The sequence below is a fragment of the Janthinobacterium sp. 78 genome (assembly GCF_003096775.1).
Taxonomy (GTDB): domain Bacteria; phylum Pseudomonadota; class Gammaproteobacteria; order Burkholderiales; family Burkholderiaceae_D; genus Janthinobacterium; species Janthinobacterium tructae.
Genome location: NZ_QENT01000001.1, coordinates 862,279 through 917,154, shown reverse-complemented (window position 1 = coordinate 917,154; position 54,876 = coordinate 862,279). Strand labels below are relative to the sequence as shown.

General features: G+C 63.1%; 58 protein-coding genes (2 of these 58 cut by a window edge). 9 read left to right on the top strand and 49 right to left on the bottom strand.

What is annotated here, in order from left to right:
• Positions 1-1,078: the 5' portion of a DUF3108 domain-containing protein gene (locus C8C92_RS04050; RefSeq protein ID WP_116745836.1), read on the bottom strand. Its footprint begins 35 nt before the window's first position; 1,078 of the gene's 1,113 nt are visible here — the first part of the coding sequence; it begins with the start codon at positions 1,076-1,078; the stop codon falls past the left edge of the window.
• A gap of 152 nt (positions 1,079-1,230) precedes the next feature.
• Between C8C92_RS04050 and C8C92_RS27385 the strand changes: the two genes are divergently transcribed.
• Positions 1,231-1,959: a PhaM family polyhydroxyalkanoate granule multifunctional regulatory protein gene (locus C8C92_RS27385; RefSeq protein WP_165829267.1), complete on the top strand. Its 729-nt coding sequence runs from the start codon at positions 1,231-1,233 to the stop codon at positions 1,957-1,959.
• Between the two features lie 21 nt (positions 1,960-1,980).
• On the opposite strand, the gene C8C92_RS04035 is transcribed toward C8C92_RS27385, so the two are convergent.
• From C8C92_RS04035 to C8C92_RS03985, 11 genes are all read right to left on the bottom strand, one after another.
• Positions 1,981-2,196, bottom strand: a complete 216-nt coding sequence (locus C8C92_RS04035) for a hypothetical protein (protein ID WP_010394693.1) — start codon at positions 2,194-2,196, stop codon at positions 1,981-1,983.
• A 64-nt stretch (positions 2,197-2,260) separates the two neighbouring features.
• Positions 2,261-3,991, bottom strand: coding sequence for a tetratricopeptide repeat-containing response regulator (locus tag C8C92_RS04030; RefSeq protein ID WP_116743076.1), 1,731 nt, complete (start codon positions 3,989-3,991; stop codon positions 2,261-2,263).
• Positions 3,992-4,002: 11 nt separating this feature from the next.
• Positions 4,003-4,722 (bottom strand): HAMP domain-containing sensor histidine kinase, encoded by a 720-nt coding sequence (locus tag C8C92_RS04025; protein ID WP_099760842.1) that lies wholly within the window; start codon positions 4,720-4,722, stop codon positions 4,003-4,005.
• A gap of 157 nt (positions 4,723-4,879) precedes the next feature.
• A complete protein-coding gene (locus C8C92_RS04020; RefSeq protein ID WP_116743075.1) occupies positions 4,880-6,667 on the bottom strand; it encodes a family 2A encapsulin nanocompartment cargo protein cysteine desulfurase in 1,788 nt (595 codons plus the stop codon).
• Positions 6,642-7,571 carry a family 2A encapsulin nanocompartment shell protein gene (locus C8C92_RS04015; RefSeq protein ID WP_099760844.1) on the bottom strand — a complete coding sequence of 310 codons (930 nt, stop codon included), beginning with the start codon at positions 7,569-7,571 and terminating at the stop codon, positions 6,642-6,644. Before C8C92_RS04015 ends, C8C92_RS04020 begins: the two co-directional genes overlap by 26 nt.
• A gap of 113 nt (positions 7,572-7,684) precedes the next feature.
• Positions 7,685-7,909 (bottom strand): helix-turn-helix transcriptional regulator, encoded by a 225-nt coding sequence (locus C8C92_RS04010; protein WP_070305409.1) that lies wholly within the window; start codon positions 7,907-7,909, stop codon positions 7,685-7,687.
• A gap of 7 nt (positions 7,910-7,916) precedes the next feature.
• On the bottom strand, positions 7,917-8,903 hold the full coding sequence (gene epsC / locus C8C92_RS04005) for a serine O-acetyltransferase EpsC (protein ID WP_116743074.1): 987 nt from the start codon (positions 8,901-8,903) through the stop codon (positions 7,917-7,919).
• 19 nt (positions 8,904-8,922) lie between these two features.
• Entirely contained in the window at positions 8,923-9,420 is a 498-nt protein-coding gene (locus C8C92_RS04000; RefSeq protein ID WP_116743073.1) for a rhodanese-like domain-containing protein, read from the bottom strand.
• Between the two features lie 197 nt (positions 9,421-9,617).
• Positions 9,618-11,249, bottom strand: coding sequence for an FAD-dependent 5-carboxymethylaminomethyl-2-thiouridine(34) oxidoreductase MnmC (gene mnmC, locus C8C92_RS03995; protein ID WP_116743072.1), 1,632 nt, complete (start codon positions 11,247-11,249; stop codon positions 9,618-9,620).
• Positions 11,249-11,812: a DNA-3-methyladenine glycosylase I gene (locus C8C92_RS03990; RefSeq protein ID WP_099764316.1), complete on the bottom strand. Its 564-nt coding sequence runs from the start codon at positions 11,810-11,812 to the stop codon at positions 11,249-11,251. Before C8C92_RS03990 ends, mnmC begins: the two co-directional genes overlap by 1 nt.
• A gap of 38 nt (positions 11,813-11,850) precedes the next feature.
• On the bottom strand, positions 11,851-13,347 hold the full coding sequence (locus C8C92_RS03985; protein WP_116743071.1) for a PLP-dependent aminotransferase family protein: 1,497 nt from the start codon (positions 13,345-13,347) through the stop codon (positions 11,851-11,853).
• Between the two features lie 107 nt (positions 13,348-13,454).
• Here C8C92_RS03985 and C8C92_RS03980 point away from each other — a divergent pair, with 107 nt between their 5' ends.
• Positions 13,455-13,916 carry an OsmC family protein gene (locus tag C8C92_RS03980; protein ID WP_116743070.1) on the top strand — a complete coding sequence of 154 codons (462 nt, stop codon included), beginning with the start codon at positions 13,455-13,457 and terminating at the stop codon, positions 13,914-13,916.
• A complete protein-coding gene (locus C8C92_RS03975) occupies positions 13,917-14,570 on the top strand; it encodes an FMN-binding negative transcriptional regulator (RefSeq protein WP_116743069.1) in 654 nt (217 codons plus the stop codon).
• On the opposite strand, the gene C8C92_RS03970 is transcribed toward C8C92_RS03975, so the two are convergent.
• The 4 genes from C8C92_RS03970 to C8C92_RS27375 all read right to left on the bottom strand — a co-directional run bounded on the left by C8C92_RS03970 (position 14,554) and on the right by C8C92_RS27375 (position 16,788).
• Positions 14,554-15,507 (bottom strand): AEC family transporter, encoded by a 954-nt coding sequence (locus C8C92_RS03970; protein WP_116743068.1) that lies wholly within the window; start codon positions 15,505-15,507, stop codon positions 14,554-14,556. The genes C8C92_RS03975 and C8C92_RS03970 overlap by 17 nt on opposite strands.
• A 99-nt stretch (positions 15,508-15,606) precedes the next feature.
• Positions 15,607-16,164, bottom strand: coding sequence for a helix-turn-helix domain-containing protein (locus C8C92_RS03965; RefSeq protein ID WP_071080157.1), 558 nt, complete (start codon positions 16,162-16,164; stop codon positions 15,607-15,609).
• Between the two features lie 119 nt (positions 16,165-16,283).
• Positions 16,284-16,445: a hypothetical protein gene (locus tag C8C92_RS27380; RefSeq protein WP_165829265.1), complete on the bottom strand. Its 162-nt coding sequence runs from the start codon at positions 16,443-16,445 to the stop codon at positions 16,284-16,286.
• A gap of 199 nt (positions 16,446-16,644) precedes the next feature.
• Positions 16,645-16,788, bottom strand: a complete 144-nt coding sequence (locus C8C92_RS27375; RefSeq protein ID WP_165829263.1) for a hypothetical protein — start codon at positions 16,786-16,788, stop codon at positions 16,645-16,647.
• A gap of 3 nt (positions 16,789-16,791) precedes the next feature.
• Here C8C92_RS27375 and C8C92_RS03960 point away from each other — a divergent pair, with 3 nt between their 5' ends.
• On the top strand, positions 16,792-17,598 hold the full coding sequence (locus C8C92_RS03960; protein ID WP_116743067.1) for a response regulator: 807 nt from the start codon (positions 16,792-16,794) through the stop codon (positions 17,596-17,598).
• A gap of 9 nt (positions 17,599-17,607) precedes the next feature.
• On the opposite strand, the gene C8C92_RS03955 is transcribed toward C8C92_RS03960, so the two are convergent.
• Together C8C92_RS03955 and pnuC are read right to left on the bottom strand one after the other, a co-directional pair.
• On the bottom strand, positions 17,608-20,175 hold the full coding sequence (locus C8C92_RS03955) for a TonB-dependent receptor (RefSeq protein WP_116743066.1): 2,568 nt from the start codon (positions 20,173-20,175) through the stop codon (positions 17,608-17,610).
• 331 nt (positions 20,176-20,506) lie between these two features.
• Complete coding sequence (gene pnuC / locus C8C92_RS03950; protein WP_180287832.1) at positions 20,507-21,097, bottom strand: nicotinamide riboside transporter PnuC; 591 nt, start codon at positions 21,095-21,097, stop codon at positions 20,507-20,509.
• 135 nt (positions 21,098-21,232) lie between these two features.
• On the opposite strand from pnuC, the gene C8C92_RS03945 reads away from it, so the two are divergent.
• Positions 21,233-21,994, top strand: coding sequence for a transporter substrate-binding domain-containing protein (locus tag C8C92_RS03945; RefSeq protein ID WP_116743065.1), 762 nt, complete (start codon positions 21,233-21,235; stop codon positions 21,992-21,994).
• Between the two features lie 5 nt (positions 21,995-21,999).
• Here C8C92_RS03945 and C8C92_RS03940 read toward each other — a convergent pair whose 3' ends face one another.
• A complete protein-coding gene (locus tag C8C92_RS03940; protein WP_207780966.1) occupies positions 22,000-22,701 on the bottom strand; it encodes an isochorismatase family protein in 702 nt (233 codons plus the stop codon).
• Positions 22,702-22,757: 56 nt separating this feature from the next.
• Positions 22,758-23,624, bottom strand: a complete 867-nt coding sequence (locus tag C8C92_RS03935) for a pirin family protein (protein WP_116743064.1) — start codon at positions 23,622-23,624, stop codon at positions 22,758-22,760.
• A gap of 119 nt (positions 23,625-23,743) precedes the next feature.
• Here C8C92_RS03935 and C8C92_RS03930 point away from each other — a divergent pair, with 119 nt between their 5' ends.
• Entirely contained in the window at positions 23,744-24,649 is a 906-nt protein-coding gene (locus tag C8C92_RS03930; RefSeq protein ID WP_116743063.1) for a LysR family transcriptional regulator, read from the top strand.
• 46 nt (positions 24,650-24,695) lie between these two features.
• Positions 24,696-25,499 (top strand): metallophosphoesterase, encoded by an 804-nt coding sequence (locus C8C92_RS03925; RefSeq protein ID WP_116743062.1) that lies wholly within the window; start codon positions 24,696-24,698, stop codon positions 25,497-25,499.
• Positions 25,500-25,582: 83 nt separating this feature from the next.
• Here C8C92_RS03925 and bla read toward each other — a convergent pair whose 3' ends face one another.
• The gene (bla, locus tag C8C92_RS03920; RefSeq protein ID WP_116743061.1) at positions 25,583-26,527 is read right to left on the bottom strand and encodes a subclass B3 metallo-beta-lactamase; all 945 of its coding nucleotides are present in this window, start codon (positions 26,525-26,527) and stop codon (positions 25,583-25,585) included.
• 154 nt (positions 26,528-26,681) lie between these two features.
• Here bla and C8C92_RS03915 point away from each other — a divergent pair, with 154 nt between their 5' ends.
• The gene (locus C8C92_RS03915) at positions 26,682-27,485 is read left to right on the top strand and encodes a metallophosphoesterase family protein (protein WP_116743060.1); all 804 of its coding nucleotides are present in this window, start codon (positions 26,682-26,684) and stop codon (positions 27,483-27,485) included.
• Here the strand turns inward: C8C92_RS03915 and C8C92_RS03910 are convergent.
• Positions 27,482-28,009, bottom strand: a complete 528-nt coding sequence (locus tag C8C92_RS03910; protein WP_116743059.1) for a dihydrofolate reductase family protein — start codon at positions 28,007-28,009, stop codon at positions 27,482-27,484. The genes C8C92_RS03915 and C8C92_RS03910 overlap by 4 nt on opposite strands.
• 41 nt (positions 28,010-28,050) lie before the next feature.
• Here C8C92_RS03910 and C8C92_RS03905 point away from each other — a divergent pair, with 41 nt between their 5' ends.
• Positions 28,051-28,638, top strand: coding sequence for a TetR/AcrR family transcriptional regulator (locus tag C8C92_RS03905; protein ID WP_165829261.1), 588 nt, complete (start codon positions 28,051-28,053; stop codon positions 28,636-28,638).
• Between the two features lie 7 nt (positions 28,639-28,645).
• Here the strand turns inward: C8C92_RS03905 and C8C92_RS03900 are convergent, their stop codons facing one another.
• From C8C92_RS03900 to C8C92_RS03770, 27 genes are all read right to left on the bottom strand, one after another.
• Positions 28,646-29,323, bottom strand: a complete 678-nt coding sequence (locus C8C92_RS03900) for a type 1 glutamine amidotransferase domain-containing protein (protein ID WP_116743057.1) — start codon at positions 29,321-29,323, stop codon at positions 28,646-28,648.
• 22 nt (positions 29,324-29,345) lie between these two features.
• A complete protein-coding gene (locus tag C8C92_RS03895) occupies positions 29,346-30,503 on the bottom strand; it encodes an iron-containing alcohol dehydrogenase (RefSeq protein WP_116743056.1) in 1,158 nt (385 codons plus the stop codon).
• Positions 30,504-30,584: 81 nt separating this feature from the next.
• Positions 30,585-31,193 (bottom strand): TetR/AcrR family transcriptional regulator, encoded by a 609-nt coding sequence (locus C8C92_RS03890; protein ID WP_116743055.1) that lies wholly within the window; start codon positions 31,191-31,193, stop codon positions 30,585-30,587.
• Between the two features lie 121 nt (positions 31,194-31,314).
• Entirely contained in the window at positions 31,315-32,094 is a 780-nt protein-coding gene (locus C8C92_RS03885) for an enoyl-CoA hydratase (RefSeq protein WP_116743054.1), read from the bottom strand.
• A 73-nt stretch (positions 32,095-32,167) separates the two neighbouring features.
• Positions 32,168-33,364: an acetyl-CoA C-acyltransferase gene (locus C8C92_RS03880; RefSeq protein ID WP_099760867.1), complete on the bottom strand. Its 1,197-nt coding sequence runs from the start codon at positions 33,362-33,364 to the stop codon at positions 32,168-32,170.
• 60 nt (positions 33,365-33,424) lie between these two features.
• The gene (locus tag C8C92_RS03875; RefSeq protein WP_243420105.1) at positions 33,425-33,922 is read right to left on the bottom strand and encodes a YiiD C-terminal domain-containing protein; all 498 of its coding nucleotides are present in this window, start codon (positions 33,920-33,922) and stop codon (positions 33,425-33,427) included.
• Positions 33,923-33,933: 11 nt separating this feature from the next.
• On the bottom strand, positions 33,934-36,333 hold the full coding sequence (locus C8C92_RS03870; protein WP_116743053.1) for a 3-hydroxyacyl-CoA dehydrogenase/enoyl-CoA hydratase family protein: 2,400 nt from the start codon (positions 36,331-36,333) through the stop codon (positions 33,934-33,936).
• 14 nt (positions 36,334-36,347) lie between these two features.
• On the bottom strand, positions 36,348-38,138 hold the full coding sequence (locus C8C92_RS03865; RefSeq protein WP_096233570.1) for an acyl-CoA dehydrogenase C-terminal domain-containing protein: 1,791 nt from the start codon (positions 38,136-38,138) through the stop codon (positions 36,348-36,350).
• An 80-nt stretch (positions 38,139-38,218) separates the two neighbouring features.
• Positions 38,219-38,821, bottom strand: a complete 603-nt coding sequence (locus C8C92_RS03860; RefSeq protein WP_096233568.1) for a TetR/AcrR family transcriptional regulator — start codon at positions 38,819-38,821, stop codon at positions 38,219-38,221.
• A gap of 258 nt (positions 38,822-39,079) precedes the next feature.
• Complete coding sequence (locus C8C92_RS03855) at positions 39,080-39,469, bottom strand: RNA-binding S4 domain-containing protein (RefSeq protein ID WP_116743052.1); 390 nt, start codon at positions 39,467-39,469, stop codon at positions 39,080-39,082.
• Entirely contained in the window at positions 39,466-40,629 is a 1,164-nt protein-coding gene (clsB, locus tag C8C92_RS03850; protein ID WP_099760871.1) for a cardiolipin synthase ClsB, read from the bottom strand. The genes C8C92_RS03855 and clsB overlap by 4 nt, the downstream gene beginning before the upstream one ends.
• A gap of 9 nt (positions 40,630-40,638) precedes the next feature.
• A complete protein-coding gene (locus C8C92_RS03845) occupies positions 40,639-41,460 on the bottom strand; it encodes an endonuclease/exonuclease/phosphatase family protein (RefSeq protein ID WP_099760872.1) in 822 nt (273 codons plus the stop codon).
• A 73-nt stretch (positions 41,461-41,533) separates the two neighbouring features.
• A complete protein-coding gene (locus C8C92_RS03840) occupies positions 41,534-41,827 on the bottom strand; it encodes a hypothetical protein (protein ID WP_072457749.1) in 294 nt (97 codons plus the stop codon).
• 19 nt (positions 41,828-41,846) lie between these two features.
• Positions 41,847-42,311, bottom strand: a complete 465-nt coding sequence (gene nudB, locus C8C92_RS03835; protein WP_116743051.1) for a dihydroneopterin triphosphate diphosphatase — start codon at positions 42,309-42,311, stop codon at positions 41,847-41,849.
• Between the two features lie 85 nt (positions 42,312-42,396).
• Entirely contained in the window at positions 42,397-44,199 is a 1,803-nt protein-coding gene (gene aspS, locus C8C92_RS03830) for an aspartate--tRNA ligase (RefSeq protein WP_165829259.1), read from the bottom strand.
• 63 nt (positions 44,200-44,262) lie between these two features.
• A complete protein-coding gene (locus C8C92_RS03825; protein WP_116743049.1) occupies positions 44,263-44,904 on the bottom strand; it encodes a DUF502 domain-containing protein in 642 nt (213 codons plus the stop codon).
• A 40-nt stretch (positions 44,905-44,944) separates the two neighbouring features.
• Complete coding sequence (locus tag C8C92_RS03820; RefSeq protein ID WP_116743048.1) at positions 44,945-45,253, bottom strand: FmdB family zinc ribbon protein; 309 nt, start codon at positions 45,251-45,253, stop codon at positions 44,945-44,947.
• A gap of 90 nt (positions 45,254-45,343) precedes the next feature.
• Positions 45,344-45,946: a methyltransferase gene (locus C8C92_RS03815; RefSeq protein ID WP_116743047.1), complete on the bottom strand. Its 603-nt coding sequence runs from the start codon at positions 45,944-45,946 to the stop codon at positions 45,344-45,346.
• Positions 45,947-45,965: 19 nt separating this feature from the next.
• A complete protein-coding gene (gene ubiB, locus C8C92_RS03810; RefSeq protein WP_116743046.1) occupies positions 45,966-47,537 on the bottom strand; it encodes a ubiquinone biosynthesis regulatory protein kinase UbiB in 1,572 nt (523 codons plus the stop codon).
• A complete protein-coding gene (locus tag C8C92_RS03805; protein WP_165829257.1) occupies positions 47,534-48,172 on the bottom strand; it encodes an SCP2 sterol-binding domain-containing protein in 639 nt (212 codons plus the stop codon). The genes ubiB and C8C92_RS03805 overlap by 4 nt, the downstream gene beginning before the upstream one ends.
• A 152-nt stretch (positions 48,173-48,324) precedes the next feature.
• Positions 48,325-49,269 (bottom strand): Tim44-like domain-containing protein, encoded by a 945-nt coding sequence (locus C8C92_RS03800; protein WP_099760879.1) that lies wholly within the window; start codon positions 49,267-49,269, stop codon positions 48,325-48,327.
• A gap of 31 nt (positions 49,270-49,300) precedes the next feature.
• Positions 49,301-50,035 (bottom strand): bifunctional demethylmenaquinone methyltransferase/2-methoxy-6-polyprenyl-1,4-benzoquinol methylase UbiE, encoded by a 735-nt coding sequence (gene ubiE / locus C8C92_RS03795; protein ID WP_010394608.1) that lies wholly within the window; start codon positions 50,033-50,035, stop codon positions 49,301-49,303.
• Between the two features lie 29 nt (positions 50,036-50,064).
• On the bottom strand, positions 50,065-51,309 hold the full coding sequence (locus C8C92_RS03790) for a sigma-70 family RNA polymerase sigma factor (protein WP_116743045.1): 1,245 nt from the start codon (positions 51,307-51,309) through the stop codon (positions 50,065-50,067).
• Positions 51,310-51,311: 2 nt separating this feature from the next.
• Complete coding sequence (locus C8C92_RS03785) at positions 51,312-51,656, bottom strand: YciI family protein (RefSeq protein WP_116743044.1); 345 nt, start codon at positions 51,654-51,656, stop codon at positions 51,312-51,314.
• A 97-nt stretch (positions 51,657-51,753) separates the two neighbouring features.
• Positions 51,754-52,206 carry a DUF971 domain-containing protein gene (locus tag C8C92_RS03780; protein ID WP_116743043.1) on the bottom strand — a complete coding sequence of 151 codons (453 nt, stop codon included), beginning with the start codon at positions 52,204-52,206 and terminating at the stop codon, positions 51,754-51,756.
• Positions 52,207-52,215: 9 nt separating this feature from the next.
• Positions 52,216-52,665: an HIT family protein gene (locus C8C92_RS03775; RefSeq protein WP_116743042.1), complete on the bottom strand. Its 450-nt coding sequence runs from the start codon at positions 52,663-52,665 to the stop codon at positions 52,216-52,218.
• Positions 52,665-54,876, bottom strand: partial view of a DUF3683 domain-containing protein gene (locus C8C92_RS03770; protein WP_116743041.1) — the 3' portion only. It continues 1,829 nt past the right edge of the window; 2,212 of the gene's 4,041 nt are visible here — the last part of the coding sequence; the start codon falls outside the window, past its right edge — the gene reads right to left on this strand; its stop codon occupies positions 52,665-52,667. The genes C8C92_RS03775 and C8C92_RS03770 overlap by 1 nt, the downstream gene beginning before the upstream one ends.

Sequence of the window (54,876 nt, the reverse complement as noted above, 5' to 3'; positions counted from 1 at the left end):
TCACGGTTTGCGTGGTCAAAGCCCCGCTCGCCTCGGTATTGCGTATTTGTACCGGATACCATTGCATGGACGGCGCCAGCCAGATATCGAGCTGCGACGAATAGGTGCCGGGCTTCGGTGGCCGGCGCAGATGCCAGGTCACCAGACGGCCCATGTTGGTATCGAGTTCTTCCTCGCCCACCAGCTGGAAGCGGAACACGGTCGCTTCCTTTTCCTCGCCGACGAGGATGTCGATATTGCCGGCCAGCTGGTTGACGTCGGCGCGGCCGATGGCGGCCAGCTGGAACGGCACCGTGGCCTTGTCCTGCGCCCCCTCCTGCCATGGCGCCGTGGCCGTCGTGGCCGAAAACGTGATGGCCTTGGCGTCGCGCTTGAAATGCGTGGCCGTTTGCGCGCGGCCCTTGCGTTTTTCCGTGGCTGTGACTGGTACGATGCCGCTGCCGTCGATCACGCCCTCGCTGGTCAGCACCAGCAGGTTGATGCGGGTGATCAGCATGTTCAAGCCCACTTCCAGCTTCAGCTGATACGTATCGCCCCGGTTGTCCCACGCCATGGCGGCCACGCCCTGCCACTTGGTACCGTCGGCATCGCGCCGGTCCACATGCAAGTCGAACTGGGCCGAGGCAGGCACATTCGTCTTGTAGTGCCGTGCCTGCTCGACGGCCGGTGGTGGCGGCGCGGCAGCTGGCACGGCCGCGGCCGCCACGGCTGGCGCAGGCGCCGTGATGGCCGGGGCAGCCACTGCGGCCGGCTCGGTCGTGGCAGGGCCTTGCGGCGCCTCGCTGGCGGGCGCCGTCCATTGGGGCGTTTCGCTCGACGCCAGTTCCGTCGGCGGCGGCGGTGGCGGCCTGAGCTTGGGCATGGGGAACTCGGGCGGCGGCGGTGGTGGCAACACCGGCACGGGCCTGGGCGGCTCGGCGATCAAGGCCATGCTGACCATCTGCGCATGATTCTGTCCCAGCGGCACCATGCGGGCATGCGAGGTGAGCCACTCCAGCGCCACGTAATGCAGTGCGCCAATGACCGCGACAAAGATGACGGTACGGCGGCGCGGTGGCGAAAAGAAGGAGTCGGGCATCATAGGCCGTAGTGTAACGCTTCCACCCCACTTCCCGCTTCTTGCCGGCGCTCAACTCCTGATGTTTTATGTAAGAAAATGTTGGCAGCGTTGCGTCAGTTGCAAGCTGATATCTGCTACGCTAGGGGCATCCACCTACCAGGAGATTTCGCATGGCAAATCCGCAAATGCCCCAAATGCCGGGCGCAGCAGTTGTGACCGATACCCTCGACTTCGTCAAGAACCTGTGGGGCAGCATGAGCGTGCCCGGCATGGGCATGCCCGGCATCACGGCGCCCACCATGTCGGTGGAAGAACTGGACAAGAAAATCAGCGACCTGAAAGCCGTCGAAGCATGGCTGAACCTCAATACCAGCATGCTGCGCGGCAGTATCCAGGCGCTGGAAGTACAGCGCGGCACCATCGCCACGCTGAAATCGATGGGTGCTTCGCTGGCGGCGGCCATCACCCAGCCAGGCGCCAGCGAGAAAACCGTCTTTGAATCGGTGCCCTACGCTTCCGCGTTTTTCCAGCAAGCTGCACCTGCACCTGCACCTGCGGCGCCAGCGCCTGCACCGAAACCGGCGCCCGCGCCCGCGCCGGAACCGGCTGCGGCGGCGCCCGACGATGCCGGCAACCAGGCAGCAGCCCAGTTGGCCAATCCAAGTGCTTGGTGGAATTTGTTACAAGATCAGTTCAAGCAGGCGGTGTCGACGGCGATGTCGCCCGATGCTGCCAGCGCGGCAGCGGCCAGTTTCGGCGGTGGCGCCAAGGCCAAGCCAGCGGCCAGCAAATCCGCCAAGCCTGCAGAAGCAGGCACGGCAGCCAAGGCCAAGGCCCCGCTGCGCAAGGCGCCCGCGAAACGCGCAGCGCCCAAGGCTAAAGCGCCAGGCAAGGCCTGACGCGTCAAGCCGGCGATATGATCAGGCGATACGATGAATGCGGATCGCCTCGATCATGTTGTCGGCCTGGCGTTTTACGTCACCGATCGTGATCAGGCCTTCGTCGGCCAGCGCCTTGGCGTGCTCGTACGAAGACTGGAATGTTTCCAGCGTGTCTCCCTTGGCGGCGACCGGGCGTACCCAGGCAATACTGCCGACCTTCATTTTTTTGTACACTTCATTGACCACATCACGCATAGTTTCTTCCTTATTGTTGTAAAGCAACTCAAGCACGGGCGAACCCACGCTGGCCCCTAGTTTATCATCCGGCACGCTCGCGCACGGATTTTCCCCCTTTTTCCGGTGCCGGCGGCGTTTTTTCCGGCACCTCGACGGCCTGTTCCGGCCCGGGCGGCGGCGTCAGCTGCACCAGTTGCTCCATCAATTGCGCAAAGCGCTGCTGTCCCGGTGCAATTTTGTCTACATACAACAACACTTCCATGGCTTCGGCCGCCAATTCCGCCTGGTAACCGCGCTGCTCCAGGAAAGACACGATGATTTGCGCGGAATTGAACAAGATGCGCAGGTTGTTCGGCAATTTTTCGCGCGCCGCGCGCATCCAGGCGACCGCCTCGTTGAGCTTGTCCGTCTTCCACAGCAGCACGCCCTTGTTCATCAAGTCCGACGCTTCCTTGCGCGCGGCGATGATCAGGCTGGTGCCTTCGTCGCCCATCTTCGCCTTGTCGAAGATCTTTTGCACCTCGTCCTGTACCACCTGGTTGTCGTGGTTGTTCTTCACCACGTAGCACAGCAGGCCGGCCGGCGCATCCTTGACGCCGACGGCGAACAGCAAAGTGGCCAGTTCCATGCAAATGCTTTTCTCGGGCCGCGCAGGGTCTTCCAGCAGCATGGCTTCGAGTTCGTCGCCGCACTTGCGCGCGCGCCGGTAATCGCCCGTTTCGTGGTGCACCATGCCTTCCGTGATCTTCGCGCGCAAACCGATCTGCTCGGGCGGGAATTCACGCTGCGCCAGCAGCAGCCATTGCAGCGCCTCCTTGGCATCCTTCTTCAGTCCGCACACCCGCGCCAGGCCCAGGTAGGCGTCCGGCGTCTTCATGACGGAAAATTCACCGATGGAAATACACTTGCGAAAAGCCTTTTCCGCCATGCTGACATTGCCGACTTTCAAGGCGGCCAGCCCCAGATTGCGCTGGCGCGGCACGGAATTGGGCGACAGGCGCGCCGCCTTTTCCAGCACGCCGCACGCTTCCTCGTGCTGGCCCATCAGCTGGTAAGCGACGGCCATCTGATCATAGGCATCGATGTAATACTTGTTTTCGACGATTACGCCCTGGAAGATTTGCCGCGCCGCCTCGTGCTCGCCGTTATTCATGCGGATCTTGCCCAGACCCGCCTTGGCCCAGCTGTAATCGCGCTCGGCCAACACTTTTTCGTACACGGCGCGGGCCTTTTCCGGCTCGCCGCTTTTCAGCAGCAAGGATGCCTTCATGCGCAGCAATTCCAGCGCGTGCAGCTTGTTGAGCTCGATCTGCGCGTCGCATAATTTGGCGGCGCGCAAATAATCCTTTTCCATGCAGGCCTGGTCGATTTCGCGAAACACCTGCTTCTTGTGCCACACGCGGTTCAGTCGCGTCAGCAGCACGCCTTCCGTGATGGGTTTGATCAGGTAGGCGTCGGGCTGGTGCTCGGCCGCGCCCATCACCGATTCCACGCTTTTCTCGGCCGACACCATCAGCCACACGCTCGACGGCGCCGTCAGGTTGCGCACGCGCGTCTCTTCCAGCACTTGCTGGCCATTCTTGCCTTCACCCAGGTTGTAATCGCACAGCACCACGTCATAGCGCGTCTTGGCCAGCAGCTTCATGGCTTCGCCGCCGCTGGCCGCCTGGTCGATATGGCGCGCGCCCAGGTTGCGCAAGGATTCGCGCAGCAGGATGCGGATGCCGATGAAGTCGTCGACCAGCAGATAATGCTTGTCGGCCCAGTCGGTGCTGCCCGCTTCGGCGGCGGTGGCGTGGCTCTCTGTCGTCATGAATTCCTCGTTCAGGGCAGGCGCAGGATGAAACAGCCGCCGCCCAGCGCGCCGCCATTTTCCAGGGCGATGCTGCCGCTACGGCCCCGGTGCTTGTGCATCTTCGCCACTTCGCTGGAAAAATACAGGCCCAGTCCCGTGCTGTTGGTGGAAAAGTTCACGCCGGCCGCCATGCCATCCATGGCTGCGCTGCCCGCGTCGAGCAGCGCCTGCGAGTAGCCGTCGCCATTGTCGTCCACGCGCAGCTCGAGCATGTCGTCGTGCTCCTGCACCGACAGGCGAATCGTGTCCTTCGTGTAGCGGATGGCGTTGTTGATGGCATGCGCCAGCACGCCGATGACCAGGTCTTCATCCAGGGTCCAGATCAGCTCGGCCGGGCAAGCCGTCTCCAGGCGGATGCCTTTCGAGGCCAGCAGGATCTTTTCCTGGTCCACCACCTGGTCGACCACCTGGCTCACCAGTTGCGGCTGCACGTCAAACGGGTAGCCGGGCTTGCCCACTTCCTTGTACAGGGCCAGCAGCTGGATCAGGTTATCGTTGAGGCGCTTGGTCTGGTACAGCATTTGCGCCATCTGCAGGTAGGCGGGGTCGGCCTGGGGGGCGGGCTTGGCCTGCTCGGCCGCCAGCAGCGACTCCAAAGTGCCGCTGACCACGCTGATCGAATTTTTCATGTCGTGCACGGTCGACGCCAGGAACAGGAAAAGCTCGGGCGAGCTGTGTTGATTTTCCACCGGATATCTCCTTGGAGCCGCAGCTTGAATATTGCCAAGGATAAATTATACCGCCAGCCTGCGGACGCCAGCCAGGCGCGCGCAAAGTCCGTGACCTGACGCAACAATGCCGCCCCCGCTGGCGCAAGGGCGGCATAGTCTTGATAAGCCGGCAAGATCAGCGGCGCGCACCCGCCAGGCGGCGCACCACCGCGATCATGCGGTCGATTTCCTCATACGTGTTGTAGAAGGCGAACGATGGCCGCACGGTCGCTTCCACGCCGAAGCGGCGCAAAATCGGCTGGGCACAGTGGTGGCCCGAGCGCACGGCGATGCCCTCGTCGTTCAGGGCACGGCCCACTTCCGCCGGCTCGTAGCCGGCCAGCACGAACGAGGCCACGCTGGCCTTCTCGAATGCGGTGCCGATCAGGCGCACGCCGGCAATCGCCTGCAGCTGGTGCGTGGCGTATTCCAGCAGCGCGTGCTCGTAGGCGGCGATGTTGTCCAGGCCGATGCGCTGCACGTAATCGATGGCCGCACCCAGGCCCACGGCATCGGCGATATTGCCCGTGCCCGCCTCGAAACGGTTCGGCACGCCCTGGTAGACGGTGCGCTCGAACGTGACGTCGGCGATCATGTTGCCGCCGCCCTGCCACGGCGGCAATTGCTCCAGCAAGTCGGCCTTGCCATACACGGCGCCGATGCCCGTCGGGCCGAACACTTTATGCCCCGAAAACACGTAAAAATCGGCACCCAGCGCCTGCACGTCCACGCGCAGGTGCGACACGGCTTGCGCGCCATCGACCAGCACGCGCACGCCGGCCGCATGCGCCAGCGCGATGATCTGTGCCACGGGCGTGACCGTGCCCAGCGCATTCGACACCTGCGTCACGGACACCAGCTTGGTGCGCCCATTGAGCAGCTTGCGGAATTCATCGACGATGATCTGGCCGCTGTCGTCGACGGGAATCACGCGCAGTGTCGCGCCCTTTTCCGCCGCCAGCTGCTGCCACGGCACGATATTGGCATGGTGCTCGAGCTGCGAGACGATGATCTCGTCGCCGCTGCCGATGTACTTGCGGCCGAAGGTATTGGCGATCAGATTGATGCCCTCGGTGGCGCCGCGCACGAAGATGATTTCATTGGCCGAGGCGGCGCCGAGGAAGTTCGCCACCTTGGCGCGCGCGGCCTCGTACGCATCGCTGGCGCGCGCCGCCAGTGCGTGCGCCGCGCGGTGGATGTTCGAATTCTCGTGCGCATAGAAATACGCCACGCGGTCGATCACCGACTGCGGCTTGTGCGTGGTGGCCGCATTGTCAAACCACACTAAAGGCTTGCCGTTGACCCGTTCGGCCAGCACGGGAAAATCGCGCCGCACGGCGTGCACGTCGAACGGCGCGGGCGCCTGGCGTTGGCCCGGCTGCGTCGCTGCGGGCAGCTCGGTCTGGAAATAGAACGCGGGCTGGCTGTTGGCCGGCGTCGCGGGCAGCTGGTGCGCGGGCGGGCGCTGCGGCGTGGCATTGGGGGCCACCTGTCCCAGCCCCTGTTGTGCCAGGCCATCGAGCTTGCCGTTCGACGCGGGATAGCCATGCGCGCCACCGACAAAATAGTAGGGCGACGGTGCACTGAGGGCGGATAGCCGTGGCGTCGGCACGGAAGCCGGCGCCGGCGCAATCGGCGACTCCAAAGGTGCCGTCACGGGCGGCACTTGCGCCGTCGCCACGCCGGGGGCGATGGCGGCGAACGAAGGGCCGGGCTGCGGCGGCGGACGGTTCACGTAGCGGGGTGCCGCATCGAGCACGCTGCCGGAACCGCCAAGGCTGGGCGACTTGTCCAACGCGGGGGCCAACCCAGGCAAACGCGCGAAAAACTCGCCCGCCAGGCGGTTCAGGGTCGCTTCGTCGGGTAAGAACGGGACGGCGGGCAAGGCCGCCGCGCCATCACTTGTAGGTGTCTGGGTAGTCATGGTATTTACCGATCTCCACGTCTTCCAGTACGGCCAGCGCATCGTCGGTCAGCACGGCCAGCGAGCAATACAGCGAAATCAGATAGGAAGAAATCGCGTGGCGGTTGATGCCCATGAAGCGCACGGACAGGCCAGGGCTTTGCTCACCCGCCAGGCCAGGCTGGAACAGGCCGATCACGCCTTGCCGCTGTTCGCCCGCGCGCAGCAAAATAATCTTGGTCTTGCCGTCTTCGATCGGCAGTTTGTCGGACGGCACCAGCGGCACGCCGCGCCAGGTCAAAAACTGCGAACCGAACAGACTGACGGTCGGTGGCGGCACGCCGCGGCGCGTGCATTCGCGCCCAAAAGCGGCAATCGCCAGCGGGTGCGCGAGGAAGAAACCCGGCTCCTTCCACACTTTCGTCAGCAGTTCGTCGAGGTCGTCCGGCGTGGGCGCGCCCGTCAGGGTAAAGATGCGCTGGTCGTCATGCACGCTGGCCAGCAAGCCGTAGTCGGGATTGTTGATCAGTTCGCTTTCCTGGCGCTCCTTGATCGTCTCGATGGTCAGGCGCAGCTGCTCCTTGATCTGGTCGTGCGGGCTGCTGTACAGGTCCGACACGCGCGTGTGCACGTCGAGCACCGTGCTGACGGCATTGAGAAAATACTCGCGCGGCTGGTCGTCGTAGTCGACAAAGGTTTGCGGCAGTTCCGACTCGTCGCGCTGCGAGCAGGCCACGCGCACATCCTTCGGATTTTTCACGCGATTGAGGCGATAGATACCCGCTTCCACGGGCAGCCATTGCAGCAGGTGCACCAGCCAGCGCGGCGTGATCGTGGATAACTGGGGGACGCTCTTGCTTGCATTGGCCAGCTGGCGCGCGGCGTTGTCGCCCAGCGCGAACTGGTTCTCTGTTGCTGCTGTCATGACTACTCCTGATGAGAAAAGTGAATATGCTTATCTGAAAAACGAATAAAGTATCGAGTACCCCTCTCTTTTCCTCAACATGCTATCGCCATCAACGCGGCGTTATCATCGACCTAATCCACCAGCTCCGGTTCGCAGCGGGCCATCAATCCCGCCAGGCCGACGCCCAGCGCGACGGCCAGTTTTTCCACCGTCAGCAGCGACGGCGTGGCGGCGCCCCGTTCGATTTCGCCGATGAAGGAGCGGTTCAAGTCGGCCGCTTCGGCCAGCCGCTCCTGCGACCAGCCATGCCCTTCGCGCAACTGGCGCACGGCCAGTCCAAACTGTTTGATCAACATGCTGTCCTCATGGGTGGTGGGCAAAAGCGGGATGCGATGGCGCTGGAAAATCCGCTGCTTCCTGCTGGTTATGCGCTTGCGTGACATGGCTGCCGGGCGCCACGCTGCGGGTCAGCCAGACATTGCCGCCGATGACGGAGCCCTGGCCGATGGTCACCCGCCCCAGGATCGTCGCGCCCGCATAAATGACCACGTCGTCCTGCACGATGGGGTGGCGCGCCAATCCCTTTTTCAGCACACCGTCGGCGCCGGCGGGAAAGCGCTTGGCGCCCAGGGTGACGGCTTGATAAATGCGCACCCTTTCGCCGATGATGGCCGTCTCGCCGATCACCACGCCCGTGCCATGGTCGATGAAAAAGCTGCTGCCGATGTTGGCGCCCGGGTGGATGTCGATGCCCGTCTGCGAATGGGCCACTTCGGCGATGATGCGCGCCACCAGCGGCGCACCGAGCGCATACAGGGTGTGCGCCAGGCGGTAATGGATGATGGCCAGGATGCCCGGATAGCACAGCAGCACTTCGTCGACGCTGTGCGCGGCCGGGTCGCCATGGAAGGCGGCCGCCACGTCCGTGTCAAGCTGGGTGCGGATGCGCGGCAGCGCGCGGGCGAAGCGCTGCACGATGGCCAGCGCCTGCTGTTCGATGGAGACCGTCTGCTGCAAGCCGTGCTGGCGCGCGTGGTAACTGAGTTCGCGCCGCACCTGTTCGTGCAGGCCCGTGAGGGTCGTGTCGAGCGTATGGCCGACAAAGAAATCTTCGCTCTCCTGCTGCAGGTCGAGGGGCCCCAGACGCATGGGAAACAGGGCCGCACACAAGGCGTCGACGATATCGCGCAAATGCTGGCGCGACGGAAATTCGCGCGCGCCGCACTCCTGGTTGCTGGCCAGCCCTTCGCGCCACTGCGCACGCACGGCGCGCAATTCGTCGACGATCTGGCGCAGTTCCCATTGCGGCTGCGCGGCAAGGGAGGCGGGGGGAATGGCTCGCTGGTTCATGATGGTCCCGGAAAGAGATTTAATCTTGCAGCCAGGGCAGCGCATGCCAGCGCCAGCCGCCGCTATGGCCACGCTGTTGCTGCGCGTCGAGGTCGCCCTCGAAGCCTTGTGCGATGTTGAAGACGTGCGTGAAACCGGCCTTGGCGGCCGCTTCGGCGGCCAGGGCCGAGCGCTTGCCGCTGCGGCACAGCAGCACCACGACAGCATCCTTGCCACCCACCTTCGCTTCCAGTTCGCGCGTAAAGCGGGGATTGCGGTTCATGGACGTGCCGGTCGCCCACGCCACGTGCAGCGAGGCGGGCACGTAGCCGACGAAAGTGCGTTCCTCGTTGGTGCGCACATCGACCAGCACGGCTTTGCCAGCCTGCACCAGCTGCCATGCATCCTGCGCGCTGACGATGCCCGCATACGGCAAGCCCTGGGCCTGCGCCTGGGCGCGCGCGAGATGGAGTACTTCGTCAAAGGCCGCCTCGCCGTGCGCGGCGCGGGGGTCGAAAATCACTTCTGCAGCAGCCATCGTTCCACCTCTTTATTCCGTCGTCAAAAACCAGCACGAGTCCACTGTAGCGAACTTATGTTGTTCGGAAAACAAATTAAAAAGAGTTTGGAAAGCTGAAAAACGTATATGGGGTCAGTTCCTTCGGAATCGGAATATGCCCCATTGGGGCATATTCCCCCTGAGGGTCCGACCCCAGAATTTGCCTCTGGGTGTCATCAGGAAGCGCGCCGGCGTTCGCGCAGCAGGAAGCGGGCTGGGTCCAAAGCAGCGGCCAATTGACTCTCCAGCGGCAGCGGCTCGCCCTCCAGCTGGCAAGCCAGCAGCTCGGCCGCCAGCGGGGCCCAGATCAGGCCGCGCGAAGCGTACCCCAGCAAGCCAAACAGGCCGGGCCAGCGCGGCACGTCGCGCAGGCGCTCGCAGCGCCCTGGCACGCCGGGATCGGGCAAGGCGCCAGCCAGCGGCAGGCGGTCCGGCGCCATGCAGCGAAAGCCCGTGCGCCCGGCCAGCGGCGCCTCGAACGGAGACAGATCGAGGATGTCGGCGATCTTCGCGATATTGTCGTGCTGGCTATCCATGCGCAGGCTGCTGTCTGCATCGGCAGCATAGGTCGCGCCCACACACACCACGCCCTGGTATGCCGGCGTCATGTAGGCTTCGCGGCAGACGACGAACGGCAACGATGGCAGACTGCCTTCGGCCAGGTGCGTGACCTGGCCGCGCACGGCGTCCAGCGGCAGGCCGGCCGCCTGTTCGAAATCGACTGCCCCCGTGCCGGCCGCCAGGATGACGGTAGGCGCCGCCGCGATCAGGGCGCCGTCCGCATCGCGCACCAGCCACTCCTGATCGCCACGTTCCAGGCGCAGGGCGCTGCTGGAAAAGCGCCGCGTGAGCAAGGTGCCGCAAGCGTCCAGCATGGCCGCGCAGACGGAAGACGGACGCGCCCAGCCACCCTGTGCGAACCACCAGGCGCCATCGGGCGCCGGCGCGCCCAGCATGGCGCTCGCCTCGGGCGCTTCCAGCCAGCGGGCAAATTCGCGCGGATACAGGCCGCTGGCGGCGATCTGCCGCTGCACCTGCGCATGCGCGCCGTCGCGCGCCAGGTGCAGCACGCCGCTTTGCGCACCCTCGATGGCGGCGCCGATGCCGCCCAGGTCTTTCCAGCGGCGCAGCGAGTACAGATAGGCGGCGCGCGTCAGGCGCGTGGGAATATTGTCGTCCTTCGACAGCAACGGCATGAAGATGCCGGCCAGGTTGCCCGACGCTGCGCTGGCCGGCTGCGCGTGGCGCTCGATCAGGGTCACCTTCCAGCCGCGCGCGGCCAGCCGTTCGCAGGCGGCCGCGCCGGCCACGCCGGCGCCGATGACGATGGCGCGCCGCTCGGGCACGGTGACGGCCGCGTACTCTGCACGCCGCGCATAAAACACGGCGCGCAAGCGGCTTTCGTCGAAGACAAAACCAGTCTGTTGCAACTGCGCGCGCTGTGCCTCGTCCAGGTGCAGCGCATGCAGCTGGCCGCCATCGACCATCAGGCGCGCCAGCACCGCCATGGCGGCAGGCACCCAGGCCAGCAGCACTTCATCGACACGCGCCGACAATTGCGCCAGGCAGGCATCGGGCTCGCCGATCAGCACATCGAGCGTGACGAGGCCATCGTGCGAGACCATGCGGTGCAGGCCCGGCACGCAAAGCGGCCACTGTGTGCGCCACTGCTCGGGCAAGTGGCTGGCATCGACGGGACGCGGCGCCAGCGCGATGTAATGCAGGCGACGACCGCCATGCGCCGCACAGGCGGCGCCAAAGCGGGCGCCGTCAAAATCGGTGTCGAGCAGGACCAGCGCGCGGCGCATCAATGCCCCGCGCGGCAAAAGCAGGCCGGCGCATGGTCGTTGACCATGCCGATGCCCTGCATGTAGGCGTAGACGATGGTCGAGCCGACAAACTTGAAACCCAGCTTGAGCAAGTCTTTCGACAATGTGTCGGACAAGGCCGTCTTGGCGGGAAACTCGCCCGGCTGCCAGCTGTTGACGATGGGCTGGCCATCGACATATGCCCACAAAAAGCTGTCCAGGGTCTGGCCTTGCGCACGCAGGCGCAAATAGGCTTGCGCATTCGTGATGGCCGCCGCCACCTTCAGGCGGTTGCGCACGATGCCGGGGTCCGCCAGCAGCTGCGCCACCTTGTCCGGGCCATACGCGGCGATCTTCTCCGCGTCCCATTCATCGAAAGCGGCGCGGTAGGTGTCGCGTTTATTCAAGATGGTTTCCCAGCTCAGGCCAGCCTGCGCGCCTTCCAGGTTCAGCATCTCGAACAGCCGGCGCTCGTCGTGGCAAGGCACGCCCCACTCCGTATCGTGGTAGTCAAGATAGCGGGGATTGGCCGGATTGGCCCAGGTGCAGCGGGTAATAGTCATGGTCGTGTTCTTCATGTGCGGGCAAGCACCAGTATAGTTTATCGGCCGCGCAGCAGGCGCCCCAGTTCCAGCAGCCCGTACTGCATCTCTGCCGGGGCAATCGCGGCAAAGCCCAACAGCAGCCCGGGCGGCGTGGCGCAGGCGGCACCGGCGTCAGGGTCCGCATAGTGCCCCAAGGGACGCAGTTCGATGCCCCGTTCCAGCCCCGCGCGCGACACCGTTTCTTCATCATGGCCAGCGCGAAAGTACGCGCACAATTCCAGGCCGCTGTCGGCCGGGCCGCACACGAGCTGGTCGTCGAGTTCGTGCGCCAAGCCGCGCACCAGCAGGTCGCGCCGTTCGGCATTGCTGTCGCGCGTGCGGCGGATATGCCGGCCAAAGTGGCCCTCGGCGATGAAGTCCGCCAGCGCCATCTGCGGCACGATGGCCGTGTGGCGGTCCATCACGGCCTTGGCCTGCACCAGCGCCTCGGCCAGCGCGGGCGGCGCCACCATGTAACCGAGGCGCAGGCCGGGGAACAGCACTTTCGACAAGGTACCCACGTACACCACGCAGCCATCGCGGTCCAGGCTTTGCAGCGACGCCAGCGGCGCGCCCGAGTAGCGGTATTCGCTGTCGTAATCGTCTTCCACCAGCCAGGCCTTGTTGTGTGCGGCCCAGGCCAGCAGGGCCAGGCGGCGCGGTAAACTCATGCTCACGCCCAGCGGCATCTGGTGCGACGGCGTCACGTAGGCCAGCTTCGCCTGCGGACAGTGCGCCACGCCATACGCCACGTCCAGCCCCTGCGCATCGACGGGAACGGGAAAGACGCGCGCGCCGGCCGCGCGCAAGGGACCGCTGGCGCCCCGGTAGCCGGGCGACTCCATCCAGGCCGCGTCGCCCGGTGCCAGCAAAATAGTCGAGAGCAGGAACAGCGCCTGCTGCGAACCGGAGGTGATGACGATCTGCTGCGGCGTGCACTGGACGCCACGCGAGGCCTTCAGGTACACGCACAGCAGCTCGCGCAGCGGCAGGTAGCCGGCCGGGTCGCTGTAGCCGAACTGGTGGTCGGGCCGGCGCCAGCGCCGCGCTTCCAGGCGATTCCACACGTCGAATGGAAAATGGTCGATGCGCGGCATGCCGACGCGGAAAGCGCGCAGCGGGCCCCGGTGGAACGCCACCTGGCGCATGGCCGCCACCACGCCCTGCCCGCGTGCCGACAGCGGCCGCAGCAGGCCAGGCGCATCCATCTTGCCGGCCGGCGCGGCCACCGGTACGGACAAGGGAACGTCGCGGCTGACAAAAGTGCCGCGTCCCACGGCGCCATCGAGATAGCCTTCCGCCGTCAACAGCGCATACGCATTGAGCACCGTCTGGCGCGACACGGCCAGCAGGCGGCAAAAATCGCGCGTGGGCGGCAGCTGCATGCCGGGACTCATGCGGCCATCGAGGATGGCGGTCTTGATGGCCGCATACAGCTGGCGGAACAGCGGTTCGGTGGTGCCGCGCTGCAGCGGCAAGGCGGCGATGATCTGGTTCAGGTGGGAAGCTGGCATGGTGGCGCTCTTGAATTGGTAGCTTCAAGATAGCACTTATTGGCTGTTTTAAATAGCCAAGACTGGCGCTAAGATGACGCATCCCCTCTTACTCCCGTGGAGCAACCATGCATCAGTTTTTCGCCACCGTGGCCTGGCAGCGCGACGGCCAGGATTTCGCCAGCCAGCGCTACAGCCGTGGTCATGCATGGCGATTCGACGGCGGCTTGCGCGTACCCGCCTCGTCGTCGCCCTTGTCCGTGCCGCTGCCCATGTCAGTAGCGGAGCATATCGATCCGGAAGAAGCGCTGGTGGCCGCCACGTCGAGCTGCCACATGCTGTTCTTCCTGTCGCTGGCAGCGCAGCGCGGCTACGTCATCGACGACTACCGCGACGACGCCGTCGGCGAGTTGGGAAAAAATGCCGCAGGCCGCCTGGCCATGACGCGCATCGCGCTACGTCCACGCATCGTGTTTTCCGGCGCGGCACCCTCGCCAGAAGCATTGGCCACCCTGCACCACGACGCGCACGAGCGCTGCTACATCGCCAATTCGCTGACGGCCGATGTGGTCGTGGAAGGCGTCGCCTAGATGTACACGCCCGCCACCTTCCGCGAAGAACGCCTCGACGTGCTGCATGGCCTGATCGACGTGCATCCGCTGGGCGCGCTGGTGCGCCACGGCAAGGATGGCCTGTGCGCCGACCATCTGCCGTTCGAGATCGCCGCACCCACGCCTGACGCCCCGTTCGGCATCCTGCGCGCCCACGTGGCACGCGCCAATCCCGTGTGGCGCGCGGCGGGCGAAGAAGATGAATGCATGGTGATTTTCCAGGGGCCGCACGCCTACATCACGCCCGCCTGGTATGCGGAAAAGCAGCGCAGCGGCAAGGAAGTCCCCACCTTCAACTATGCGGTGGTGCACGCGCACGGTCCCCTGCGCGCCATCGACGACGCGGCATGGCTGCTGGGATTGGTGGAGCGGCTGACGGCGCGCCATGAGGCAGATCAAGCTGCGCCGTGGCGGGTGTGCGATGCGCCGGCCGCCTATATCGACAAGCTGTTAAAAGCCATCGTCGGCATCGAAATTGCCCTCACGCGCATCACGGGAAAATGGAAGCTGGGGCAGAACCGCACGCAGGAAGATCAGGCCACGATGGCGCGCGAACTGACCGCCGGCACCCAGCCCGGCGCGGCGCAGGCGCTCGGTGCGCTGATCGCCGCGAACGTCAAGCCAGCCAGCTGACGGCCGCCGAAAACGTCAAAAACGACAGCGCCGTCGACACTAAAATGATGCGGGCGATGCGCGCCGTGTTCGCCCCGAAGCGTTCCGACAGCAGCGAGACGTTGCTGGCGCTGGGCAGGCAAGCGACCAGCACCATGCAAGTCAGCGCGAACGGATCGAGCGGCGCGCCCAGCGCGATGGCCGCGTGGCCGATGGCCCATACCAGCAGCGGATGCAGCAGCAGTTTTTTCAGCGCCACCGGTACATATTCCCCCAGCGGCGCCGGGTCGCTGGTACTCATCTGCGACCGGGCCAGCACGGCGCCGATGGTAAACAGGGCGACAGGAGAGGCGGCATCGGCCAGCAGGCCCACCGTCTGCATCAATGGCTTGGGCAAGGCCAGTGCCTGCCACGACGTCAAGGCGCCCAGCACGATCGCCCATGGCATGGGGTTGCCCACCATGCCCTTCATGGCGTTGACGACGGCCGTGCGGCTGCCGTGCGCGCCGCCGCTGCCGATGCGCGACAGGGCGATGCACAGCGAACTGGTAATGAGCAAGTCGACGACGATGGTGACGATGACGGGGCCCGAGGAACGCGGCCCGAGCAAGGTCAATAGCAGGGGCACTCCCATGAAGCCGGTGTTCGGGAAGGCCGCCACCAGCGCGCCGAAGGCGGCGTTGTTCCAGTCGATGCGGTGGCTCAGCGTCATGGCCATGGTGACGCCCACCATGATCAGCGCGCATAGCAGGTAGACGCCGAACACGCTGGCGTCGAGCAGTTGGGCGATGGGCGTGGCGGCGCCGAAGCGGTACAGCATGCAGGGCAGTGCGAAGTACAGGACAAAACTGTTCAAGCCACCGATGGCGGCCAGCGGCAGCAGCGTGCGCCGCACGGCCAGGTAGCCGCACAGCACCAGGGCGAAGAACGGAAAGGTGATGGCGAGGATGGTCAGCATGGAGCGCCATTGTAGCGCGCCTCGTGCAGCATCCCCTGGCGCAGGCCGCTCGCGCGGCCATGGTTGACGCTGGGCGCGGATCTCGCCTGCCGTCGCGCCTCAGGCCAGATGCCCTTCTGCCACCCAGCCCCGGTTGGCTGGCGCTGGCTTCGGTTTGGGTGCGATGCCGCTGCTTTTTTCCGCATCGAGGATGATGCTGCGCATGCTGTCGCTGGCGGCCGGCCCCGGCGCAAACGCGTAGTACTCATCATTGATGGGCAAGCCCGTCATGGCATCGACCAGCACGGGATCGGCAGCCAGGCCCGTGTCGCGGCTGGCGATGACGAGGCTGGCGCCTTCCGGCGCGAAATTTTCATTGCCCCAGGCGATAAAGGCCAGCAAGACGGGCTTGAAGGCGCGCCCGGACTTGCTCAGCACATAGTCGTAGCGCGGCGGCTTGGCGCAATACAGGCGGCGCGTCATCAAGCCGCCCTCCACCAGGTCCGCCAGGCGCCGCGTCAGGATGGTGGGGGCGATCTTGAGGCTTTTTTCAAATTCGTCGAAACGCGTCTTGCCATAAAACGCTTCGCGCAGGATGAGGATGCTCCACCATTCGCCCACCTTGCCCAGGCTGCGGGCAATCGGGCAAGGCAAATTGTTAAAGTTGGTATGTTTCATGACCATCTCCTCACATTAATTCAACACAACAATCGAAAAAATCTCAGTTGCAACACGGAAACATGCATTTTCCTGCGCGACGAGGCCAGCCTCGGCACGGACAAGGCGGAGGTTGAGCCTCAGGAATGCAGGTATCGGGCGCCGGTGCCGCTCAGGTAGCGCGTGGTGCAGGTCACACGCACGCTCGCATTGACGTTCAGATACACGGCCGCGTCGGCGCCACGCGGCAGCAGTGCCGTGCTGGCGGCAACGATAAGGTGGGGGGAAATAACTCGCAACATGATACCTCCTGATGATCGAACATCATTAATGAGCCCGTCAATATGAAGGACGTCGAGGATAGTCACGGTATTGCCGGCGTTTTTTGGGGCACGCAAACCAGGACAACAAAATATCAGCGCCGAGAGCCAGGAACCTGAGGGCGTCGGTTTTTTGCCGCATTTACAAAACAGATTTTTTAATAATCGACATTGCTTTAAGTCAATGCATGGGTGAATTATTAGCGATCTGGGAAATCGCCGCTTCTTCTGGCGGAGAAACCTCTTTTGAAATACGAGAAAAGCAGAAAAAAAAGAAAAAGCGAGGCATAATAAGCCACACTTGCTTTTTGGTTAAGTCATCCATGCCATGCCATTGACCAGCGAAACCGTCAAAAAAAACATCTTGATCGTGGACGATTCCGCGTTCGAGCAACGCATGCTGATGGAGCTGCTCAGCGAGCAGCCCTACCGTTTCAGCATCGCGTTCAACGGCTACCAGGGCTACCAGCTGGCATTGGCCACGCATCCCGACCTGATCCTGCTCGACGTGCGCATGCCCGAGATGGATGGCTACACGGCATGCCGATTGCTCAAGGCCAATCCCGAAACGGAACAGATACCCGTCATCTTTCTCAGCGGCGCAGATGCCGCCAAGGAACGCATCATGGGCTTGCAGGTGGGCGGTGTCGACTACATTTCGAAGCCGTTCACGCCGGAAGAACTGGCCGCGCGCATTCATATCCACCTGGGGTTGATGCGTAAAGGAAACAGCACCTTGCCCATCGCGGTCCCGGCCAGCGAGCGCCAGCAGCATCCCGACCTGGTGTTCGTCAATGCCGTCAAACAGCTCATTCTCGACAACCTGGGCAGCCTGCCCAACCTGTCCGAGATCGCCCGCAGCGTGGGCACCTACCGCGAAAAGCTGACCCTGATGTTCCGCGAACAAACGGGCATGACGGTGTTTGCCTTCATCCGCGAAGCGCGCATCGCGCGCGGCGTGGCATTGCTGCAGCAGACAGACATCGACGTGCAGGATGTCGCCCTGCTGATCGGCTTTCACAACGCGGGCAACTTCGCCACCGCCTTCCGCGAGCGCATGGGCATGACGCCCAGCGCCTACCGCCAGCGTCTGCAGGAGCAGACGGGCCAGCGGCAGGTGTCAAACGGGCATTAGAACTGCTGATCAGAACTTGTAGTTCAGCTTGAGCGAGGCGAAGCGTCCGCGCGGGTCGGCCTGTGTATAGTCGAAGCCCGAGGCTGAGTAATCCCACGGTGCGCGTTTGTTGGCCAGGTTTTGCACGATGAAGGTGACGTTCGCCTTGGGTGTCACCTGCCAGCTGCTGGTCACGTCGAAGGTGCTGAACGCGGCCACCGATTCATCGAGATGCGTGTTTTGCGCATAGCTGCCCACATAGTTCCAGGTCAGCGTGGACGACCACTTGCCCTGCTCCCAGGTGGCCGAGGTGACGCCGCGCCATTTCGGGATGGAGCCGAAATAATTGGTGCCTGCGCCGTTCGTCAGCGGTGCGCCATCGGACAGCGGTTCGGCAAAGCGCAGCACGCGGCTCAGCTGGCCGGCCAGGGTCAGCTTGCCCCAGTCCTGGTCGACGAAGCGCTGGCGCAGGTCAAGGTCGATGCCCGATACTTCACGCTGTCCCTGGTTGCGGTACTGGCGGTACAGGGTCGTGATGCGGCCATCGGCGTCGCGCGTGATCTTCTGCGGCGCCGACGCTTCATTGGCGAGGGTGGTGGTGGCGCTTTCCGTGCCGATCACACCATCTTGCTTGATGCGGTAGTAATCGACGCCGATGCTCGAGCTGCTGGTCGGCGACACCACTACGCCCAGGTTCAGGTTATTCGACCGTTCCGGACGCAGCGCCGTATTGGCGATGGTAATGGCCGTCACGCCGCGCGTCTGCGTCGGCGTGACAGGGTCCTTCGGATCGAGCACGCTGACATAGCTGACGGCCGTGCTTTGCGTGATTTCCGGCAGCGACGGCGCGCGGAAGCCGCGCGACACGGTACCGCGCACCAGCAGCCACGGCGCCGCCTGGTAGCGGGCGCTGGCTTTCGGCGAAAACGCATTGCCGAAATCGCTGTAATGGTCGGCGCGGCCCGCCACGTTGACGGACAGGTCTTTCACCACGGGCACGTTGAATTCGGCAAACAGGGCCGACACGCTGCGCGAGCCGTTGATGATGTTGATCGCCGGGCGCAGCTCCGTGCCCGACAGCACGGCCGTCGAGGTTTGCGAATCCATCTTTTCGCGGCGCCACTGAGCGCCAGCGGCAAAGCCCAGCGGACCGGCCGGCAGCTGCCACAAGTCTTTCGCGGCCGAGAAATCGACGGTGTCGAGGGTCGACTCGGCCGGACGCAGGGTCGACAGGCGCAGGCGATTGCGCACCGCTTCGCTGTTTTGCGACTGGTCAAAGAAGTTATAACTGCCGTCGGCCAGCACCTTCTGGAATTCATAGCGGTTGACGAAATTTTGCACCGTCTCTTCCAGCTTGCTGCTCGAATGGCCCACGGCTGCATCCCAGTCCCAGCCTGCCACGGTACCCTTGGCGCCGGCCAGCGCGCGGTAGAAGGTGACCTTGTCCTGCTTCAGGCGCGGTCCCAGGTCGAACAGGGTAGCCGTGAACGGCAGGGGCGTGGCACCGGGATTGTTCGGGTGGCCGACAGGCAGCACGACAGGAATGGTGTCGAGCGCCTGAGTGGCGTTGTTCCACACGCGCGTGGCATTGTTGACGGTGAGCGGCGCGCTGAAGGTCTGGTCGGCGCGCGAATAGCTGTGCAGCAAGTCGACATACGCTTGCGTATCCGCGTTCAGTTTGAAGGTGGCGCGCGCGGCCGTGTGCACGCGCTCGATGCCGGGAATCAGGGTTTTATACGGCGACGGGTTATACGCCAGCACTTGGCCCGTCTTGCCGGGCGTGATGTCGCCATAATTGACCAGTTGCAGCGGTCCGCGCACGCCACCCAGGGTCCGGGTCGGGTCCGTGCCCGCATAGTTGGTGATGGCCCAGCCCAGGCTGCCCCGCTGCTGCTTGCGGAAGTCCGCATCACGCATCCACGCCACGTCGCTTTGCTGCAGCTTGTCGCGCTGCTGCGCGTCGATCGAGAAGACCAGGCTGTAGCCGTCTTCCTCGAGCTTGCCAAAGCCCGTCTGCAGCGCCGCGCTCTTTTCATGCTGGCCCGTGCCTTGCGTCGAGCCGCCCCACTGCGCCGTGACGTCCGTGCCCGTGAATTCCTTGTACAGGATGATGTTGACCACGCCGGCCACGGCGTCGGAGCCGTAGATGGACGAGGCGCCATCCTTGAGCACTTCGATGCGCTGCACGGCCGCCATCGGCAGGCTGTTCAGGTCGACAAAGGTTTCCTGCAGGTTTTGCGCCGTCGCATAGCTGGCCACGCGCTTGCCATTGACGAGGATCAGGGTATTTTTCTGGCCGATGCCACGCAGCGACAGGCCCGAGGTGCCGGCCGAGAAACTGCCCGTATATTGTTCGTTGTAGCTGTTGCCACTGTTGGCGGAGATGGCGCGCAGCACATCCGAGACGCTGGTCTTGCCGCTGGCTTTCAATTCCTTGGCCGTGATGACCTGCACCGCGCTGGCGCCCTCCTTTTCGCTGACGCGGATATTCGAGCCGGTGACGTTGACCCGCAGCATGTCCTCTTCGGCGTGGGCAAGGATGGGGAAAGCGGGAAAGGCGGCGGCGATGGCAAGACTGATGGCGAGTGGTTTGAACATGGTTTCCTCTTATTGGGATTGAGCCTTTTTCCGATAAAAAAGGCCGAGCAGGGGCACGCGGACCGGGTGGGCCAGCGGGCAAACGACAACGAAACGAATGGGAATGACTTACGGGATGCGTGGACGGGCACGCACCGGCATCGACTGGGCCATGCATTGCATGGTCAGCTGGTGCGGGGCGGCATAAAAACAGGCGGAAAGACTAAAGCGCAACATAAAAGACACCGGTAAGCGGGGAAAGGCCACTATATCTCGGCGTCTTTATGGCGTGAACGAATTAAAAATTGATTGTATATACGATTTGAATCTAAGGACTTGGCGTTTGGCAATATCAGGCGTCGGCCATCGCCTGCGGCGCGGCCGCCGCGCGGCGTGCCTGCACGCCCCACCAGTACCAGGAAATCAGGGCATTGACCCAGTAAGCCGCATACAGCACGGCCGTCAGGTGCAGGCCGCGGCTGTAGTAGAGCGGCACGGCCACCGTGTTGACCAGCAGCCAGAAGGCCCAGGTTTCGATGCGCCGGCTCATCAGCAAGAATTGCGCGATGATGCTAAATACCAACACTGCCGAATCGATGAAAGGCGCGTAGGCATTCGTAAACCGGTGCAGCAGCATGCCGTAGATGGCCACCGAGGCGATGCCGGCTGGCACCACCCAGGCCAGGCTGCGCCAGCCCGTGCGCGTGATCGGCAACGGTTTGCCGCCGGCGCCGCGCCGCCATTGCAGCCAGCCGATGACGCAGGTGACGATGAAAAACAGCTGCAGCATCACGTCGGCATACAGGTTGACCTGGAAAAACAGCACGGCAAACAGCACGCAGCCGACCATACCGATCCACCAGGAATGAATATTATTGCGTCCAGCCAGGATGATGGAAGCAGTCATCAGCACATTGGCGGCGATCTCGAGCGGGGGAGTCAAGCGGTCTTCCTTTGAGTGGGGCACGCCGCCACTATAGCCCATTTGATATCCGCAACCAGCCATGCACTGCTTGACTTCCGTGGCCATTCTGGCAAATTGGCAAACAGTACCCCTGAACCACTGCGGAGATGTTCCATGCGCTTGCGCCACGTGCTGCTTGCGGCAATGCTGCTCGGCAGCGTTCTGCCCGCCCAGGCCTGCCGCATGACGATGGCGCTTGAGCAATGGCCGCCCTACCTGTATCGCGATGCGCAAGGCAACTATACGGGGCTGGACCTGGAGCTGCTGCGCGCCATTTTCAAGGAAGCGCGCTGCACCTTGCTGACTGCGCCGGAACTGCCCACGGCGCGGCGCCAGCTGCTGTTCCAGAAAGGGGGGCTGGACCTGATGCTGGCCGCCTCCGACACCTCGGAGCGCCATGCGTATGCGCGTTTCAGCGTGAGCTACCGCGACGAAACCGTGGGCATCTTCGGCAAGGCCGGCACGCACGCAGCGCAGCGCCATGTCGGCAGCTTCGCGCAGCTGGCGCGCGGCAAGTCGACCTTGCTGGCGCCCAAAGTGGGCTGGTATGGCGCGCAGTATGCGGCGGCCCGGCCGGCGCTGGAAAAGGCCGGCCGCCTGAATACCTTCGGCAGCTTCCGGCAGGGCATCCTCATGCTCGACGCGGGCCGCGCCGACCTGTTGCTGGGCGACGTGCTGGCCGTGCGCCACGAAGCACGCCTGCAGGGCGTCGCTTTGCACACCCTGCCCTTCCTGGTCCTGCGCGCCCCCGTGCACCTGATGCTCAATGCGCGCACGACCAGCGCCGCCGACCTGGCGCGCCTGAACGCCGCCATCACGCACCTGGAACAGCGTGGCGTGCTGGCGGCGATACGCGCCCGCTACGACGCGCCGTAAGACGATCAGCCCTTGCTGGCCGCTTCCAGAATTTCCAGCTTCGTCTCGCGGCCATTCTTTTGCACGCCCTGCGCCTTGTCGTAGCTTTCGATCAGCGCGCGGTACGGCGGCACGATATGGTCGGTCATGATGGCGGCGAATTCCATCGCATCGGCGCGGTTCCAGGTACTCATCACTTCCGCCAGCACCGCATACGTATCGATCGGCACGGCGCCCGCCTGCGTCACGCGCGCCATGGTGATGTCGGTGGCCATCTTCGACCAGTTGCCCGAGGCGTCGATGATGGCAAACACCTTGTAGCCGGCCGCCAGCGCGCTGATGGTGGGAAAAGCCATGCACACGCTGGTCAGCGTGCCGGCGATCAGCAGGGTCTTGCGGCCCGTCTTTTCGATGGCTTCGACCCAGGCCGGATTGTCCCAGGCATTGATCTGGCCCGTGCGCGGGATGTAGACGGCATCCGGGTTGAAATGGTGGATTTCCGGGATCAAAGGGCCGTTCGGGCCGTCGGGCACGGAAGCGGTGGTAAAAGTCGGCATGTTCGCCAGGCGCGACAGCTTGGCCAGCGCCGTGACGTGGCCGCGCAGCACGTGCTGCTCGATGTCGCGCACCAGCTGGAACAAGCCGCTCTGGTGGTCGATCAGCAGCATGACGGCGTCGTCGGGATCGATCATCGGTGGCAAACCTTGGAAGTTGGCGGGGGTGCTCATGGTAGTCTCCTGAAAAACCATGCCGCAGGATGCGGCATGGGTACTGCACAAATGAATTACTTCTCGATGCGGGCGAAGCGGCCGCTGTTGAAATCCTCGAACGCCTGCGCGATTTCCGCTTCGGTATTCATGACGAAGGGGCCATGGCCGACGATGGGTTCGTCGATCGGCTCGCCGCTCAGCAGCAGTACCACGGCGTCGCTGTTCGCCTCGACGGTGATGCTGTCGCCGTCGCGCTCGAACAGCGCCATCTGCGCTTCGCGCACCACGCTCTCGCCATTCACCAGCACCGTGCCGTGCAGGACGATCAGCGCCGTGCTCCAGCCGGCGTGCACCGGCAGCTCCGTCAGCTTGCCCTGCACCAGGCGCACATCCCACACCCGCATCGGCGAGAACGTGCGGGCCGGGCCATGCTGACCATCGAAATCGCCGGCGATCACGCGCACCGAGCCGCCGCCGTCCGGCAGCGCCACGGTGGGAATCGTGTCGCTGGTGATGGCCTGGTAGCCGGGCGCCGTCATCTTGTTCTTGGCCGGCAGGTTCACCCACAGCTGCACCATTTCCAGCGTGCCGCCCGACTGCGTGAAGGCAGGCGAGTGAAACTCTTCATGCAGGATGCCGGCGCCGGCCGTCATCCACTGCACGTCGCCGGGGCCGATCACGCCGCCCTGGCCCGTCGAATCGCGGTGCGCCACTTCGCCCTTGTAGACGATGGTCACCGTTTCAAAGCCGCGGTGCGGGTGTGAACCGATGCCGGGCGGACGCGTGCCGGGTGCAAATTCGGCAGGACCGGCATAGTCGAGCAGCAGGAAGGGGCTCAGCTGCTTGCCATGGCCGGTGTACGAAAACATCGAGCGCACGGGGAAACCGTCGCCGACCCAGTGCTGGCGCGGTGCGCTGTAGATACCTGTGACTGTGTTCATCTCGATCTCCTGTTCGGGTTTGCATTACGATGGAGTCAGAATACTCTTGCAACGATAGAGGCGGTAGACGGTAAAATTCGCCATCAGCGTTCCAAAAATAGAACGATCAAGGAGGCGGCATGCAGGATCTGAACGATTTGTATTACTTTGTGCAGGTGGTCGACCATGGCGGCTTCGCCCCGGCCGGGCGCGCGCTGGGCATGCCGAAATCCAAACTCAGCCGGCGCATCGCGCTGCTGGAAGAGCGCCTCGGCGTGCGCCTGCTGCAGCGCACGACGCGGCATTTTTCCGTCACCGACGTGGGCCAGACGTTTTACGAGCATTGCAAGGCCATGCTGGTGGAAGCGGAGGCGGCGCAGGAAGCGATCGAGCTGACGCGGGCCGCGCCACGGGGCACGGTGCGCCTGTCCTGCCCCATCGCCCTGCTGCATTCGCTGGTCGCGCCCATGCTGGCCGGCTTCATGCGCGAGCATCCCCAGGTCACGCTGCTGCTCGAAGCGAGCAACCGCCGCGTCGACCTGGTGGCCGAAGGCATCGACGTGGCCATCCGCGTGCGTCCGCCGCCGCTGCCCGACAGCGACCTGGTACTGCGCGTGCTGGCCGAGCGCAGCCAGTGCATGGTGGGCAGCCCGCTGCTGTTCGGCGACGCCGCCAGGCCAACCGCGCCGGCCGACCTGGCCGACTGGCCCAGCCTGGCCTTGGGCGCGCCGCAACAGCACTACCAATGGGATTTGCACGGCCCGGGCGGAGCGCGCGCCCAGCTGCGGCATACGCCGCGCTTCGTCACGGGCGACATGCTGACCCTGCGCGACGCGGCCGTGGCCGGCGTGGGCGTGGTGCAGCTGCCGACCATGATGATCGTCGAACAGGTAGCCAACGGCAGCCTGCTGCCGCTGATGGCGCAGTGGCGGCCGCAGCGCGAAATCATCCACGCCGTCTTCCCGTCGCGGCGCGGCCTGCTGCCGGCCGTGCGCGCGCTGATCGACTACCTGGCGCACAGCTTCGCCGCGCTGGAGGAAGAGTGAGGCTTTTCAGGTACGATGGCGTACCCGCCAATCGCCTGGATACCGCATGCGTTTATTGATTTTGTCGGACCTGCACCATGAGTTATGGCGCGAGGATGCGCCGCAAGGCGACCTCGCGCTCAGCCGTCCCGACGCCGTGATCCTGGCCGGCGACATCGACACGGGCACCCGCGCCGTCGCCTGGGCGGCCAGCACGTTTGCGGGCCTGCCGGTGCTGTACGTGCATGGCAACCACGAAGGCTATGGCCACTATCTGGACAAGGTACGCCAGGAGCTGCGCAGCGCCTGCGCCGCCACCGACAACGTGCATTTGCTCGACGCCGACAGCCACGTCATCACCGACCAGGCCGGCAAGCAGGTGCGCTTCCTGGGCGCTACCCTGTGGACGGATTTCCGCCTGCTGGGCGACGACACGCGGCAAGCGGCCATGCACGATGCGCAAGCCATCATGAACGACTACAAGCGCATCCGTCTGGCCAACATGGGCTATCGCAAGCTGCGTGCGACCGACACGGCCATGTTCCACGCGCAGCAAAAAGCCTGGCTGGCGCACGAACTGGCGCAGCCGTTCGAAGGCGCGACAGTCGTCATCAGCCACATGGCGCCGTCGCTGCTATCGGTCGATGATGCGTATGGCAGCGAAGCGTGTTCGCCCGCCTATGCTTCGCGCCTGGACGACCTGGCCGCGCAGGCGGACATGTGGGTGCATGGCCACATCCACGCTTCGCGCGACTATCGGATCGGCCAGTGCCGCGTGGTCAGCAACCCGTGCGGCTACAAGACGCGCAGCGGCACGCCGCAAAATCCCGCTTTTGATCCGAACTTCATCGTCGAGCTACCGGCTCGCTAATCGTCAGGTTTGCGCCGGCCCGCCAGCCATTGCTGCAAGCGGTGCTTGCCGGCGAGGCTTCCGACTGGTGTGCGCCAGCGCTGTCATTTTGTCGCAGCCGCTTTTTCCTTGGCGATGCGGGCATCGAGCTTGGCTTCATTCTTGGCCGCGTAGTGGCGGCACGCCTGCGCATCGATGAAGGGGTTCGGCGTGACGCCTTCCAGCAATTGCGTCAGCTTGCCGTCGCCGCCGGAGTGGTCGGGGTGGGCCGAGATCAGGATGTCGCACGGCAGTTTGGCAAAGTCCTGCATGACGCGGCGGAAGGCCGGCGTCAGGTCCGCATGGCGTTCATCGCCCAGGTAGTGAAAATCGTCGGCCGCCACCGGCGTGAGGCTGGCGCCGAACACCACGTTCAGGCATTCCTTGCGCTCCGCATCCTCGCACGAGACCCAGGTCCAGCTGGTGCTGCCCGGCGTATGGCCCGGCGTGTAGCGCGCCGTGACGCTCACGTCGCCCAGCTGCATGGTTTCGCCATCGGCGATCTCGCGCACGTTTTCCACGGCCGGCATGGGGTCGATTTCGCCCGCTTGCGGGTCCATCGCGAGCACCGCTCCGGCGCGCAGCGCCTCCGCTCCCAGCGGACTGGCGACCACTTGCGCGCCGCTGTCGCGGGCCAGGGCGGCGATACCGCCCGAATGGTCGAAATGCGCTTCCGTATTCAGGATGAATTTGATGTCTTGCAGACGAAAGCCCAGCTCGAGGATATGTTCCTTGATGGCGGTCACCGATTGCGGCAACGCGCCATCGATCAGGATCAATCCTTCGCGCGTGTCGATCAGCACCACGCTCAAGCCGCCCACGCCCACGTAATACGTATCGCCATGGATGCGCGCCGGTTGCTGCGGGCGGTTCCATTGCGCCGCATACGGCGAGGCGATCGGCTGCGTCAAGGGATCGACGGCGGGCGTGGCGCCATGCGCGGCAAATGGCAGCGCCATGGCGGCCAGCGCGATGCTCAGCAAGGTCTTGGGAAGGAAGAAAAGCGGCATGCGGCTCCAGGAATGAGTGTGCGGTAATCGATGCCATAGGGTAACGTCGCCACCCTCACGCGGTCAAGCAGTGGGGCGCGCTTGCCGTCCATTCCGCCAATTGCGCTACGATAGAGGCCCATCCACTGCCGCGCGCCTTGCCGCGCCCACTGCCATGCGTTTGCTGATCCTGTCCGACCTGCACCTGGAAGTCTGGGGTGACGACACGCCCGCCATCGACCTTGCCACCAGCCGCCCCGACGTGGTGATCCTGGCCGGCGACATCGCCACGGGCAACCATGCCATCGCCTGGGCCGCGCGCACCTTCGGCGCCCTGCCCGTGCTGTATGTGCACGGCAATCACGAGGGCTATGGACACCAGCTCGAACACATGCAGGACGCCGTGCGCGACGCCTGCGCCAGCGCGAATGCGCAGGGCGCCAACATCGGCCTGCTCGACGGCGACGCCGTGGTCTTGAACGGCGTGCGCTTCCTCGGCATCACCCTGTGGACGGATTTCCTGCTGTTCGGCGCCGACAGGTACGAGGAAGCCTTGAACGCGGCGCAAGCCTACATGCCCGACTACAAGCGCATCAGCACGGGCGGCGACGCGCCGCGCCTGCTGTGCGCGAGCGACACGGCGCTGCTGCACGCGCAGCACAAGGCCTGGCTGGCCGAGCAACTGGCGCAACCGTTCGCCGGCAAGACCGTCGTCATCACGCACATGGCGCCATCGATGCTGTCGGTGGACGAGCAATACGCGGCCAACCTGGGCTCGCCCGCCTTCGCCTCGCAGCTGGACGACCTGGTGGCGCAGGCGGACGTGTGGGTGCATGGCCACATGCACGCTTCGCTCGACTACCAGATAGGCGAGTGCCGCGTCGTGTGCAACCCCTGCGGCTACAAGCGCCCCGATGGCACGCCCGAAAATGACCGTTTTGATACAGGCTTCATCGTCGAACTGGCCGACGCGGTTTAACGCTTTGCATAACGCAGCTGCACCACGCCGCTGGGCAGCTGGTGCGTTGCGTCCAGGCGCCAGTCGCTGCGCGGCAAGCCATCCTCGAACAGGCGCACGCCCTTGCCCAGCACCACGGGCAGCACGGACAAGGTCAGGCTGTCGATGACACCTTCGCGTAAACCAGCGCGGATGACGGCGCCGCCATCGAGATACACGTGACGGCAGCCCTCCGCTGCCAGACCTGCCAGTACTTCGCGCACGCCGCCTTCGCGGCGCTGCTCGTCATGCCGTGGCGCTAAGGCGCGGTGGCTGAGTACCACCACGCGCTTGCCAGCATACGGCCACGGCGAAAAATCCAGCACGGCGTCATACGTGGTGCGTCCGATCAGCAGGGTATCGACTTGTCCCATCAAGGCCGTGTAGCCGGTGGCGTCGGGCGAGTCGGGCGCCAGTTCGGCCAGCCAGGCCAGGTCGCCGTTCTCTCCCGCGATGCAGCCGTCGATGCTGATGCCGAGAAAAACGCTGACGAAAGGTTTTTGCATGAAGCACTCCCCAATTAATTCTACAGTGTAGAATTATGCCCATGAAACCACCAAAACTTCAAGCGCTTGAAAGTCCCGTGCGCCGTGCAGGGCGTCCGCGCCGCGCCGCGCCCGCACTGGACAGCGCCAGCATCCTGCACGCTGCCCTGGCCCTGCTGGAAGAGCAAGGCGAAGCGTTTTCCATGCGCGCGCTGGCGCACAGCTTGGGCGTCGACGCCATGGCCGTGTATCACTACTACGCGGGAAAAGAGGAATTATTGCTGGCCTTGATGGCGCAGCGTTTTGCCGCGCTCGATCCGCACCAGCCGCCGTTTACGCGGCGCCAGGCACCTCGGCGGCGCCTGCTCGCGCTGTGCGCGCTGTACCTGGAACTGGTCAGCGCCACGCCGTATTTCGTGCGCCTGATGGCGCGCGGGCTGGTGACGCAAGCCGACGTGGCCGAGCGGTTCACGGCGCTGTTCGAGCTGGCCGTGGAGGGCCTTGAGCTGGACAAGAAAACCCGGCTGCGCGGGCGCGATGCGCTCGTCGATTTTTTACATGGCTATGCGCTGGCAGGCAGGCCCGCCAGCGAGACGCAATGGCACGCCTCGGTCGGCCTGCTCCTGGCGGGCATGACCGCCCGGAACTAGCCTGGCATCAGGCCAGCAGCTTGAGCAGCGCCTGCGCGGCCGCTTCCGACGATGCGGGATTCTGGCCCGTGACCAGCAAGCCATCGGTAACGGCATACGGCTGCCAGTCGCCCAGCTTCGAGTACACGCCGCCATTTTGCTTGAGCATGTCCTCGACCAGGAAAGGCACGATGGCGGTCAAGCCGACGGCGTCTTCCTCGGTATTCGTGAAGCCCGTCACCTGCTTGCCGCGCACCAGCGGCGTGCCGTCAGCCGCCTTCACGTGGCGCAGCACGCCCGGCGCGTGGCAAACGGCGGCGACGGGTTTGCCGGCGGCGATCATCTGCTCGATCAGCGCGATCGAGTGCGGGTCTTCGGCCAGGTCCCACAGCGGACCATGGCCGCCCGGGTAAAACACGGCGTCAAAGTCGGCCGCCTTCACGTCGGCCAGCTTGCCCGTGTTGGCCAGCACGGCTTGTGCATCGGCGTCTTGCTTGAAGCGGCGCGTGGCGTCCGTTTGCGAATCGGGTTCATCGCTTTTCGGGTCCAGCGGCGGCTGGCCACCGTTGGGCGACACCACCGTCAGCTTCGCGCCCGCTTCCTGCAGGGCATAGTAGGGCGCGGCGAATTCTTCCAGCCAGAAGCCGGTTTTCTTGCCCGTGTCGCCCAGTTGATCGTGCGAGGTCAGTACCATCAGGATGTTCATGTTGTTTCCTTTTATGTCAGGGTTACAGTGCTGCTTCGAGGATACGGCGGCTGCGCGCGAGGTCGATATCGCGGTGTTCGCCGAGGGAGGTCATGCCGTGTGCTTCCAATTGTTTCAGTACCGCTTCCACCGCTTCCTGGCCCAGCTGGTAAGCGGACAAACGGGTCGGGATGCCCAGGCCTTCAAAGAAGGCGCGGGTGCTGGCGATGGCCATGTCGATGCGCTCGTCGTCGCTGCCCTGCGTGATGTTCCAGACACGCTCGCCAAATTGCAGCAACTTGCCGCGTTTCTGCTCGCGCTGTACGTCCAGCAGTGCCGGCAGCACCAGGGCCAGCGTGCGCGCGTGGTCGATGTCATACAGGGCCGTCAGTTCGTGGCCGATCATGTGGGTGGCCCAATCCTGCGGCACGCCGGCGCCGATCAAGCCATTCAGGGCCAGGGTGGCCGTCCACATCAGGTTGGCGCGGGTAGCGTAATCGTCGGGCGCGGCGACCGCCTGCGGCGCGATCTCTACCAGCGTCTGCAGCAAGCCTTCGGCAAAGCGGTCCTGCACCATCGCCTGCGCCGGATAGGTCAGATACTGTTCCGTCGTGTGGACAAAGGCGTCGACCAGGCCATTGGCCACCTGCGTGGCCGGCAAGGTAAATGTCTTGCTGGGGTCAAGTACGGAAAATTGCGGATACAGCAGCGGACTGCGGAAACTCAGCTTGTCATGCGTGGCTTTTTTCGTCACCACGCCGCCGCTGTTCATTTCCGACCCCGTGGCCGGCAAGGTCAGCACCGTGCCGAACGGCAGGGCTTGACGTACATTGGCGCCGCCACGTTCGGCGATTTCCCACGGCTCGCCGTCGTACAGGGCGGCGGCGGCGACGAACTTGGTGCCATCGATGACGGAGCCGCCACCGACGGCCAGCAGGAAGTCCAGCTTGGCGCTGCGCACCTGGGCCACGGCACGCATCAGAGTTTCATAGCTGGGATTGGGTTCGATGCCGCCAAACTCCTGCACGCTGCGCTGGCCCAGCGCAGCGCGCACTTCGGCCAGGGTGCCCGTCTTTTCCGCGCTGGCGCCGCCGTACAAGATCAGCACGCGCGCATCGTGCGGCACCAGGGTGGACAATTTGGCGACGGTATCAAGACCGAAGACGATACGGGTCGGGTTATGGAATTCAAAATTTTTCATGCTGTTGCTCCCTATTATTAGACTGGTCGTCTACGATTTAATTCAAAAAACGCGGACGTGCTGCGTCCGCTTGCTAGCTGTCTATCGGTAGCTGTCCGGCGGCAGCTGCAGCAGGTCCAGGGTCGCCTGCCAGGCCGTTTGCAAGGCGCTGGCGTCGCGCCGCAGCTTGGTCAGCATGGCCGCGCCCAGCCACAGCTGGTACAAGGTGGCGGCCATCTGCCCCGGATCGGCCACCGATGGCAGCGAAGCGTCCGCCCTGCCCTGCGCGATGGCCAGGGCCAGCCTGGCGATGATACGGTGGGTGCCGTCGAGCAGCGCCACGCGCATCGGTTCGGACATGTCCGCCACTTCGCTGCTAAGCTTGACCACCAGGCAGCGGCAGTCGCAACCGCTGCCATCGAGACTCTCGCTGGTCCAGCTGGCCCAATACGCCATCAGCGACTGCGCCGCGCTCTGGCCCGGCTGGCCCAGCACGTCTTCCATCCCGGCCAGGTAGCCGGTGACGTAATCTTCCAGCATCGCCTCGCCAAACAATTCCTTGGACTTGAAGTAATGGTAGAACGAGCCCTTGGGCACGTCGGCGGCCGACAAGATCTCGTTCAGCCCCACGCCGGCAAAGCCCTTGCGCGTGATGATGGCCTTGCCCTGGTCAATTATGTGCTGGCGCACGTCGGTGTATTCAGCTTTCATGCGATGATTGTAGCACAATTAGACCAGTCGTCTAGTGCGAATTAAACCCAGAGTAAAATTCTGGGGTCGGACCCTGAGGGTCCGACCCCGGCAGTGCGCATTTGGGTTTGCTTCCTGGAACTTATGCAAACTTCTTGAAATCCGGCTTGCGCTTTTCAAAGAAGGCCGTAAACGCTTCCTTCGCTTCGGCGCCGCCCAGCATGGCGCTGAACAGTTTGTTTTCGTCGGCGATGGCGGCCTTCATCGGCTCCATGCGGCTTTGCTTCATCAGGCGCTTGGTGGCGCGGATCGAGGCCGCTGGCAGGGCCACCAGCTTGGCGGCCTGCCCTTGCGCGTACGTCATCAAGTCGTACAGGGGCACGACTTTCGACACCAGGCCCATTTCCAGCGCTTCGCTGGCCGGGAAGGACTCGCCCAGCATCAGCTTTTCCGCCGCGCGCGGGTAGCCGGCCAGTTGCGTGAGCAGCAGGCTGGAGCCGAATTCCGGGCACAGGCCCAGTTGCGTAAACGGCATCGAGAAGCTGGCGTTGTTGGCCGCATACACCAGGTCGCAATGCATCAACAAGGTCGTGCCGATGCCGATGGCCGGGCCGGAGACGGCGGCCACCACGGGCTTGCTGCTGCCGTACAGGGCGCGCATGAACTGGAACACGGGACGGTCATGGTCGAGCGAGCCATCCTTCGGACGCGCCGTCTTCATGAAGTCATCGAGGTCGTTGCCAGCCGTGAAAATCTCGCGCTTGCCGCAGATCAGGATAGCGCGTACCTCATCATCCGTCTCGGCCGCCACCAGCGCATCGGCCAGGGTCTGGTACATGGCGCCCGTGATCGCATTCTTGCGTTCCAGGCGGTTGAATTCCAGGGTCAGAATGCCCTCGCTCTTGCTGCACAAAATATCCATGTCGTCTCCAAAAAGATAAAGGGCGCCGGGGTAATCCCGCAGCGCCCTGTTGTATTGCTTTAGCCCGTCAAGCTTATACGCGCTCGAAGATGCCTGCCGCGCCCATGCCGGCACCGACGCACATCGTGACCATGCCGTACTTCTGCTTGGTGCGCTGCAGTGCGTGAATCACGGTGGCCGCGCGGATGGCGCCGGTGGCGCCCAGCGGGTGGCCCAGGGCGATCGCGCCGCCCATCGGGTTGACCTTCGATGGGTCCAGGCCCAGGTCGCCGATGACGGCCAGGGCTTGCGCGGCAAACGCTTCGTTCAGCTCGATCCAGTCCAGCTGGTCTTGCGTGATGCCGGCGGCGGCGCACGCTGCAGGAATGGCGAATTTAGGACCGATGCCCATGATTTCCGGCGGCACGCCGCGCACGGCGAACGAGGAGAATTTCGCCAGCGGGGTCAGGTTATGCTCGCGTAAAATCTTCTCGCTGACGATCAGCAGCGCGCCGGCGCCGTCGGACATCTGCGAGCTGTTGGCGGCCGTGACGGTGCCCTTGGCGGCAAACACGGGTTTGAGCTTGCCCAGCGACTCCAGCGTCGAATCGGCACGCGCGCCTTCGTCGGTGTCGACGGTGCGGCGCGTCACATCAACTTGGCCGGTGGCCAGGTTCGGCGTGCGCGTGATGATTTCCACGGGCGTCGTTTCGGCCTTGAAGAAACCGGCTTGCTGCGCGGCGATGGCGCGGCGGTGCGATTCAACGGAGAACGCGTCCTGCTGTTCGCGCGACACTTTCCATTGCTGCGCCACTTTTTCGGCCGTCAGGCCCATGCCGTAGGCCATACCGATGTTTTCGTCGCTGAACATGTCCAGGTTCATCGATGGGTGATGGCCCATCATCGGCACCATCGACATCGATTCGATACCGCCGGCGATCATCACGTCGGCTTCGCCCACGCGGATGCGGTCGGCGGCCATGGCGATGGCCGTGATGCCCGAAGCGCAGTAACGGTTGACGGTGACGCCGCCCACGGTTTTCGGCAAGCCGGCCAGCAGCACCGAGTTACGCGCAATATTAAAACCTTGTTCCGCTTCCGGGAACGAGCAGCCGATGATGGCATCGGTGATCAGCGCCGGGTCGAGGCCAGGCGCTTGCGCCAGGGCCGATTGCAGCACGCGCACCAGCAGGTCGTCCGGGCGGGTGTTTCTGAACATGCCGCGCGGCGCCTTGCCGATCGGGGTGCGGGTTGCAGAGACGATGTAGGCGTCTTGAAGTTGTTTGCTCATTTTATACTTTCAAAGATGTTGAACGAGGTTCGTGTTCTGTCGAATGTCCGGGATGCTGGCCTATCGCTTCTGCGACAAATACCAGTCCACCGTCACCTGTGCCGCCAGCGTGCCTTCGGAGTCGAAGATATCGACTGCCACGGGAAACGCCACCTTGCCGTCCTGCGCCAGCTGCGCCTTCAATGCAGCCAGGTCGCCCGGTACCCGGCCTTCGGCGCGCGTCGCGCCCCGGGCCAGCTTCTGGTACTGAATGCGCGACTCCTTGGCCACCGGGCGCAAGCCCAGTATCAGCTCGGCGAAGCCGCCAGCCATGGCCGCGCCGGAAGCCGTTTCGGCCAGGGTAAACAAGGCGCCCGCATGCTGCGTGCCCAGGTGATTATGCAGTTTGGGATCGTCCGGCATCGACACCTTCGAGGTGCCGGCGCCGATGTCGTCGATGCTGATCCCCAGCAGCCGCACGAAGGGCAAGGTGTCCATCATCTGTTGTTTGATACGGTCATACACCATGCTTGGCCTCACGCGCAGCAGTACTTTAAAAACGAGTGACAGGATCGTCATCGACGTTGTGCTTAGTTGCGTACCGGCTTACCGGTCTGCATCATGCCCATGATCCGTTCCTGGGTTTTCGGATGGTTCAACAGCTCCAGGAATGCCTTGCGTTCCATATCCAGCAGCCACTGTTCGCTGACGAAACTGCCCTGGTCCACGTCGCCGCCCGATACGATCTCGGCGATCATCTCGCCCAGCTTGAAATCGTGCGCCGAAATGAAGCCGCCGTCGCGCATGTTGACCAGCTGCGCCTTGATGGTGCCCCAGCCGTAACGGCCCGTGACCTGGATCAGCGACGGCAGTTGCGGACGGAAGCCCGCGTCGAACATGGCGCGCGCTTCGACCTTGGCCACGTGCAGCAGCTCGTAGGCGTTGAACACGATCACGTCGTCTTCTTTCAGGTAGCCCATTTTTTTGGCTTCCAGCGCCGATTTCGACACGTTGGCGGTGGCTGCATTGGTGAAGCCCGTTTTCAGGAATTGCAGGATGTCATTGCCCTTGGCTTCCTTGTAGGCGCGCTGCGCCGCTTCCTTCAAGCCGCCGCCGGCTGGAATCAGGCCCACGCCCACTTCCACCAGGCCGATGTAGGACTCGATCGAGGCCACGCGCTTCGAGGAGTGCAGCGCCAATTCGCAACCGCCGCCCAGGGCCAGACCCGCGACTGCGGCGATCACCGGCACGTTCGCGTATTTCAGCGACATGAAGGTGTTTTGCAGTTCGGCGATGATCGGGTCGACGGCTTTCACGCCGCCTTGCATGAACGCTGGCAGGGCCGATTGCAGGTCGGCGCCGGCCGAGAAAGCACCGCCTTCGGCTGCGTCCGCGTGCCAGATCACCAGGCCCTTGAAGTTCTTCTCCGCTTCGGCCAGCGCCAGTTTCAGGCCGTTGATGACGCCTTCGCCGATCACGTGCATCTTGGTCTTGAACGAGATGATCAAGACATCGTCGCCCGCATGCCAGACGCGCACGGATTCGTCTTCGAAGACGGTGGTGCCGGCAGTCTTGCCGTCGATGGCGCCGCTGCCCAGGACGGGCGCGCGGAATGGCTGGCGGTCATACACGGCCAGGCTCGAACGGGGCACGAAGCTGTTCGACACGGCCGAGTAGGAACCTTCCGGCGTATGCACGCCGCCTTTTTCAGCGACCGGACCTTCGAAGACCCAGGCAGGCAATGGTGCATTGCACAGCGCGTGGCCGGCGTCGATGTCTTCCTTGACCCAGTTGGCCACTTGCAGCCAGTTCGATGCCTGCCACGTTTCAAACGGACCGACGTTCCAGCCGAAGCCCCAGCGCATGGCGAAGTCGATGTCGCGCGCATTGTCGGCCACGGTATCGAGGTGGATGGCGATGTAGTGGAAAGCGTCGCGGAAGATCGCCCACAGGAACTGGCCTTGTGGATTCGTCGATTCGCGCAGCGCCTTCATCTTCTTGACCGGATCCTTTTCCTTCAGGATGCGGGCGATGATGTCGGCAGCCTTGGCGCCGCCAGCGACGTATTCACCGGTGGCGAAATCGAGGCGTTGAATCTCCTTGCCGACTTTCTTGTAGAAGCCCGCGCCGCTCTTCTGGCCCAGCGCGCCTTTTTCCACCAGCTGCGCCAGCACGGCCGGCGTCTTGTAGACGGCAGCGAACGGGTCGTTCGGCAGGTAGTCCTGCATGGTCTTGATCACATGGCCCATGGTGTCCAGGCCGACCACGTCCGCCGTGCGGAAGGTGCCCGACTTGGCGCGGCCCAGCTTGGAGCCCGTCAAGTCATCGACGACGTCCACGGACAGACCGAATTTCTCGGCTTCGTGCACGATGGCCAGGATGCCGAACACGCCAACGCGGTTGGCGATGAAGTTCGGCGTATCCTTGGCGCGCACGACGCCCTTGCCCAGGGTGGTGGTCAAAAAGCCTTCCAGCTGGTCGGCGATTTCAGGGCGGGTAGACTCGGTCGGGATGATCTCGACCAGGTGCATATAGCGCGGCGGGTTGAAGAAGTGCACGCCGCAGTAGCGCGATTTCAGGTCGGCGTCGAAGCCTTCGGCCAGCTTGGTGATCGACAGGCCCGAGGTGTTCGAGGCGAAGATCGCGTTCGGGCCGATGTGCGGCGCGACCTTTTGATACAGGTCGTGTTTCCAGTCCATGCGCTCGGCGATGGCTTCGATGATCAGGTCGCAACCGGCCAGCAGGTCCAGGTTGTCTTCGTAGTTGGCCACCTGGATCAGCGATGCGTCATCCTTGTTGCCCAACGGCGCAGGCGACAGTTTTTTCAGGTTCTCGATGGCGCGCAGCACGATGCCATTCTTTGGACCTTCTTTTGCTGGCAGGTCGAACAGCACGACCGGCACTTTCGCGTTGATGCAATGGGCGGCGATCTGCGCACCCATCACGCCGGCGCCGAGGACGGCTACTTTTTTAACGATGAAATTGGTCATATTTTCCTCAAGTCTTAGAACAGGTCTGCGTCGAGTGCCATCAGGTTGGCCGAACCGGAACGCGCCTGACGGATCAGGGTTGCCGTTTCAGGCTGCAAGCGGGCGAAGTAGAAACGTGCGGTAGCCAGTTTGGCGGTGTAGAAGGTGTCGCCGCTGGATTCTTTTTCGAGGGCGATCTTGGCCATCTGCGCGAACAGGTAGCTGTAGATCATGTGGCCGACGACACGCAGGTATGGCACGCATGCCGCGCCCACTTCGTCAGGATTCTGGAAGGCTTTCATGCCGATTTCCATGGTCAGCTTGGTGACTTTGTCGCCCAGGTCGCCCAGTGGGGTGACGAATTCGCTCATCGCTTCATCGGTACCGTTGTCTTCGACAAACGCCTTGATCTTTTCACCGAACTTGCGCAGCTTGGCGCCGTTGTCACCGAGGATCTTGCGGCCCAGCAGGTCCAGCGACTGGATCGTGTTCGTGCCTTCGTAGATCATGTTGATGCGCGCGTCACGCACATACTGCTCCATGCCCCACTCCGAGATGTAGCCGTGGCCGCCGAACACTTGCATCGCTTCCGAGGTGGCGATCCAGGCGTTGTCGGTAATGAATGCCTTGATGACAGGGGTCAGCAGCGCCACTTCGTCAGCGGCTTCCTTGCGCACGTCGGCGTCCGGGTGGTGCAGTTCGCGGTCGATCTGCAGCGCCACGTAGGAAGTGAAAGCGCGCGCGCCTTCGGCGTAGGCTTTGCCCGTCAACAGCATGCGGCGCACGTCAGGGTGCACGATGATGCGGTCGGCCGGCAGTTCCGGGTTCTTGATGCCGGACAGCGAACGCATTTGCGTGCGGTCCTTGGCGTAGATCAGCGCATTCTGGTAAGCGATTTCCGTCAGGCCCAGCGACTGCATGCCCACGCCCAGGCGGGCCGCGTTCATGAAGACGAACATGGCGTTGAGGCCCTTGTTCGGCTGGCCGATGATCCAGCCTTTCGCGCCGTCCAGGTTCATCTGGCAGGTCGAGTTGCCGTGGATGCCCATTTTTTCTTCGATGGCGCCGCAGGTGATCGGGTTGCGTTCACCGACCGTACCGTCCGCGTTCGGCAGGAATTTCGGTACCAGGAACAGCGAAATGCCTTTCGAGCCTTCCGGCGCGTCCGGTACGCGGGCCAGCACCAGGTGCAGGATGTTTTCCGCCATGTCGTGCTCGCCGGCCGAGATGAAGATCTTGTTGCCGGTGATGGTCCAGGAACCGTCCGCCTCAGGCAGCGCTTTCGAGCGCAGCAGGCCCAGGTCGGTGCCGCAGTGCGGTTCGGTCAGGCACATGGTGCCCGTCCATTCGCCCGACACCAGTTTCGGCAGATACACTTCCTTCTGGTGGTCGGTGCCGTGTTCTTTCAGGCACTCGTAGGCGCCGTGCGACAGGCCAGGGTACATGGACCAAGCCTGATTCGACGAGTTCAGCATTTCATAGAACGAATTGTTCAGCACGACAGGCAAGCCCTGGCCGCCGTATTGCGGATCGCAAGCCAAGGCCGCCCAGCCGCCTTCGACGTACTGCTTGTAGGCTTCTTTAAAGCCTTTCGGCGTGGTCACGCTTTTCGTGACGGGATCGTGGTGGCAGCCTTCGCGGTCGCCGGAGTGATTCAGGGGGAACAATACTTCGGAAGTGAACTTGCCGCCCTCTTCCAGTACCTGGTTGATGATATCGGCGTCGACGTCGGCATACGACGGCATTTGCTTCAGCTCTTCTTCCACTTGCAGGAACTCATGCAGAACGAATTGCATATCCCGGATTGGCGCGACGTATTGACCCATAATTTTTCTCCTGAAGGCGTTTAGCTAAAGTGTTGTACTTGTGAACTGCGTGTGCGTTGCTGCGGATACTGCCTGACGGCTTATTTGCTTGTTACTGAATTCTGGTACGACGCCAGCAGGCGGATAAAGCCCGCTTGCGCCCGTTCGATGCTGCCCGGCACGCGCAGGAAGCGCGCATCGTGATGCAGGGCCAGGATCAGGCCATACATCTCGTACACCAGCTGCTGGGCGTCCGTGTCCGCTTTCAGGTCGCCCGTGGCGATCGATTGCTCGACACAGCGCAGCAGCGCACCTTGCCAGGCCCGTACCATGGCCACCAGGGAGTCGCGGATGGGGCCGGGACGGTCGTCATACTCGACGGCGCCGCTGATATAGATGCAGCCGGAAGCGATTTCCACGCTGACCCGCTTGACCCAGCGCGCAAACATCGATTGCAATCGCTGGATACCGCGTGGCTCTTTCATGCTGGGGAAAAAGACTTCTTGCTCGAAACGATAGTGGTAGAGCTTCAGCACTTCCATCTGCAAGTCTTCGCGCGAGCCAAAGTGGGCAAACACGCCCGACTTGCTCATGTTCATTTTGTCCGCAAGCAGCCCAATGGTCAGGCCTTCCAGGCCGTCGCGGCTGGACAAGTCCAGCGCCACGTCGAGGATGGCTGCACGGGTCAGTTCGCCCTTGCGCATGAATTTGACTGAAGTATTCAAGAGGTCCGTTCTAAAAGTGATGTTGCCGATTTGGCGGACTGAAGCGAGGGTAAAAAAAAGCACGCTTCGAAAAAATCCGAACGCTCGTACTATTATCCACTACCACGTAAAAGTCAAACGGGAACTTTAGAGCCGGTGTTCTATTGGTGCAGCGCAGCATTTTTTGACTGCGTGTTTGTTGCGATTTCAGGCAGGCAAAAGCGGTGAGCGCCCTTGCCTGACAGCAACAAGCGCGCCTCAGTCGAGGCCGCCTGCCTTGCTCAATTGACGGCGGTCGCGCTTGGTCGGCCGCCCCTTGATGGTGGTGCCCGGCTCGCGGAACAGCTTGCGCTCCTCGGCCAACTGCTCGCGGCGGGCGATGCTGGCCGGTGTTTCTCCGTACAGCAGACGCGCCACAGGCGCCGCGCCACGCTTGTCGGACAGGCCCAGCACGGCCACTTCCCACGTATCAAAGCCATTGTCGATGGCCAGCGCGTCGCCCACGCGCAGGCTGCGCGCCGGTTTCACGCGCTCGCCGCCCACTTTGACTTTACCCGTGTCGACGGCCTCGCTGGCCAGCGAGCGCGTCTTGAAGAAGCGCGCCGCCCACAGCCATTTATCCAGCCTTACCGTTGTCATCTCGTTCATGCGTACTTGCCTACTGAAAAAATGCGCATCACCAGCCGGTACACGAGGAAGGCGGCTTCGTAGCCGATGCGCCGGACACGGCCGATGTGCTTGAAATCATCCTGGTGAATCACGATGCCGTCGGCCACGCCCTGCTCGATGTGCTGGCGCAGGCTTTGCGCGAAAGCCACGTCCTTGATGACGATGTTCGCTTCCTGGTTGAGGAACAGGCTCAGCGCGTCAATATTGCTCGAACCCACTGTCGCCCAGTCATCGTCGACCACGGCCACCTTGGCGTGCAGCTGCGTCTTGCGGTATTCGACGATTTTCACGCCGGCAGCCAGCAGTTTCGGATAAAACGAGTGCGCCACGGCATCTTGCATGCGGAACTCGCCCACGCCGATCAACAGCACCACGTCGACGCCCCGCTGGGCCGCCTGGGCCAGGGCGTGGCGCAGCTTGTGCCCGGGCGCGAAATACGGGTTGGCCAGCATCACGCTCTTGCGTGCCTGGCCCAGCGCCTGCAGGTAGGCGCGCTGGATGGTGCGGCGGTTGCGCAGGTTGTCGCGCACGACAAAACCGGCCACGACGGGGTTCTTCGCCAGCTCCTTGCTGACCACGCGCATCTTGCGGTACAGCTTGATACGCCGTACCAGGTTCATCTTGCCCAACCGCGCCCACTGCGCCTGCACTTCCTCATGGATGGCGTCCACCAGCGGGCCCTTCACCTGCACGGCGAAATCCCAGCGCGGCGCTTCCAGGCTGATGCTGTGGTCGTAGTCGCAAAACATGTCGTCGTTGATATTGATGCCGCCCACCAGGGCAATTTCTCCATCGGCGACGCAGATCTTGCGGTGCGTGCGCGTGATGCCGCGCCGGAACCACGGGTTGAAGATGCGGTGGTGCACGCCGGCCGCTTCCAGTTGCGCATGCATGGCATTCACGCGGCGATTGCCCGTGCCGAACCAGTCCGTGATCATGCACACCAGCACGCCGCGCGCGGCCGCACGCTTGAGCGCATCGAGCACCAGGGTACCCGTGGCGTCATCGGCAAAGATATATGTTTCGAAATACACTTCCGAACGCGCGCCGTCGATGGCGGCTATCAATGCGGGAAAATAATCGGTGCCGCAACACAGCAGCTCGATGTCGTTGTGGGCGATGAAGTTGACTGTGCGCATGCCGGCAGTCTACGCGAGTTTCAAGGCAGCAACGATCGGCGCGTGGTCCGACAATTTTGCCCACAAGGTGCCATGCATCACTTGCGCGCCTTCCACGTGGAAACCGCGCACATAGATGCGGTCCAGGCGGAACCACGGCAAGGCGGCGGGAAAGGTGCGCGCCGGTACGGGCACGGGTATTTTCGTTTGGCGCCGCGCCAGCGTGCGTACCAAATCGCCCAGGGCCGAATTCGACGCGCGCTGGTCGAATACCTCGACCACACCGAGCGCATTGCGCAGCTTGTCGCTGAGCGTGTTGCGCCAGTCGTTGAAGTCGCCCGCGATGATGACGGGCTCGCCGTTCGGCGCCGATTCCATGACGGCGTCGATCAGCGCCTGCGTCTGGCGGCCCCGCCCCGACTCGAACAGACCCAAGTGCACGACATAACAGTGCACGTCGGCCTGCGGTGTCTTGAGCACGCAATGCAGGATGCCGCGCTGCTCGTAGGCATGGTCGGACACGTCGTGGTTGGTTTGCGAGGCGATGGGAAACTTGCTCAGCAAGGCGTTGCCATGATGGCCATGGTCGTAGACGGCATTCATGCCATACGCGGAATGGTGCTCGGCGCCGGCAAAAAATTCATGCTGCGACGCTTCCGGCCAATGCTTGTGGCCGTTGTTCTCGGCGCCATAGCGGGCCGCATTGCGGTCATGCTTGCCTTGCACTTCCTGCAAGAAGACGACATCGGCATTGAAGAGAGCGATCGCCTGCTTCAAGGCGTGCACCCTGGGCAAACCCCGCACGGAGGAGACACCCTTGTGTATATTATAAGTTGCTACGCGGATTTTCATGCCTTGATTCTACTCCCAGACGGGCCCCGCGCGGCGCCTGCGTAGGTGCGCGTGCGCACCTAAACGCACACAATCACGCCAGCATGCGTCCCACGCCTGCCGTCACGCTGACGAGCAGCGCAGTAATGCCGGCCGCCCAGACGATCTTCACCAGCAGCGGTGCGCCGCGCCAGGCCACGGTGCGCTTGCCCTTGGCAAAGGCGCCCGGGTGCAGCAGCCAGCCGATCGCCATCAGCGGCATGCCGATGGGCGGCGTGCGGCCAGGCACGGTGGAGCTGAACAGCAGGAAGATAAAGCACAGGCAGAAAACGATGCCCAGGGTGCCCAGCAGTTTTTGCTGCGCAGTCAAATGTAACCAGTTCAACATGGAATGCTTTCTAGGGAAATCAGGTGGGGCGCGCCAGGCCCGTCATGGCCGGCAATTGCAAAATCGCTTCCGCGTTGGACGACGAGAAACAGCGGTCAGCCGCCGCCAGATACGGCAGCCACGCGTATTGCAAGTGTTCGCGGGGACTCAGTGTAATCAGCGTATCGCGCGGCACTTGCACGCTGAACACGTGTTCCGTGTTGCGCGTCACGCCGGGCGCATAGCGGTGGCGCCAGATCGGATAGATCTCGTACACATTCGACAAGTTCCAGTCGCGCAGCACGATGTCGTGCCCATCGACGACGATGCCGGTTTCCTCAAACAATTCGCGCGCGGCCGTCTGCAGCAGCGGCTCGTCGACGGCGTCGACGGAACCGGTCACCGATTGCCAGAAACCAGGCTGGCCCGCGCGCTCGATGAGCAAGACGTCAAGGTCAGCCGTATGAATGACGACCAGCACGGAAACGGGAATTTTATGGTTCATATCAACAATGAAAAAGGCGCCTCGTCAGCGCCTCTTTTTGCATAGCATTATCAAACAGCGGCCGCCGCAGCGGCCGCATGCTGCATTACGCTACTTTTGGCTCGGCGCCGCGCAAACGGATGTGCAGCTCGCGCAATTGCTTCTCGTCCACTTCCGACGGCGCTTGTGTCAGCAGACACTGGGCGCGCTGGGTTTTCGGGAAGGCGATCACGTCGCGGATCGAATCGGAACCCGTCATCATGGTCACGATACGGTCCAGGCCGAATGCCAGGCCGCCATGCGGTGGCGCGCCGTATTGCAGGGCGTCAAGCAGGAAGCCGAACTTCAGCTGCGCTTCTTCGGCATCGATTTTCAATGCGCGGAAGACCTTGCTTTGCACTTCTTCGCGGTGGATACGGATCGAACCGCCACCCAGTTCCCAGCCGTTCAAGACCATGTCGTAGGCCTTGGCGATGCAGGCACCCGGATTCGTTTCCAGCATGTCTTCATGGCCGTCTTTCGGCGCCGTGAATGGATGGTGGGTCGCCGTCCAGCGGTCCGCTTCTTCGTCGTGCTCGAACATCGGGAAGTCGACCACCCACAATGGCTTCCACACGTCTTCGAACAGGCCGGCTTTCTTGCCGAACTCGCTGTGACCGATTTTCACGCGCAGCGCGCCGATGGCGTCGTTGACGACCTTGGCCTTGTCCGCGCCGAAGAAGATCAGGTCGCCGTCTTGCGCGCCCGTCTGCTCGAGGATCGTGGCCAGCACGTCGGCAGGCAGGAACTTGACGATCGGCGATTGCAAGCCTTCAGGGCCCTTGGCTTTCTCGTTGACCTTGATGTAAGCGAGGCCCTTGGCGCCGTAGATGGCGACAAATTGCGTGTAGGCGTCGATTTCCGAACGCGGCATGCTGCCGCCTTGCGGTACGCGCAGGGCCACCACGCGGCCACCCTTCATGTTGGCGGCGCCGTTGAAGACCTTGAACTCGACCGACTTCATGATTTCGGTCAAGTCCGTGAAGGCCAGCTTGACGCGCATGTCCGGCTTGTCGGAACCATACAGGCCCATCGCTTCGGCGAAATCCATCACCGGGAACGGGTTCGGCAAGTCGATGTTCAGGGTGTTCTTGAAGACGACGCGGATCATGTCTTCGAACAGGTCGCGGATTTCCTGCTCCGTCAGGAACGAGGTTTCGCAATCGATCTGCGTGAATTCAGGCTGGCGGTCAGCGCGCAAGTCTTCGTCGCGGAAGCACTTGGTGATCTGGTAGTAACGGTCGAAGTTAGCGACCATCAACAGTTGCTTGAACAACTGTGGCGATTGCGGCAAGGCGAAGAAGCTGCCCGCGTTCACGCGCGACGGCACCAGGTAGTCGCGCGCGCCTTCTGGCGTGGACTTGGTCAGCATCGGCGTTTCGATGTCGATGAAGCCCAGCGCGTCGAGGTACTTGCGCACTTCCATCGTCACCTTGTAGCGCAGGCGCAGGTTGTTCTGCATTTGCGGGCGGCGCAGGTCCAGCACGCGGTGCGTCAGACGCGTCGTTTCCGACAGGTTGTCGTCATCGAGCTGGAACGGCACGGGCACGGACGGGTTCAGCACTTCCAGTTCCGAACAGACCACTTCGATCTTGCCCGATTTCAGGTTGTTGTTGATCGTGCCATCGATACGGTTGGTCACGACGCCCGTCACGCGCAGGCAGAATTCGTTGCGCACGGCTTCGGCGACCTTGAACATCTCCGCTTGTTCCGGGTTGCAAACGATTTGCACCAGGCCTTCACGGTCGCGCAAGTCGATGAAAATCAGGCTGCCGTGGTCGCGGCGGCGATGTACCCAGCCGCACAGGCTGACGGTTTGTCCCAGCATGGCTTCGGTGACGAGGCCGCAGTATTCAGTACGCATAGACATAAAATTCTCAGTTCAGGTTAGTGAGTGTTCAATCCGGCCACGTCCCGCGTGGGACGCCTGCCTTTATTCTTTGGCTGCCGGGGCCGGTACAGCAACAACTTCCGCAGGCGCTACCACGCCCATCGAGACGATATATTTGAGCGCCGCATCGACGCTCATGTCGAGTTCGACGACATCGCTGCGTTTCATCATCAGGAAAAAGCCCGATGTCGGATTCGGCGTCGTCGGCACGTACACGCTGACATAGTCGCCTACCAGGTGGTTCGCCGCATCGCCTCCCGGCACGCCGGTCAGGAAAGCGATGGTCCAGGAATTCTGGTGCGGATACGGCACCAGCACGGCCTTGCGGAAGGCATTGCCCGACGGGGAAAACAAGGTATCGGACACTTGCTTGACGCTGGAATACAGGGAATTGACGATGGGTATGCGTTGCAGCAATTTTTCCCACAGTTTCACCACATAATTGCCGACCAGATTATTCGTCAGCAAGCCCGTGAAGAACACGATCAATACCGTCAATACCGTGCCCAGGCCGGGAATGCTGCTCAGCGCGGGGACCTGGTGGCCGAACCATATGCTGGGCTTCGTACTGCCGGGCACCAGCAACAGCGACTGGTCCATCGTGCTGATCACCAGATTCAAGACCCAGGCCGTAATGGCCAGGGGCACTAAAATCAGTAATCCGGTAATAAAGTATTTACGCATCGGTTTCTCGGTAATGGAACGTATCGGCGCGGCGCGCCTTTCAGTCCGCTTTCGGTGCAGCGGCAGCCGGGGCGGACGCAGCTGCCGCGGCAGGCGTGCTCTCGGCGGCTGGGGCGGGCTTGGCACCATCGGCCGGGCCAGTCGGAATGGCCGTGGTGGGCGCCGTGCCGCCGCGGAAATCGGTCGCGTACCAGCCGGTGCCCTTCAATTGGAAACCGGCGGCCGTCAATTGTTTCTTGAAACTGGGCTTGCCGCACGACAGGCACACCGTCAGTACTGGATCGGAGATCTTTTGCAAGACGTCCTTGGCAAAACCACACTCGTCACAACGGTAAGCATAAATCGGCATCTCTACTCCGAGAAAATCATCAAAAACCCTGAATTATAAAGCTTTTCCGCCATTCCCAGCGGAAAATGCCCGGCCGCGACCGTTGCCGCCTCAGTCCGCCCGGCGGCGCCAGCGCATCCAGCGTTCCTTGCCCGCGAAGACGGCGATGGAATCGTCCACGGCCTCATCGGCCAGGCAGTCGAAATGCGGCGCCAGCAAGGCCTGCAATTGCTCACGCGACATGCCGAACGGCGGTCCCTTGGCATTGTCGTCAAAGAAAAAGTAGCCGGCCAGCATGGCGCCCGGCGCCAGCAATTGCGCCCAGCGGTCCGCCACTTGCTGCCACATGGCGCGCGGCATGGCGCACAGGAACGCCCGTTCATAGATCAGATCCAGCGGCGCTTCGGGCTGCCAGGTGAAGAAATCGGCTTGCACCACCTGCCCTGCCCGCGCGCCGACGACGGCGCGCGCGGCGGCCACGGCAGCCGGCGAAAAGTCGATGGCCGTGGCATCCCAGCCGTGATCGAGCATGAAAACCAGTTCATACGCGGAGCCGCAGCCGGGAATCAGGCAGCGCAGCGGCGCCGGACTGTCGGCAACGAAGCGGCGCAAACGCGCAGGCACGCCACCCTGGTCCCAGGGCGTAAATTGCTTCTCGAAACGCTCGTCCCAGAAGGCCGGCGAGAGTGGATCGCGGGTTTGAAAGTCAGCCATCACTTACGTCCTGATCCAGTTAAAACGGCAGTTGATGCCAGCGCATGAACACTTGCAAGCCCAGCGCGCCGAGCGCGAAGGCGCCCACGAAGTACACGATAAAACTCAGCAAGCGGTTCGTCTGGCGTTGTTCCGCCAGCAAGGTTTTCATCAATTCCACATCGTTTTCACGCGGTTCGCCATGCACCGTCAAGGCCTGGTGCAGCAAACGCGGCAATTGCGGGAAGATGTGCGCATAACGGGGTGCCTCGGCGCGCAGGCGCTCCATGAAGCCTTGCGGCCCCACCTGGTTGCTCATCCATTTTTCCAGGTAGGGCTTGGCCGTTTGCCACAGGTCCAGTTCAGGATCGAGCTGGCGGCCCAGCCCCTCGATATTGAGCAGGGTCTTTTGCAACAGCACCAGCTGCGGCTGCACTTCCACGTTGAAGCGGCGCGAGGTCTGGAACAGCCGGAGCAAGACTTGCCCAAAAGAAATATCTTTCAGCGGACGGTCGAAGATCGGTTCGCAGCAGGCGCGCACGGCCGCTTCCAGTTCATCGACGCGCGTGTCTTTCGGCGCCCAGCCCGATTCGATGTGCGCCTCGGCCACGCGCTTGTAGTCGCGGCGGAAGAAGGCGAGGAAGTTTTGCGACAGATAATCCTTGTCGTAATCGTTCAACGTACCCACGATGCCGAAGTCCAGCGCGATGTAGCGGCCGAACGATTCGGGCGCGATCGACACGAGAATATTCCCGGGATGCATATCCGCATGGAAAAAGCCGTCGCGGAACACTTGCGTGAAGAAAATCTCCACACCATCGCTGGAGAGCTTGCGCAAATCCACGCCGGCCGCCACCAGGCGGTCGATCTGCGACACGGGAATGCCCACCATGCGTTCCATGACGATGACGCTGCTGGAGCAATAATCCCAGTGCATTTCCGGCACCAGCAACAAGTCCGAGTTGGCGAAGTTACGGCGCAACTGGCTGGCGTTGGCCGCTTCGCGCATCAGGTCCAGCTCGTCGTGCAGGTATTTATCGAACTCGCCCACCACTTCTTTCGGTTTCAGGCGCTTGCTGTCGGCCCACAGGCGGCTGGTCCAGTCGGCCGCGATGTGCATCAGGGCCACGTCTTCGTCGATCAGCTTTTTCATGCCTGGACGCAAGACCTTCACGGCCACTTCACGACCATCTTTCAGGGTGGCGAAGTGCACCTGGGCAATCGAGGCGGACGCCACCGGCTCGCGCTCGAAGCTGGCAAACAGTTGGTCCGGGTGCGCGCCCAGCGACTTGACGATCTGTGCGATGGCGAGGTCGGAATCGAACGGCGGCACGCGGTCTTGCAGGCGCGCCAGTTCTTCGGCGATGTCGAGCGGCATCAGATCGCGCCGGGTTGACAGCACCTGGCCGAATTTCACGAAAATCGGGCCCAGCTCTTCCAGCGCCAGGCGCAGGCGCATGCCCCGTGGCGACGACAGGTCGCGCCAGAAAATCAGGGTGTCGATCAATTTGGCGGTGCGGGGAACTTGCAGACCAGAAATCGCTATCTCATCCAGACCGTACTTGATGGAAACACGGATGATTTTAAACAGGCGCAGGAATTTCAATATCATGTAGACAAATCCGGTGAGGAGGACTGCGGCTGGACGGCGGCAGCCGCCTTTTCCAGCCGGGCAAGGCGCTTGGCCAGGCGTTCGACGTCATCGCGCACGCGCGTCACGCCAGCGGAATACTCTTGCAGGGTAGCAGGACGGATCAGCATCGGCTGTTCGTCGAGAAAATATTCGGCCACGTTTTCCGCCAGCTTTTGCTGGCCCGTGCGCACAAAGGCGGCGGCATCTTTCGCGCCGGAAACAAGGCGCGTAGCCAGCATGGGACCGACTACCTTTTCCAGGTCGTGCTCGGCTTCCCAGCGCAAACCCTTGCTCAATTGCGAAATCGCATTGGCAAACTCGGCATCGCCTTCGATTTTTACATACGAAAACGCCCGCTCGCGGTTTTGCAGGATCAGCGGCACATCGGACAATTTGACGCGGATGGTGACATTGGCCGGCATATCGGCCGGCGCCGCTGCCAGCATGCCGGCGCTGTCGACGCCCAGGCGCAAGGCTACGGCGCCCGTGTCGATGCAGGCCAGCTTGCCCGCATGCACGGCCAGCTGCTGGCGCGCCCACGGCTCTTGCGCCAGCAAATGGTTGATGGTCGCGATGACGGGCGTCATCAGGGAGAGATCGGAAAGTGGTGCCATCTATATACTGCGCGCCGCGCGCGCCCCTAAAAAGAAAAAACCGCCCGTAAAACAACGTGGGCGGTTTCGATCTTACCAGTTCAGCAGGAAATATCTGTCAAGCATCATGCATTGCGCATGAACTTAAGCCATTATTCAGCAAGTTTTGACAATTAATTCAATTGCTGGATGCCTGCCAAGACCCAGCCGCTGTTGCCGCTGACGGGTTTCGACATATTCCACACTTCCGCGAACGGCTCGGCTGCCGCGCCCGGCGCCGAACGGATCAGGCCCGTAAACTTCACGCTGGCCAGGTAGTCGTTGACGCTCGTCTCGATACCGAGCAGTTCGGCATCGATGGTGACGACATCGGTAAAGTCCGGTTGCGCGCCCCGTTCCTGGATTTGCATGCGCAGTTCCCCATACACTTCCGGCGACGTGAATTCACGGATATCGTTGACGTCGGCCTTGTCCCAGGCCGCTTGCAGGCGAATGAAATTGCTTTTCGCGTGGCGCAGGAAGGCTTCCTTGTCGAAGTCGCTTGGCACGCCCCATGGCGCGGCAACCGGCGCCGGTTTGTCCAGGCCGACGCCGGACGAGACGGGCTGCAGCGGCGGCAGCGGTGGAATGCGCGAACCGATGTCGGGCACGTTGCCGGCCGGTGCAGGCTGGTTGCCGCCAAAACCCGCGAACGGCGCATTGCCGCTGGTGTTGCTGTCGCGCTTGCCGCGCACCATGCGGTAGATGAAGTAGGCCACGCCGGCCAGCAAGGCCACCATCAGCAGGGTACTGATCATGCTGGCCAGGGCGCCGCCCAGGCCGAAATGCGACAGCAGCGCGCCCAGGCCCAGGCCCAGCAAGGCGCCGCCCAGCAAGCCCTTCCAGCGGCTCGGTGCCTTGGCGGCAGGTGCCGGTGCGGGGGCTGGCGCAGGTTGCGCCTGGCGTGGCGCGGCAGCCGGTGCCGGGGTCGGCGCCGGTGCGGGCGCCTGGCGGCCCACGTTTTGCGACTGGCGGCCAAACGAACGGCCACCACCCATGGGACGGGCCAGCGCCTCGCCCAGCATGGATACCGTGGTCGCGGCCAGCATCATGCCGACCATAAATTTCTTCAATTTCATTCCATCTCCTAAAATCACCAACATTGATGCATTACATCTTGATACCGGTATGCAAAGCGGCAATGCCTGCCGTCAAATTGTAGTACTGCACGCGCTCCAGGCCCGCCGTTTCCATCATGGTCTTCAGCGTTTCCTGGTCCGGGTGCATGCGGATCGATTCGGCCAGGTAGCGATAGCTTTCCGCGTCGCCGGCGATTTTCTGTCCGAACCACGGCAAGACCGAAAACGAATACAGGTCATACGGCTTTTGCAGCGGTGCTGCCACCTTGGAAAACTCCAGCACCAGCAGCTTGCCGCCCGGTTTCAGCACGCGGCGCATTTCCGCCAGCGCCACATCCTTGTGCGTCATGTTGCGCAGGCCAAAGGCCACGCTGACGCGGTCAAAATAGTTATCGGGGAACGGCAGTTTTTCCGCGTCACACAACAAGGTGGGGGTGAGCAAGCCGCGATTCAAGAGGCGGTCGCGGCCCACGCGCAACATCGATTCATTGATATCGGTCAACCAGACTTCGCCCGTGGGACCCGCCTGCCTGGCGAACGCCTTCGACAGGTCGCCCGTGCCGCCGGCGATGTCGAGCACCTTGAAGCCGGGGCGCACGCCCGCGTTGGCAATGGTGAACGTCTTCCACAGACGGTGCAGCCCGCCCGACATCAAGTCGTTCATCACGTCGTATTTGGCAGCGACGGAATGGAACACCTTGGCGACTTCGCGCACTTTGTCGTCTTCTGCAACTGTTTTGTATCCGAAATGGGTCGTATTGGTCATGGTAGGCAGTCTGTTTGAACTTGCACGCATTATACAAGCGGCAGGCGCATTTCCCCCTGACGCCGGAGAAGGTATTGCCTTTCCACTGCATTTGAAGCAAGCATTGCCGCCTGTGCATACGCCGCCAGCGCACCTGAGCGGTCACCCTGGCGGCGCAGCAAGTCGGCCCGGGCCGCATGCAGATAATGCGAGTTGGCAAGGCTGGGCACGGCTTCCAGGCGATCGAGCCACGCCAGGCCATGTGCAGCGCCATGCGCCATGGCGCAGGCGATCACCGCATTGAGCAAGATCAAGGGTTCCGGCTTGTGCCGCAGCAAGGCGCCATACAGGGCGCTGATCTGGCGCCAGTCCGTCTGGCTGGCCGTGGGCGCTTGGGCGTGCAAGGCGGCAATCGCCGCCTGCAGCTGGTATGGGCCCGGTGCGCGCGCCGGCAAGGCAAGCTCCAGCAGCGCCAGTCCCTCGGCAATCAAGTCCCCCTGCCACAGGCGCCGGTCCTGCTCTTCCAGTGTCAACAAATACCCCTCGGGCGACAGGCGGGCCAGGCCGCGCGACGCCTGCAGCAGCATCAAGGCCAATAAGCCCTGCACTTCCGGCTGGCCCGGCTGCAGGCTGTCGAGCAGCCGTCCCAGCCGCAGCGCCTCCGTGCACAGGTCGGCGCGCAGCAGGGTATCGCCGCCGCTGGCGCAATAGCCTTCGCTGAACACCAGGTAAATCACGTGCAGCACTTGCGCCAGTCGTGGCGGCCAGTCTTGCGCTGGCGGCAATTCGAAGGGGATGCGCGCTTCGGCGATCTTGCGTTTGGCACGCAATAGCCGCTGCGACAGGGCCGCTTCCGCCACGCCGAAGGCGCACGCGATCTCGGCCGTGGACAAGCCACACAGGGTGCGCAGGGCCAGCGCCACCTGCGCCTCGGGCGCCAGCGCGGGATGACAGCAGATAAACAGCAGGCGCAGCCGATCATCGTCGATGGCGTGTGTTTCTTCCATCGCGGATGCCGGCAAGCGCGACAGCACGTCCTCGGCATCCATGATGATGCTCTTGCCCGCGCGGCGCACCTGATCGAGGCCCGCATTGCGCGCCACGGCACTGAGCCAGGCGACGGGATGATCGGGGATGCCCGTGCGCGGCCACAGTTCCAGCGCCTTGCGGCACGCTTCCTGTAACACATCTTCCGCCAGGCCCAGGTCGCCAAAGCGCCGCATCAGGCCGGCCAGTACCCTGCCCCGTTCCTGGCGAAAGACGTGTTCGACGGCCGACAGGGCGTCGCCGGCCATGGTTATGCCGTGACAGGCCGCACTTCGATGGTGCCCAGCGAGGCTGCCGGGCAACGCCCGGCCCAGGCCAGCGCCTCGTCCAGGTTGGCGCAGTCGAGCAGGTAATATCCGCCCAGTTGCTCCTTGGTTTCCGCGAACGGCCCATCCGTGATGACAGGCTTGCCATTGTGCACACGCACGCAGGTGGCGCTGCCCACGGGCGCCAGCTCGGCCCCGCCGCGCAGCACGCCAGCAGCTTCCAGTGCCTGTGTATAACTGGCAAAGTCGGCCATCAGGCCGGCCATCTGTCCTTCCGGCATCGTTTCATAACGGGATTCATCGGCGTAGATCAGGATCAGGTATTCCATAGTCTCTTCTCCAAAAGAAAAATGCCCGCAAGCGCGGGCATTCATACGACGAACGGGGGGGCGGTTATCCGACAGATTACCGCATTATTTTTTCACCTTAGTGTTTGTGCCCGCAACTGGGTCCGTGAACATGACCACCGGAAGATTGTTTGACCGTCATGTCGGCCTTGGCGTCGCGGCCGCTGTCACCGGGGTAGCCGGCTGCCGTCAGGCGGTCCAGGTAATCCTGCCACAGGGGCGCTTGCTGCGCGCCCAGCTTGTACAGATAGGCCCAGGTGTACAGGCCGGAATTGTGGCCATCGCTGAAAGTGGGTTGCACGGCGTAGTTGCCGACAGGCTCCAGACCCGTGATGCCGACCAGGCGCTTGCCTAATTGCAAGGTTTCCTGGCCCTTGCCATGGCCCTGCACTTCGGCCGACGGCGAATACACGCGCAGGTATTCGAACGGCAACGCAAATGTGCTGCCATCGTCGAAGGCCACATCGAGCACGCGCGATTGGTTGTGCACGGTCAAGCCGGTCGGTTGGGGTGTTGCTGTTTTTTCAGTCATGACGATACTTTATGCGGATAAACGTTGAATGATGGCGTCGCGCAAGGCCGGCAACAGGGCGCGGCGCGTGGCCAGTACTTCCGGCGCCGTCTCGCGCTGGACCACCGCCCAGCTGGGATTCGGGAAATGCGCATCGTCGCGGTAGCGGGGAATCACGTGCCAGTGCACGTGCGGCGTCATGTTGCCGAAACTGGCCAGATTCACCTTTTGCGGCTGCATGACTTCACGCACGGCCAGCTCGACTTGCCACACGACTTCCATGACGTAATTGCGCTCACCGGGCGTCAAGTCTGTCATTTCCTTCACGTGCTTGTTCCAGATCACGCGGCAAAAGCCGGGATAGGCGGCGTCGTCGACGGCCACCACGGACAAGCGCTCGCTGCGCCACAGCAAGGTCTCCAGACCCTGCTTGTTGGCGTAGCCGTCCAGCAACTGGCACAGATCGCAACCCGTGGACATTACACCAGCACCCGTTCGATGCCGCCGTCATTGGCGCGTTTCACGTAATCGGGCATCCAGTTCTCTCCCAGCAAGTGTTTGGCGATCTCGACGACGATGTAGTCGGCCGTCGTGCCCGAATCATCATTGTAGCGCGACAAGCCTTGCAGGCACGACGGGCAGCTGGTGAGGATTTTCACGTCGCCCGTGAAGCCATCGCCGCGCAGCTTGTCGGCGCCCTTGACCATCTCTTCTTCCTTGCGGAAACGCACTTGCGTGGAAATGTCGGGACGCGTGACGGCCAGCGAACCCGATTCGCCGCAGCAACGGTCATTTTTCTCGATCTTCACGTTATCCACCGTGCTGATCAGGGAATTGATGGTCTTGCCCGATTCCTGCAACTTCATCGGATTGTGGCATGGCTCGTGGTACATATAGCGCGTGCCGTTGACGCCTTCCAGCTTGACGTTTTTCTCCAGCAAATACTCATGGATATCCATGATGCGACAGCCGGGGAAAATCTTTTCAAACTGGTACGTTGCCAGCTGGTCATAGCAGGTGCCGCACGAGACGAGCACCGTCTTGATGTCCAGGTAATTGAGCGTGTTGGCCATGCGATGGAACAGGACGCGATTATCCGTCATCATCTTCTCGGCCTTGTCGAACTCACCGGCGCCTCGCTGCGGATAACCGCAGCACAGGTAGCCAGGTGGCAAGACCGTCTGCACGCCCACTTCCCACAGCATCGCTTGCGTCGCCAGGCCCACTTGCGAGAACAGCCGTTCCGAACCGCAACCGGGGAAGTAGAACACGGCTTCCGTATCGGCCGTGGTCGTCTTCGGATTGCGGATGATCGGAATGACTTTATCGTCTTCGATGTCGAGCAGCGCGCGTGCCGTTTTCTTCGGCAAGTTGCCCGGCATTTTTTTGTTGATGAAGTGAATCACCTGCGCCTTGACCGGTGGCTTGCCCGTCGATGGCGGCGGCGCCTTGGTTTGCTTCTTGGCAAATTTCTTCAACAAGTCATGGCCCAGGCGCTGCGCCTTGTAGCCCCAGTCGATCATGACCTTGCGCGTGGCATTGATGGTCACGGGATCGGTGGCATTGAGGAACAGCATCGTCGCCTTGGTGCCCGGATTGAAGCTTTTCTTGTCCATCTTGCGCAGCAAGTTACGCATGTTCATCGACACGTCGCCGAAGTCGATGTTGACGGGACAGGGCGTGACGCATTTGTGGCACACCGTGCAGTGGTCGGCCACGTCTTCGAACTCTTCCCAATGCTTGATGGAAATACCGCGCCGCGTCTGCTCTTCGTACAGGAACGCTTCGATCAGCGAGGACGTCGCCAGGATCTTGTCGCGTGGCGAGTACAGCAAGTTGGCGCGCGGCACGTGGGTCGCGCACACGGGTTTGCATTTACCGCAGCGCAAGCAATCCTTGACGCTGTCGGCGATGGCGCCGATATCGCTTTGCTGCATGATCAGCGACTCATGGCCCATCAGGCCGAACGATGGCGTGTAGGCATTGCGCAAGTCGGCGCCCATGCCCGGCAGGTTCAGCAATTTGCCTTTGTTGAAACGGCCTTCCGGATCGATGCGCTGCTTGTAGCTGCGGAACTCGCCGATTTCTTCTTCCGTCAAAAATTCCAGCTTGGTGATGCCGATACCGTGTTCGCCCGAAATGACGCCATTGAGCGAGCGGGCCAGGATCATGATGCGGCCCACGGCGGCGTGGGCATCTTGCAGCATGTCGTAATTGTCCGAGTTGACGGGCAAGTTCGTGTGCACGTTGCCGTCGCCCGCATGCATGTGCAGCGCGACGAATACGCGGCTACGCAGGATGCGCGCGTGAATCGCCGTCGCCTCGTCAAGGATCAGTTTGAAGGCGGCGCCATTGAAGATCTGGCGCAGCTGGGCGCGGATTTCTTGCTTCCAGGTGATGCGCACGGTGCGGTCCTGCACCACGTCGAACAGGGTGGCGTCCGGCTGTGTTTCCAGGCGTGCATCGAAGACGGGCAGCAAACGCTCCATGCCCAGCTCGGCCAGTTCGCCCTTTACATCGGCCAGCGGACGGTCCAGCTGGGCCAGCAGATAAGTCCAGCGTGCCGTGACTTGCGCCAGCAACTGCTGCGCCTGCTCAGCGCGGTCGCCCAGCATTTCCGCGTCGTCGACGCGGTCGTCCGAGGCGTCGTCGCTCTTGCCAATTGGCAAGTTACCCTTGGCAAAGAATTCA

Coding starts and splice junctions, on each gene's coding strand:
- C8C92_RS27385 (WP_165829267.1), top strand. CDS start 1,231: ATGGCAAATCCGCAAATGCCCCAAATGCCGGGCGCAGCAGTTGTGACC.
- C8C92_RS04035 (WP_010394693.1), bottom strand. CDS start 2,196: ATGCGTGATGTGGTCAATGAAGTGTACAAAAAAATGAAGGTCGGCAGT.
- C8C92_RS04030 (WP_116743076.1), bottom strand. CDS start 3,991: ATGACGACAGAGAGCCACGCCACCGCCGCCGAAGCGGGCAGCACCGAC.
- C8C92_RS04020 (WP_116743075.1), bottom strand. CDS start 6,667: ATGACTACCCAGACACCTACAAGTGATGGCGCGGCGGCCTTGCCCGCC.
- C8C92_RS04015 (WP_099760844.1), bottom strand. CDS start 7,571: ATGACAGCAGCAACAGAGAACCAGTTCGCGCTGGGCGACAACGCCGCG.
- C8C92_RS04010 (WP_070305409.1), bottom strand. CDS start 7,909: ATGTTGATCAAACAGTTTGGACTGGCCGTGCGCCAGTTGCGCGAAGGG.
- epsC (WP_116743074.1), bottom strand. CDS start 8,903: ATGAACCAGCGAGCCATTCCCCCCGCCTCCCTTGCCGCGCAGCCGCAA.
- C8C92_RS04000 (WP_116743073.1), bottom strand. CDS start 9,420: ATGGCTGCTGCAGAAGTGATTTTCGACCCCCGCGCCGCGCACGGCGAG.
- mnmC (WP_116743072.1), bottom strand. CDS start 11,249: ATGCGCCGCGCGCTGGTCCTGCTCGACACCGATTTTGACGGCGCCCGC.
- C8C92_RS03990 (WP_099764316.1), bottom strand. CDS start 11,812: ATGACTATTACCCGCTGCACCTGGGCCAATCCGGCCAATCCCCGCTAT.
- C8C92_RS03985 (WP_116743071.1), bottom strand. CDS start 13,347: ATGCCAGCTTCCCACCTGAACCAGATCATCGCCGCCTTGCCGCTGCAG.
- C8C92_RS03980 (WP_116743070.1), top strand. CDS start 13,455: ATGCATCAGTTTTTCGCCACCGTGGCCTGGCAGCGCGACGGCCAGGAT.
- C8C92_RS03975 (WP_116743069.1), top strand. CDS start 13,917: ATGTACACGCCCGCCACCTTCCGCGAAGAACGCCTCGACGTGCTGCAT.
- C8C92_RS03970 (WP_116743068.1), bottom strand. CDS start 15,507: ATGCTGACCATCCTCGCCATCACCTTTCCGTTCTTCGCCCTGGTGCTG.
- C8C92_RS03965 (WP_071080157.1), bottom strand. CDS start 16,164: ATGAAACATACCAACTTTAACAATTTGCCTTGCCCGATTGCCCGCAGC.
- C8C92_RS27380 (WP_165829265.1), bottom strand. CDS start 16,445: ATGTTGCGAGTTATTTCCCCCCACCTTATCGTTGCCGCCAGCACGGCA.
- C8C92_RS27375 (WP_165829263.1), bottom strand. CDS start 16,788: ATGGATGACTTAACCAAAAAGCAAGTGTGGCTTATTATGCCTCGCTTT.
- C8C92_RS03960 (WP_116743067.1), top strand. CDS start 16,792: ATGCCATTGACCAGCGAAACCGTCAAAAAAAACATCTTGATCGTGGAC.
- C8C92_RS03955 (WP_116743066.1), bottom strand. CDS start 20,175: ATGTTCAAACCACTCGCCATCAGTCTTGCCATCGCCGCCGCCTTTCCC.
- C8C92_RS03945 (WP_116743065.1), top strand. CDS start 21,233: ATGCGCTTGCGCCACGTGCTGCTTGCGGCAATGCTGCTCGGCAGCGTT.
- C8C92_RS03940 (WP_207780966.1), bottom strand. CDS start 22,701: ATGAGCACCCCCGCCAACTTCCAAGGTTTGCCACCGATGATCGATCCC.
- C8C92_RS03935 (WP_116743064.1), bottom strand. CDS start 23,624: ATGAACACAGTCACAGGTATCTACAGCGCACCGCGCCAGCACTGGGTC.
- C8C92_RS03930 (WP_116743063.1), top strand. CDS start 23,744: ATGCAGGATCTGAACGATTTGTATTACTTTGTGCAGGTGGTCGACCAT.
- C8C92_RS03925 (WP_116743062.1), top strand. CDS start 24,696: ATGCGTTTATTGATTTTGTCGGACCTGCACCATGAGTTATGGCGCGAG.
- bla (WP_116743061.1), bottom strand. CDS start 26,527: ATGCCGCTTTTCTTCCTTCCCAAGACCTTGCTGAGCATCGCGCTGGCC.
- C8C92_RS03915 (WP_116743060.1), top strand. CDS start 26,682: ATGCGTTTGCTGATCCTGTCCGACCTGCACCTGGAAGTCTGGGGTGAC.
- C8C92_RS03910 (WP_116743059.1), bottom strand. CDS start 28,009: ATGCAAAAACCTTTCGTCAGCGTTTTTCTCGGCATCAGCATCGACGGC.
- C8C92_RS03905 (WP_165829261.1), top strand. CDS start 28,051: ATGAAACCACCAAAACTTCAAGCGCTTGAAAGTCCCGTGCGCCGTGCA.
- C8C92_RS03900 (WP_116743057.1), bottom strand. CDS start 29,323: ATGAACATCCTGATGGTACTGACCTCGCACGATCAACTGGGCGACACG.
- C8C92_RS03895 (WP_116743056.1), bottom strand. CDS start 30,503: ATGAAAAATTTTGAATTCCATAACCCGACCCGTATCGTCTTCGGTCTT.
- C8C92_RS03890 (WP_116743055.1), bottom strand. CDS start 31,193: ATGAAAGCTGAATACACCGACGTGCGCCAGCACATAATTGACCAGGGC.
- C8C92_RS03885 (WP_116743054.1), bottom strand. CDS start 32,094: ATGGATATTTTGTGCAGCAAGAGCGAGGGCATTCTGACCCTGGAATTC.
- C8C92_RS03880 (WP_099760867.1), bottom strand. CDS start 33,364: ATGAGCAAACAACTTCAAGACGCCTACATCGTCTCTGCAACCCGCACC.
- C8C92_RS03875 (WP_243420105.1), bottom strand. CDS start 33,922: ATGACGATCCTGTCACTCGTTTTTAAAGTACTGCTGCGCGTGAGGCCA.
- C8C92_RS03870 (WP_116743053.1), bottom strand. CDS start 36,333: ATGACCAATTTCATCGTTAAAAAAGTAGCCGTCCTCGGCGCCGGCGTG.
- C8C92_RS03865 (WP_096233570.1), bottom strand. CDS start 38,138: ATGGGTCAATACGTCGCGCCAATCCGGGATATGCAATTCGTTCTGCAT.
- C8C92_RS03860 (WP_096233568.1), bottom strand. CDS start 38,821: ATGCGCAAGGGCGAACTGACCCGTGCAGCCATCCTCGACGTGGCGCTG.
- C8C92_RS03855 (WP_116743052.1), bottom strand. CDS start 39,469: ATGAACGAGATGACAACGGTAAGGCTGGATAAATGGCTGTGGGCGGCG.
- clsB (WP_099760871.1), bottom strand. CDS start 40,629: ATGCGCACAGTCAACTTCATCGCCCACAACGACATCGAGCTGCTGTGT.
- C8C92_RS03845 (WP_099760872.1), bottom strand. CDS start 41,460: ATGAAAATCCGCGTAGCAACTTATAATATACACAAGGGTGTCTCCTCC.
- C8C92_RS03840 (WP_072457749.1), bottom strand. CDS start 41,827: ATGTTGAACTGGTTACATTTGACTGCGCAGCAAAAACTGCTGGGCACC.
- nudB (WP_116743051.1), bottom strand. CDS start 42,311: ATGAACCATAAAATTCCCGTTTCCGTGCTGGTCGTCATTCATACGGCT.
- aspS (WP_165829259.1), bottom strand. CDS start 44,199: ATGTCTATGCGTACTGAATACTGCGGCCTCGTCACCGAAGCCATGCTG.
- C8C92_RS03825 (WP_116743049.1), bottom strand. CDS start 44,904: ATGCGTAAATACTTTATTACCGGATTACTGATTTTAGTGCCCCTGGCC.
- C8C92_RS03820 (WP_116743048.1), bottom strand. CDS start 45,253: ATGCCGATTTATGCTTACCGTTGTGACGAGTGTGGTTTTGCCAAGGAC.
- C8C92_RS03815 (WP_116743047.1), bottom strand. CDS start 45,946: ATGGCTGACTTTCAAACCCGCGATCCACTCTCGCCGGCCTTCTGGGAC.
- ubiB (WP_116743046.1), bottom strand. CDS start 47,537: ATGATATTGAAATTCCTGCGCCTGTTTAAAATCATCCGTGTTTCCATC.
- C8C92_RS03805 (WP_165829257.1), bottom strand. CDS start 48,172: ATGGCACCACTTTCCGATCTCTCCCTGATGACGCCCGTCATCGCGACC.
- C8C92_RS03800 (WP_099760879.1), bottom strand. CDS start 49,269: ATGAAATTGAAGAAATTTATGGTCGGCATGATGCTGGCCGCGACCACG.
- ubiE (WP_010394608.1), bottom strand. CDS start 50,035: ATGACCAATACGACCCATTTCGGATACAAAACAGTTGCAGAAGACGAC.
- C8C92_RS03790 (WP_116743045.1), bottom strand. CDS start 51,309: ATGGCCGGCGACGCCCTGTCGGCCGTCGAACACGTCTTTCGCCAGGAA.
- C8C92_RS03785 (WP_116743044.1), bottom strand. CDS start 51,656: ATGGAATACCTGATCCTGATCTACGCCGATGAATCCCGTTATGAAACG.
- C8C92_RS03780 (WP_116743043.1), bottom strand. CDS start 52,206: ATGACTGAAAAAACAGCAACACCCCAACCGACCGGCTTGACCGTGCAC.
- C8C92_RS03775 (WP_116743042.1), bottom strand. CDS start 52,665: ATGTCCACGGGTTGCGATCTGTGCCAGTTGCTGGACGGCTACGCCAAC.